This is a genomic window from Methanosarcina baltica, from assembly GCF_055394095.1.
Map to the genome: position 1 here is coordinate 461,370 of NZ_AP042463.1, position 57,671 is coordinate 519,040.

Annotated in this window: 39 protein-coding genes and 2 tRNA genes (1 of these 41 only partly in view); 20 read left to right on the forward strand and 21 right to left on the reverse strand. The window is 46.4% G+C overall.

The features are described 5' to 3' along the window. Window positions 1–57: 57 nt before the first annotated feature. The gene (locus ACZ5QV_RS02125; protein ID WP_464601017.1) at window positions 58–957 is read right to left on the reverse strand and encodes a molybdopterin synthase; all 900 of its coding nucleotides are present in this window, start codon (window positions 955–957) and stop codon (window positions 58–60) included. Between the two features lie 211 nt (window positions 958–1,168). On the opposite strand from ACZ5QV_RS02125, the gene radC reads away from it, so the two are divergent. Further along, window positions 1,169–1,876: a RadC family protein gene (radC, locus tag ACZ5QV_RS02130; RefSeq protein ID WP_464601018.1), complete on the forward strand. Its 708-nt coding sequence runs from the start codon at window positions 1,169–1,171 to the stop codon at window positions 1,874–1,876. A gap of 419 nt (window positions 1,877–2,295) precedes the next feature. Beyond that, window positions 2,296–3,222, forward strand: a complete 927-nt coding sequence (gene mmp11, locus ACZ5QV_RS02135) for a methanogenesis marker protein 11 (RefSeq protein WP_464602004.1) — start codon at window positions 2,296–2,298, stop codon at window positions 3,220–3,222. Between the two features lie 113 nt (window positions 3,223–3,335). On the opposite strand, the gene ACZ5QV_RS02140 is transcribed toward mmp11, so the two are convergent. Next, entirely contained in the window at window positions 3,336–3,467 is a 132-nt protein-coding gene (locus tag ACZ5QV_RS02140) for a hypothetical protein (protein ID WP_464601019.1), read from the reverse strand. A gap of 336 nt (window positions 3,468–3,803) precedes the next feature. On the opposite strand from ACZ5QV_RS02140, the gene ACZ5QV_RS02145 reads away from it, so the two are divergent. Continuing rightward, window positions 3,804–5,507 (forward strand): thiamine pyrophosphate-dependent enzyme, encoded by a 1,704-nt coding sequence (locus tag ACZ5QV_RS02145; protein ID WP_464601020.1) that lies wholly within the window; start codon window positions 3,804–3,806, stop codon window positions 5,505–5,507. 649 nt (window positions 5,508–6,156) lie between these two features. Then, window positions 6,157–8,496 (forward strand): DUF3160 domain-containing protein, encoded by a 2,340-nt coding sequence (locus ACZ5QV_RS02150; RefSeq protein WP_464601021.1) that lies wholly within the window; start codon window positions 6,157–6,159, stop codon window positions 8,494–8,496. 150 nt (window positions 8,497–8,646) lie between these two features. On the opposite strand, the gene ACZ5QV_RS02155 is transcribed toward ACZ5QV_RS02150, so the two are convergent. Both ACZ5QV_RS02155 and ACZ5QV_RS02160 read right to left on the reverse strand, forming a co-directional pair. Continuing rightward, window positions 8,647–8,772 (reverse strand): hypothetical protein, encoded by a 126-nt coding sequence (locus ACZ5QV_RS02155; RefSeq protein WP_464601022.1) that lies wholly within the window; start codon window positions 8,770–8,772, stop codon window positions 8,647–8,649. 148 nt (window positions 8,773–8,920) lie between these two features. Further along, window positions 8,921–9,046: a hypothetical protein gene (locus tag ACZ5QV_RS02160; protein WP_464601023.1), complete on the reverse strand. Its 126-nt coding sequence runs from the start codon at window positions 9,044–9,046 to the stop codon at window positions 8,921–8,923. A 762-nt stretch (window positions 9,047–9,808) separates the two neighbouring features. On the opposite strand from ACZ5QV_RS02160, the gene ACZ5QV_RS02165 reads away from it, so the two are divergent. Both ACZ5QV_RS02165 and gltA read left to right on the forward strand, forming a co-directional pair. Next, the gene (locus ACZ5QV_RS02165; RefSeq protein ID WP_464601024.1) at window positions 9,809–10,654 is read left to right on the forward strand and encodes a sulfide/dihydroorotate dehydrogenase-like FAD/NAD-binding protein; all 846 of its coding nucleotides are present in this window, start codon (window positions 9,809–9,811) and stop codon (window positions 10,652–10,654) included. Between the two features lie 14 nt (window positions 10,655–10,668). Continuing rightward, a complete protein-coding gene (gene gltA / locus ACZ5QV_RS02170; RefSeq protein ID WP_464601025.1) occupies window positions 10,669–12,102 on the forward strand; it encodes an NADPH-dependent glutamate synthase in 1,434 nt (477 codons plus the stop codon). A 795-nt stretch (window positions 12,103–12,897) separates the two neighbouring features. On the opposite strand, the gene ACZ5QV_RS02175 is transcribed toward gltA, so the two are convergent. Together ACZ5QV_RS02175 and ACZ5QV_RS02180 are read right to left on the reverse strand one after the other, a co-directional pair. Next, window positions 12,898–12,969: transfer RNA gene (locus tag ACZ5QV_RS02175), tRNA-Arg, on the reverse strand. 190 nt (window positions 12,970–13,159) lie between these two features. Next, window positions 13,160–13,702, reverse strand: coding sequence for a nitroreductase family protein (locus ACZ5QV_RS02180; protein ID WP_464601026.1), 543 nt, complete (start codon window positions 13,700–13,702; stop codon window positions 13,160–13,162). Window positions 13,703–13,957: 255 nt separating this feature from the next. Between ACZ5QV_RS02180 and ACZ5QV_RS02185 the strand changes: the two genes are divergently transcribed. Beyond that, window positions 13,958–15,520 carry a PKD domain-containing protein gene (locus tag ACZ5QV_RS02185; RefSeq protein ID WP_464601027.1) on the forward strand — a complete coding sequence of 521 codons (1,563 nt, stop codon included), beginning with the start codon at window positions 13,958–13,960 and terminating at the stop codon, window positions 15,518–15,520. A 154-nt stretch (window positions 15,521–15,674) separates the two neighbouring features. Here ACZ5QV_RS02185 and ilvC read toward each other — a convergent pair whose 3' ends face one another. The 5 genes from ilvC to ACZ5QV_RS02210 form a co-directional block, all read right to left on the reverse strand. Then, window positions 15,675–16,682: a ketol-acid reductoisomerase gene (ilvC, locus tag ACZ5QV_RS02190; RefSeq protein ID WP_464601028.1), complete on the reverse strand. Its 1,008-nt coding sequence runs from the start codon at window positions 16,680–16,682 to the stop codon at window positions 15,675–15,677. A 274-nt stretch (window positions 16,683–16,956) separates the two neighbouring features. Then, the gene (ilvN, locus tag ACZ5QV_RS02195) at window positions 16,957–17,442 is read right to left on the reverse strand and encodes an acetolactate synthase small subunit (RefSeq protein ID WP_464601029.1); all 486 of its coding nucleotides are present in this window, start codon (window positions 17,440–17,442) and stop codon (window positions 16,957–16,959) included. Beyond that, window positions 17,443–19,134 (reverse strand): acetolactate synthase large subunit, encoded by a 1,692-nt coding sequence (locus ACZ5QV_RS02200; protein WP_464601030.1) that lies wholly within the window; start codon window positions 19,132–19,134, stop codon window positions 17,443–17,445. A gap of 521 nt (window positions 19,135–19,655) precedes the next feature. Further along, window positions 19,656–21,146 (reverse strand): (R)-citramalate synthase, encoded by a 1,491-nt coding sequence (locus ACZ5QV_RS02205; RefSeq protein ID WP_464602005.1) that lies wholly within the window; start codon window positions 21,144–21,146, stop codon window positions 19,656–19,658. A gap of 302 nt (window positions 21,147–21,448) precedes the next feature. Further along, window positions 21,449–22,255 (reverse strand): HD domain-containing protein, encoded by an 807-nt coding sequence (locus tag ACZ5QV_RS02210; protein WP_464601031.1) that lies wholly within the window; start codon window positions 22,253–22,255, stop codon window positions 21,449–21,451. Between the two features lie 594 nt (window positions 22,256–22,849). Between ACZ5QV_RS02210 and ACZ5QV_RS02215 the strand changes: the two genes are divergently transcribed. After that, on the forward strand, window positions 22,850–25,945 hold the full coding sequence (locus ACZ5QV_RS02215; RefSeq protein WP_464601032.1) for a tetratricopeptide repeat protein: 3,096 nt from the start codon (window positions 22,850–22,852) through the stop codon (window positions 25,943–25,945). A 375-nt stretch (window positions 25,946–26,320) separates the two neighbouring features. Here ACZ5QV_RS02215 and ACZ5QV_RS02220 read toward each other — a convergent pair whose 3' ends face one another. After that, window positions 26,321–26,500: a hypothetical protein gene (locus ACZ5QV_RS02220; protein WP_464601033.1), complete on the reverse strand. Its 180-nt coding sequence runs from the start codon at window positions 26,498–26,500 to the stop codon at window positions 26,321–26,323. Window positions 26,501–26,752: 252 nt separating this feature from the next. Here ACZ5QV_RS02220 and thiI point away from each other — a divergent pair, with 252 nt between their 5' ends. Next, window positions 26,753–28,015, forward strand: coding sequence for a tRNA uracil 4-sulfurtransferase ThiI (gene thiI, locus ACZ5QV_RS02225; protein ID WP_464601034.1), 1,263 nt, complete (start codon window positions 26,753–26,755; stop codon window positions 28,013–28,015). Window positions 28,016–29,015: 1,000 nt separating this feature from the next. Here the strand turns inward: thiI and ACZ5QV_RS02230 are convergent. Both ACZ5QV_RS02230 and ACZ5QV_RS02235 read right to left on the reverse strand, forming a co-directional pair. Then, a complete protein-coding gene (locus ACZ5QV_RS02230) occupies window positions 29,016–29,558 on the reverse strand; it encodes a pyruvoyl-dependent arginine decarboxylase (RefSeq protein WP_464601035.1) in 543 nt (180 codons plus the stop codon). Window positions 29,559–30,020: 462 nt separating this feature from the next. Further along, complete coding sequence (locus ACZ5QV_RS02235; RefSeq protein ID WP_464601036.1) at window positions 30,021–32,072, reverse strand: hydantoinase/oxoprolinase N-terminal domain-containing protein; 2,052 nt, start codon at window positions 32,070–32,072, stop codon at window positions 30,021–30,023. A 552-nt stretch (window positions 32,073–32,624) separates the two neighbouring features. Between ACZ5QV_RS02235 and ACZ5QV_RS02240 the strand changes: the two genes are divergently transcribed. Together ACZ5QV_RS02240 and ACZ5QV_RS02245 are read left to right on the forward strand one after the other, a co-directional pair. Beyond that, window positions 32,625–32,698, forward strand: a tRNA-Val gene (locus ACZ5QV_RS02240). 197 nt (window positions 32,699–32,895) lie between these two features. Beyond that, the gene (locus ACZ5QV_RS02245) at window positions 32,896–34,560 is read left to right on the forward strand and encodes an IS1634 family transposase (RefSeq protein ID WP_464599431.1); all 1,665 of its coding nucleotides are present in this window, start codon (window positions 32,896–32,898) and stop codon (window positions 34,558–34,560) included. Between the two features lie 276 nt (window positions 34,561–34,836). Here the strand turns inward: ACZ5QV_RS02245 and ACZ5QV_RS02250 are convergent, their stop codons facing one another. The 6 genes from ACZ5QV_RS02250 to ACZ5QV_RS02275 form a co-directional block, all read right to left on the reverse strand. Continuing rightward, on the reverse strand, window positions 34,837–35,520 hold the full coding sequence (locus ACZ5QV_RS02250) for a hypothetical protein (protein WP_464601037.1): 684 nt from the start codon (window positions 35,518–35,520) through the stop codon (window positions 34,837–34,839). A 74-nt stretch (window positions 35,521–35,594) separates the two neighbouring features. Next, window positions 35,595–37,481: a cohesin domain-containing protein gene (locus ACZ5QV_RS02255; protein WP_464601038.1), complete on the reverse strand. Its 1,887-nt coding sequence runs from the start codon at window positions 37,479–37,481 to the stop codon at window positions 35,595–35,597. 84 nt (window positions 37,482–37,565) lie between these two features. Continuing rightward, window positions 37,566–41,822, reverse strand: a complete 4,257-nt coding sequence (locus ACZ5QV_RS02260) for a dockerin type I domain-containing protein (protein WP_464601039.1) — start codon at window positions 41,820–41,822, stop codon at window positions 37,566–37,568. A 1,276-nt stretch (window positions 41,823–43,098) separates the two neighbouring features. After that, on the reverse strand, window positions 43,099–43,791 hold the full coding sequence (locus ACZ5QV_RS02265; protein WP_464601040.1) for a hypothetical protein: 693 nt from the start codon (window positions 43,789–43,791) through the stop codon (window positions 43,099–43,101). A 98-nt stretch (window positions 43,792–43,889) separates the two neighbouring features. Beyond that, window positions 43,890–45,554 (reverse strand): hypothetical protein, encoded by a 1,665-nt coding sequence (locus tag ACZ5QV_RS02270; protein WP_464601041.1) that lies wholly within the window; start codon window positions 45,552–45,554, stop codon window positions 43,890–43,892. Between the two features lie 58 nt (window positions 45,555–45,612). Continuing rightward, window positions 45,613–48,066: a hypothetical protein gene (locus ACZ5QV_RS02275; RefSeq protein WP_464601042.1), complete on the reverse strand. Its 2,454-nt coding sequence runs from the start codon at window positions 48,064–48,066 to the stop codon at window positions 45,613–45,615. 926 nt (window positions 48,067–48,992) lie between these two features. Between ACZ5QV_RS02275 and ACZ5QV_RS02280 the strand changes: the two genes are divergently transcribed. The 8 genes from ACZ5QV_RS02280 to ACZ5QV_RS02315 all read left to right on the forward strand — a co-directional run bounded on the left by ACZ5QV_RS02280 (window position 48,993) and on the right by ACZ5QV_RS02315 (window position 56,348). Next, window positions 48,993–49,220, forward strand: a complete 228-nt coding sequence (locus ACZ5QV_RS02280; protein ID WP_464602006.1) for a winged helix-turn-helix domain-containing protein — start codon at window positions 48,993–48,995, stop codon at window positions 49,218–49,220. 466 nt (window positions 49,221–49,686) lie between these two features. Next, window positions 49,687–51,975, forward strand: coding sequence for a CDC48 family AAA ATPase (locus ACZ5QV_RS02285; RefSeq protein ID WP_464601043.1), 2,289 nt, complete (start codon window positions 49,687–49,689; stop codon window positions 51,973–51,975). Continuing rightward, complete coding sequence (locus tag ACZ5QV_RS02290) at window positions 51,968–52,177, forward strand: hypothetical protein (RefSeq protein ID WP_464601044.1); 210 nt, start codon at window positions 51,968–51,970, stop codon at window positions 52,175–52,177. The genes ACZ5QV_RS02285 and ACZ5QV_RS02290 overlap by 8 nt, the downstream gene beginning before the upstream one ends. A 79-nt stretch (window positions 52,178–52,256) precedes the next feature. Next, window positions 52,257–52,841 carry a CBS domain-containing protein gene (locus ACZ5QV_RS02295; RefSeq protein ID WP_464601045.1) on the forward strand — a complete coding sequence of 195 codons (585 nt, stop codon included), beginning with the start codon at window positions 52,257–52,259 and terminating at the stop codon, window positions 52,839–52,841. 151 nt (window positions 52,842–52,992) lie between these two features. Beyond that, window positions 52,993–54,144 carry a pyridoxal-phosphate-dependent aminotransferase family protein gene (locus ACZ5QV_RS02300; protein ID WP_464601046.1) on the forward strand — a complete coding sequence of 384 codons (1,152 nt, stop codon included), beginning with the start codon at window positions 52,993–52,995 and terminating at the stop codon, window positions 54,142–54,144. A 105-nt stretch (window positions 54,145–54,249) separates the two neighbouring features. Then, window positions 54,250–54,714, forward strand: a complete 465-nt coding sequence (ribC, locus tag ACZ5QV_RS02305; RefSeq protein ID WP_464601047.1) for a riboflavin synthase — start codon at window positions 54,250–54,252, stop codon at window positions 54,712–54,714. A gap of 31 nt (window positions 54,715–54,745) precedes the next feature. After that, a complete protein-coding gene (ribH, locus tag ACZ5QV_RS02310; protein ID WP_464601048.1) occupies window positions 54,746–55,150 on the forward strand; it encodes a 6,7-dimethyl-8-ribityllumazine synthase in 405 nt (134 codons plus the stop codon). A gap of 55 nt (window positions 55,151–55,205) precedes the next feature. Beyond that, window positions 55,206–56,348: a pyridoxal phosphate-dependent aminotransferase gene (locus ACZ5QV_RS02315; RefSeq protein ID WP_464601049.1), complete on the forward strand. Its 1,143-nt coding sequence runs from the start codon at window positions 55,206–55,208 to the stop codon at window positions 56,346–56,348. A gap of 197 nt (window positions 56,349–56,545) precedes the next feature. Here ACZ5QV_RS02315 and ACZ5QV_RS02320 read toward each other — a convergent pair whose 3' ends face one another. Then, window positions 56,546–56,965, reverse strand: a complete 420-nt coding sequence (locus ACZ5QV_RS02320; protein WP_464601050.1) for an FAD synthase family protein — start codon at window positions 56,963–56,965, stop codon at window positions 56,546–56,548. Window positions 56,966–57,316: 351 nt separating this feature from the next. Here ACZ5QV_RS02320 and ACZ5QV_RS02325 point away from each other — a divergent pair, with 351 nt between their 5' ends. Further along, window positions 57,317–57,671 carry the 5' portion of an L-aspartate semialdehyde sulfurtransferase gene (locus tag ACZ5QV_RS02325; RefSeq protein ID WP_464601051.1) on the forward strand. It continues 1,148 nt past the right edge of the window, so only the first 355 of its 1,503 coding nucleotides appear in the window; the start codon lies at window positions 57,317–57,319; the stop codon falls past the right edge of the window.

The window sequence follows — 57,671 nt, forward strand, 5'->3', positions numbered from 1 at the left end:
GACCTGAAATGAATTATCTAAGAACATTAAATGCCGGTTTCCGGTTTTACTGCACCCTTAATCTTTATTACCCATTTCTTCGGCCTTTTTCAAAGCCTCGGCCTTTTCCTTTTCGGCCCTTTCCGTGTCGTGGACCCAGAAGTCTCCTTCGAGTGTGAACTCTTTTTTCCAGATCGGGGCCTCTTCCTTGATCAGGTCGATTGCGTCGCTTAAGGCCGGGAAGAGTTCTGTCCTGTGGGCGGCTGCGATCACGATATAAACAATGTCCTCGCCGGGGTCGATCCGGCCCACTTTGTGGTGGAGCAGAACTTCTAGGATGCCTTCCCTTTGCTTGAGGTCGTGCTGGATTTTTGCCAGGGCTTTTGAGGCTGCGGGTTCGTATTTTTCGAAGTCAAGGTAGGTGGTTTTTGTGTCGGCCGTGAGTTCCCGGACTATCCCTGTGAACGTCCCGATGGCTCCTGCTTCCCGGATTTTCGGGTTGGCCCTGATCCTTTTTATAAGGGTGTCAAGGGTGAAGCGATCCGGCTGAGCGAGGATTAGCTGGATTAAGGAATAGTCGGCATCTTCCTTGAGGTCGGGTTTTTCGGGGAGGCGCATGAGGATGTTTTTAACGTCTTCCTGGTCGCCCAGGTCTCCGAGGACGATTTTCGGGAGGGAACTGTCCTTAAAGCCTTCAACTACCGCAAAATCGAGGCCTGCATCACAGAGAGCGTCGAGGGCCTTTTCGAGGTCCGGTTTTGGGGAGATGGTCACAAGTTCCGTGTCTGTTAGCCCCACAACCATATCCGCCCCGGCGTCGAAGTGCTTGCCGGTGTCCGAGGTCTCGGGGTCGAACCTGGGTTCCCGGATGTGCTTCACCGTGCCGACCGAACCGAACTCCGAAAGTTTCCGGACCAGGCTGTTTACAAGGGTGGTCTTTCCTGATTTCTTATAGCCTACTACGGATATTACCTTCATTAAGCGGGCTGTATGGTTTTTAATATATAATAAAGGGGCGTTTGGGGGAGGGGGCGTTTGGAGGAGTTGAGGAATTGAAGATTTCAGGGTTTGAGAAGTTGCGTTTCAGAGCTCTTTATTCCCTGCCATATCTCCTTTATTCCAGGAAGAATTCATCAATTTTTATATAATGTAGAATAGTTTATAATGTTTTATGTTATAATGAATTATTATGGGAGCTCAAATTAGTACGGGGGTACTGAAAATCAGAATTTGCGACCTTCCCGCAGAAGAAAGGCCCAGGGAGAGGCTTTTGAAACACGGGACGGAATCACTTTCGAATATCGAACTGCTGGGGATAATCCTCAGGACAGGGTCAAGGGAGGAAAACGTGATATCCCTCTGCGGACGGATCTTTTCGGAGTACAGCATAAAACAGCTCAGCCTTGCAAATGTCACAAGACTGATGGAAATCCACGGCATAGGAAAAGCCAAGGCCTCCCAAATTGCAGCGGTCTTTGAGCTTGCAAGGAGGCTTGAGACTTATGTAGAAGAGCCCAAGCGGAAGGTGAGGTCTCCGAAGGACGTTTACGCCCTGATGTATCCGAAAATGCGGGAGCAGAAAAAGGAAAAGTTCGTAACACTTTACCTGGATACGAAAAACCAGATTTTGAAGGAGGAAGTCGTATCCGTGGGCAGTCTCAACGCAAGCATCGTCCACCCGAGAGAGGTCTTTAAATCCGCGTTGATGGAGTCTTCAGCATCCGTTATCATGATCCACAACCACCCATCGGGGGACCCCAGCCCTAGCAGGGAAGACATCCTTGTCACCGAAAAACTTGTTGAGGGGGGAAAACTGCTCGGGATTGACGTGCTTGACCATATTATCATAGGGGAAGGCAGGTATGTCAGTCTGAAGGACGAAGGATTTGTCAAGTGAAGAGTTAACGGATTTTGGAGGGTCCCCTTCCTCTCCATACACCTCCAAAAAAAAGGTATTTTTGAAAAAGGTATTTTTGAATAAAGGTTCCCGAAACTGCCGAATGATTCGAAAAACGGTGGGAACAAAATCTCCTTCTGCATCGGAAGAATTATGGTTCATTATTGCGACTCTATTTTTATTCGAGGTTTCCAAAGGCCGGATAAGGCCCTCTATCCCGCTTTACTCTTTTCAAAACTTACCACATTTCCGATACCTATATATATTTATAAGGAATGGGATTTTCAGAAAATTCAGGATTTTTTTTCTTCTGGCCAATTATCGTTTACAACAATCACCATTTACAGGAATATTTGCATTAATAGGAGGTTTTCGGCATTACAAAACACATAGACGCCTGTGCGCTGGATAACAGGCAGATCAGAGAAATTACTCTTGACGATCCATATACAGTACCTTACAGGGGCATATACGTGGTCTGTGATGCGAACAATGAGTACGCGGAACTCATCGAGCATTCCAACTGTTACAGCGGGGCCTGCTGGTCGCTCTACCACTACGCCAAAGCCCCCCTGGTCCTTGGGGCCCGTCCCACCGGAAACCTGATCCGCTACCTTTTAAAAACCGGGACCTCTAACCTTGAACTGAAATCATCCGTTGCCGCCGCCGGGATCGAATCCGTGGTTGTTAACGGAAACGAAGTTTCGATAACCTATGCGGGCCTCGGGGGAGGAGGAGTTGGAGCCACCCGCTGCAGGGCTTTTGCCGACGGGGTTTTACACTATAAAATATCCGAGTCCGGAGGGGAACGCTGCGCGAAAGGAACGATCGTGGTTCCCCGCAGAGACCGGGTGCTCATAGGCATAGACGATACAGACTCCAAGGAAATCGGAGCCACCTGGACCCTCACCCACAACATAGCAAGCGAACTCGACTGCGAGGACTGCATTTACCTCTCCCAATCCCTTGTCCAGCTCTTCCCGGTCCCCGAAAAGACCCAGAACTGCATGTCCACCGTGCTCGAATTCGGCTGCGTGAGTGAAGAGGCAAAGGCGGAACTTGTCGAAGCCATCAAAAGAGCTCTCCTGAAATACAGCGCCTCCAGCGAAACCGGAATGGTGGTCCTCACTGATTTTTACGCTAAAGGCCTGCGCGAGTACAGCAACGCCTGCCGGAATGAAAGGCTCACGAAAGAATACGCCCTTGAGTGCGCAAAAGAAAACGGCGTTGAAGTCGTGCTCGACGGCAAAGGCGTAATCGGGGCCCTTGGAGCTCTTTCCTGGTTCGGGAAGCCAGACGAGTCCGTCATCGGGGGCACCCGGCTTGAGGTAGAGGATTCCGATTAATACCGGAAAATTAGGTTAGGAATGGTTGAAATATAACTCCAGATTTTATTTCAGGAACTACTCTATACACATACAGGTTGTGTTTTGTTGGTAGAGACGTTTGGTGTGTGCACTCAAACCACGGAACACACGGAAGACACGGAAAAAGACGGCAGGAAGATGACAAGTACGGTTGCTCTGGCGTTTTTTTGTCCGCTTGAGCTCGCAAAACGAGCGAAACGGACCTCGTGCTGTTGCGATTTCATCGCAACTCCCAGGAAATCTTCGATTTCCTGTGATCCCGAAGCGAAACTCGGGTAGCGAAACTCGGAGAAGACGCCAATTACGGTTGTACGGGCATTTTTTCGTCATCTTTCAAGAATTCAGGAGTGTTTTTGAATCCGATTATATAAAGATCCAACTTACTCACCGGCCGAAGGCCGGTTTCCGTGTCCTTCCGTGTGTTCCGTGGTTAAGAAATGGTAAGCAAAAATACTTGATATTATATTTGACTCATTCCTTAACTGAAGAATACTTACTAAAAAACAAAAATTTATAATTATATTTTTAAAAATTTCAGAGGGTGGTCAATAATGGGGAAGATGGATAAAAATCATCAGGAATGTACAGGCCTTGAAGCGCTTTTCCTGTCAGCTCTTGACAGTGGTGTGGAACTTGTAATAGGGGTTCCTGGCTACCCCATTACCACCCTCATGGAACGTTTTTTGTCGGAGGCCTCAGAAGAGAATGGGGATACAGCAGGGGGTAGTAATGATGGCTCAGGGACCTCTGTAGCCTCCGTAACCTCCAAATCCTCCGAATCCTCCTCTTCCGGATATGAGGCAAAGTGGCTTACGAATGAAAAAGTGGCCCTTGAAATGGCCCTCGGGGCCTCTTCCGCAGGCCGACGGGCCCTGGTGCTTGTAAAGCATGTGGGCATGAACCTCCTATCCGACCCCCTGATCACCTCGGTTACGCATACGATAGGAGCCGGGCTTGTAATCATTGCGGGAGACGACCCCGGGGTCAAAGGTTCCCAGAATGAACAGGACTCCCGCTGGTACGGGAAACTTGCGGAAGTTGCGGTCTTTGACCCGCAGGACCCGGATACCGCTTACAGGGCAGTCCGGCGGGCCTACACTCTTTCCGAAGAAACAAAGGTCCCGGTTATTCTCAGAATCACCGCCAGCCTTGAGAATAGTCAGGGGAAAATAGACCGGCTTCCCCTCTCCGAAAAGCCTTATCCTGAATTCGACCGCTCTATCTGGGCCCTCAGGATGCGGGAAAAACACCAGCATTTCCATGAAAAGGTCTATCCCCTCCTTGAAGAGGAAGCCGAAAACACAGGCCTGAACGTTCTGAAACCCGGCAGGCCCGTCGCAGCGAAAATCAAGGGGATAGGGACCGGAATAATCTCTTCGGGTTTTGCCTCAGCTCTCGTAAAAGAGGTGCTCAAAAAGCACCCTGAGGTCTCTCACCTTTCCCTCTCCCTGGTAAATCCCCTTCCCTTCCGAAAAATCAGGACATTTTTAGAAAAGCATGCAATTGTGCTTGTAGCAGAAGAGTCCGAGCCCTTTATCGAGGAACAAATCTGCATTACCGGAAAAATACGCGGGAAAAAAACAGGCCACCTGCCTTACGGCCAGCTCCTTTCCGAAGACCTTGAATTTGCACTCGAAAACATCCGGAAAGCCTGTATCGAAAAACCTCTGGAAACCACCGGGACCAAAGAGGAGGAGACCAGGAAAAAGAAGGGCGAAACCCGAAAAAAGAGCAGGGCCTCTATCTGCGAGGACTGCATCTTCATTCCCCTCTACCACCTCCTGCGGGGCCTGGACGTCCGGGTTGCCGGAGACATGGGCTGCTCGGTCCGGAGTGCCCCCGAACCCCTTGCGGCCGTGGACGTGAGTTTTGCCCTTGGCTCCGCAATTTCAGTTGCCTGCGGGTTTGAGAAAAAGGGAATTGCCGTTATAGGGGACTTCGCGCTGGCTCACTCCGGAATCCTGGGCCTTATGAGCGCCGTACACACCGGGGCCAACGTGCTCGTGCTCGTGCTCGATAACCGGGTGGCGGCAATGACCGGAGGACAGGACGTTCCGGACCTGCAGCCTGTGGTTGAGGTTCTTGTCCCGGATACCCGAATTTTTAAACTGGAGGAGGATTTGGGGGAGAAAAAAAATGAAGAAAATGAAGAAAAAAAAGATAAAAGTTCAGGCTCCGGACTATTGGGCCTGATCGAGGATAAACTCCGCCAGAAGGGTGTTTCCGTGATATTTATACGGGGCAAATGTTCCAGACATTTTTAATTTTTTATACCGGGCTTTTTTTAAGTTTCAGGCATATTAAATGCTTTTTTTTGGTTAAAAATACTTTTGAATCCTTAAGTTTCTATTTTAGACCTTATTTACTCTTTTTTATAACTTCGAACCATTTTGAAGTTAAAAAATATAAATCCATAGTGGAAGATACTATAAACCAGAGTTATAGCCAGAAGAGCAAAAGTAATTTAAATTGGTACAGGAAATATACACATCTAAAGAATTTAAGACAAAACACGAAGAAACCGGAGGGAGTTGGGTTAATAGAAAAATCCGGATTATACTTGTAACCACGGTTATCGCTTTATGTTTTGGCACAATTCTTAATTTCCCAAAGGACCCGCTGATCTGGGGAACAGCTGGGGTCACGTTTTTATTTGGCGCCTTGCTTTTCGGGATTGACCCCCTGAGTCCGGCCGAGTGATCTGCGCCGGAGCTTCATTATTCCTGATTCAGCTACCCTGGTCCACTGAATCGACGAATTTCAAAAAGCCCTAAAAACGGAGGAAATATTTGAAAAATCACTCATCAGTATTCGGGTTTCCGACCTCAGTTTTAACCCGGAAAATAAGCTGCTGAGAAATGAGTGGGGTAAATTTCTATGAAATGCAGAAACAGGACATTTCTAATCTGCTTAATGTTTTTGGTATCGATTTTTGCGGCAGGCTGTGCGGACAGAGACACGGTTCCTGAGGAAGGCGTGGAGGAAGAGCCGGAGGAGGGAACTGCCGTCGAAGCCGGAGTTCCCCCCTATGAGCTCCCCCTGAAAACTTCCGATATCGCCAACTACGAAGCCTTTTCAGAAAAGATAAAGCTGGAAGATGAGGGAGCGGGAACCCCCTCTCCCTCCCGGCCCCTTGAGAAACTGGAGGAAAACGGCTTTGTGGTCCTGGAAAACCCCTATTCCCGGCAGGAAGAAGACATAACTTCCATGTACGGCCGCCTCAAACAAGAGGACGTCCCGATTTTCATTACCACGGACTCTCTCCTGCACCTTTACCATATACAGTTCGACGAGACCCTGCGGCAGGTCGAGGAGAGGGAGTTTTACGATGCTATTTGGGAAGTGGACCTGGCCCTGCTGGAAACCTCGGTTGAAGAGTACGAGAACTCGTCCGGGGAAGTAAAGGAGGCCGCAAGGAGAAACGCTGCTTACTTTGCCGTGGCTCTGAGCCTGCTTCAGCCTCAGCCCGAACAGGTCCGGGAGTCTGATGAGCCCTTCTCTCCGACTTTTGATGAGACCCTTTTTCCAGCCGGAGCCGGGGAAAAGTACAGTTTCGAAATCCCTGCTTTTGTGAAAGAAGAAGTCGAGGCCGAACTTACCCTTATCGAGGCCCATTCCGGCTTTGCCGTGTCCCCGCTTTTCAAATACATGGAAGACTACTCCCAGTACCTGCCACGGGGTCACTATACCCGTTCCGAGCTGCTAAAAAATTATTTCAGGGCTTTCATGTGGCACGGCCGGATGAGTATGCTCCTGAAAGGAGACCTTATTGAATCGGAGCTTCCGGAAGAGGACGCCAGAATCCAGACCATGCAGGCCAGCCTGATTGCGGCCCGGCTGAAAGCTGAGGGGCTGAAAACTGAAGATAAGGATGAGAAGGGGGAGGAGACGGTCGGGGCGGAACTTCTTGATAAATGGGACCGGATCTACACGGTAACGGCTTTCTATGTGGGCTTTTCCGACGATCTCGGCCCCTATGAATACATGGAAGCTATGGATTCGGTCTTCGGTCCCGAATTCCGGCCGGAGGCACTGGACGAGGAAAGTGTGGGTGAACTTAAAGCGAAACTCGCTGAGTACGAGGGTCCAAAAATTTACGGCGGGACCGGGGCCTGCGTCCTTACCCCGCCTTTTTCCCCAGAACAGGCCGATGAGTGCCTGGAGGATACAAAGGGCTTCCGTTTCATGGGGCAGCGTTTTATCCCTGATTCCTACATGTTTTCAAACCTCGTTGGGGCCTATACGGGAGAATATACAGGAGAATATACAGGAGAATATACGGGAGAAACGGGGCAAGGAGAGCCGGAGCCTTTCACCTATGTTATATCCGGAGCCGGAAGGCCCATCAGGGGCTTTCCGCGGGGGCTTGATGTGATGGCCCTCCTCGGGTCTGACCGGGCCGTTTACTGGCTTGACGAGCTGGACGACTCAAGCTACGAAAACTACAGCGGACAGTACGGGAAGCTCAATGCCGAGTTTGCGGAATTCGATGAAGAAGCCTGGAAAAAGAACCTCTACTGGAACTGGCTTTATTCCTTGCAGCCCCTTCTCGAAAGCTATGGGGAAGGCTACCCGACCTTCATGCAGACCGGGGCCTGGCAGGACAAAGAACTGACAACTTCCCTGGCCTCCTGGACCGAACTCAGGCACGACACCATCCTCTACGCCAAACAGAGCTATACCATGATGGAGACTTCCATGCCCATGCCCGAGGAAGAAAACGTTGTCGGCTATGTGGAACCAGTCCCCGAGTTTTACTCAAGACTGCTGGACCTGACCCGGACGACAAAACGGGGCCTTGAGGAAAGGGATGTGCTGGACCCGGTCTCGAAGGCCAGGCTTGCAAATCTTGAACGTATCCTTGAAAAGCTTGTGGTAATTTCGGAGAAGGAGCTTGAAAACGAGGAGCTGACAGAAGAGGACTACACTTTTATAAGGGACTTCGGGGAGCAGCTTGAAGGCGTGATCGAGGAGGTTGACGATAAATCAAAGAAGACCACGATAGTAGCCGACGTTCACACCGAGGGCAATACCGGCACTGTCCTTGAAGAAGGAGTCGGCTACGTGGATATGCTCGTTGTAGCCTACAGGGTCCCGGACGGCCGCATCCTTCTGGGAGCCGGGCCTGTCTTCAGTTACTACGAGTTCAAACAGCCCATGGCCGAAAGGCTGACCGACGAAAAATGGAGAGAAATGCTAGAGGAAAACCCGCCTGAAAGGCCCGGGTGGGCTTCCTCTTACATTTCCGAATAATAATTTTTAACTCAACTGGTCAGAAACAGGAGCCATTAACGACCGCCGTAGATGAACGACCTTTTCTTGATACACCTGACACACTTTAGAAAAAAACGTTTCTGACTTTTTATTAAAAATTTAAAAAAATAAAATACATTTAGGCCCTGTTTACCTGCAGGTATCGAGCAGAGACCTTTTCTTACCCACTCTCTCATCATGAGGATGTATGGATTCTACAGTGCCAACATCTTCTTTCTTTTCTTCTTTTTTCCCCTCTTTCTTCTCTTCTACCATAATGAATTACCTCCCGACAAAAAGACTTTTAAATAATATTAAGACCAAACGCACTTCGTTCAAACTGTTGCACTCAAAGCATTGTCCTGCCATCAAAATAATTTTAAACAGATGATTCTTCCACAATTCTCCCCAGTTTCTGAAAAGATTACTCCGTCTTGTCGCAACTTAGAAGATGTTTCTTTTTCCCAACACGAGAGTCTTCAAAGTGTATAGGATCGACTTTGGCAACTTCGGGCTCTTCTTTCTCTTCCTGCTTCTTTTCTTCCGCCATTCAACTAACCCCCTATTATAGATCAATCCGGGAAATTATTCCCTATTTTATAATATACAAGGGATTTATTTAATTATTTTGTAACAAATGTAAAAAAAGATTATTATCCGGGGGCTGGTTTTCCGAAATCGGGTATTTCCGGGAAGTTAGGTTGAAAGAAATGCTTCAAAAAGAAATGCTTCAGATATGACTGCCCCACATCCAAAATAATTAAAAATTATTTGGGAGAATATATAAACCATCAGTCGTTATATTGTTGCCTCTGGCGGGAAAAACCACATGACCTGAGGGTTTGCCCGCAGATTTATATAGAAATATTTCATCTGATGCATGTCTAAATTCTATTCGATGCTCGTAAAAGATAATACTCATTAAGTTATTTTATAAAAGATGCTTTTATTCAGGAAAATGTCAATGACCCCCCATTAAAACGGGAAGCTTGCTTCGACAAGCCCTGATTGACCAGCCTGAGTCTTAACTGATTGCGTTGGAGATGTTATGATACATTTGGACGTTTCCTCAGTCCAATTCCCTATCTTGTAGCATTAAAAGTCCTGAGAACCAGGGCCCGGTGTGCTACACATGAAAAGCATATCCAACATCGGCAAGGGGAAATAGTTTCAAATATTACGTTACCTGCTACGGGAACTTGTTTCAAAAGCAGAGTGGAAAAATCCAAACGTGGAACGGAATGCTTGAAAGTTGACAGCACTCCGCTCACGACTAAAGTCGCAGGCATCCTGCCTGAGGAATCGTGATTCGATGTCATATAAAATACTAGAAAAAGAAGAAATCTCCCCATCGGTGCACAGGATGAATATCGATGCACCTGACGTGGCAAAGGCCGCAAAAGCCGGCCAGTTCATAATCCTGAGGATTGACGAAAAGGGAGAAAGGATACCTCTTACAATTGCGGATTTTGACCCGGAAACCGGAACAGTCACCGTAATATTCCAGGAAATGGGAAAGACCACAAAGCAACTTGCAACCCTCGGAGCAGGCGACGCCCTTGAGGACTTCGTAGGTCCCCTCGGGACTCCGGCCGATGTCCGGAAACTCGGAACGGTTATCCTTGTCGGAGGAGGCGTAGGAGTTGCCCCAATTTATCCCCAGGCTAAAGCCTATACGGAAGCCGGCAACAAGGTCATCTCCATCATCGGGGCCCGGAACGAGGAGCTGCTCATCCTTGAGAAGGAAATGGCTGAGGCAAGTTCCGAACTCCACATCGCAACCGATGACGGTTCAAAGGGTCACCACGGTTTCGTAACCGACATAATGAAAAACATTCTGGACAGCGACGAAAAGGTTGCCCGTGTCGTAATTGTTGGCCCCCCAATCATGATGAAGGTCGGGGCAGGAGTTGCGGCTCCCTATGACGTGGAAATCCTGGTCAGTCTGAACTCCATAATGGTGGACGGGACCGGTATGTGCGGCGGCTGCCGGGTTACGGTCGGCGGGGAAACAAAGTTTGCCTGCGTGGACGGGCCCGAGTTTGACGCCCGCAAGGTTGACTTCATTCAACTCATGAACCGGCTTTCCATGTACCGGGGAGAAGAAGCGGAAGCTAAGGAAAAATACGAGCACAAATGCAGGTGCGGTCTGAACTGATAGGAGGAAAAAAGATGACTGAAAAAAGTAAAAGCAAAACCAGGACCCCTATGTCAGAACAGCCTGCCGGGGAAAGAGCCAGAAACTTTGACGAGGTAGCCCTTGGCTACTCAAAGGAAGAAGCCCTTGCCGAAGCTTCCCGCTGCCTTAACTGTAAGGAGCCAAAGTGTGTGGAAGGCTGTCCTGTAAACGTGGACATCCCCGGTTTTATCAAACTTATCTGTGAGGAAAACTTTGAAGGGGCAATTGAAAAGATCAAGGCCACAAACGCCCTCCCCGCAATCTGCGGCCGGGTCTGCCCTCAGGAATCCCAGTGCGAGGCCCTCTGTGTGCTTGGCAAGAAAGGCGAACCCGTGGCAATTGGGCGGCTTGAGCGTTTCTGTGCCGATTGCGAGCGCGAAACGGGTGTGAGCACTCCGGAAGTTTCGGCCCCTTCCCCGTCCGCAACTGCAACTGCAACCGCAGTCACAGCTTCAACCGACAGGAAGGTTGCAATAGTGGGCTCGGGCCCCGCAGGCCTGACCGCTGCAGCCGACCTTGCGAGACTGGGCTACAAAGTGACCATCTTCGAGTCCCTGCATAAGGCCGGAGGAGTTTTAAGTTACGGTATCCCCGAGTTCAGGCTCCCCAAAGCCATCGTGCAGGAGGAAGTTGAATACATCAAAAGCCTCGGAGTTGAGTTCAAACCCAACTACGTTATAGGCCGGATAAAGACCCTCGACGCCCTTGCCGAGGAGTTTGACGCCGTCTTCCTCGGAACAGGCGCAGGCCTTCCGCGTTTCATGGGAATCGAGGGAGAAAACCTCAATGGAGTCTACTCTGCAAACGAGTTCCTGACCCGCGTGAACCTCATGAAGGCCTACGACCCCGAATACGACACCATGGTCAGAATTGGAAAGAAGGTCGTGGTTGTGGGCGGAGGAAACGTTGCAATGGACTCAGCCCGCTCGGCGCTCCGCCTTGGGGCCGAAGAGGTAAACGTCGTCTACCGCCGGGGGGAAGAGGAAATGCCCGCCCGCAGGGAAGAAGTCGAACACGCCAAAGAGGAAGGCATAGTCTTCCGTTTCCTTTCAAACCCCACCAGGGTCCTGGGCGACGATAAGTTCAATGTCGCCGGCATCGAGTGCATAAAAATGGAACTTAGCGAGCCCGATGAGTCCGGCAGGAGAAGCCCGGTCTCAATCGATGGTTCCGAGTTTACTTTTGAAGCCGATGTCGTGATAATCGCCATAGGAACCTCTCCGAACCCCATCATCTTCAAAGGCTCCGAAGGCCTTGAACAGAGCAGAAGGGGCACGGTCGTTGCCGAAGACGAAAACGGTGCAACCTCAAAACCCGGAGTCTTTGCAGGCGGCGACGTGGTCACAGGGGCCGCAACCGTTATCAGTGCCATGGGAGCCGGCAAGAAAGCTGCTAAGGCCATTGACGAATATTTGAAGAATAATTAAAAAGATGTCTGGAAATCCGAGATGAGGGAGTGATTTTTACTCCTTTATTTCTTCTCTTTTTTGTCCGAGGCAGGAAATTCCTTAAAACCGGCGGTACTGTCGGAAAAAAGCTGGTTCTTTGATACGGCGCCGGATTTTTGAAAACAGACTCGAACTTAATCGAATGTGACTTTTTTGAATCGATTTTAGATTCCGGCGTTTTCAACGGCCGACGCAGGAGGCCGGCCGGTTCAAAATGAAAATGAAGACAGAATCCAGTCTAAAAAACGCAGGTCTGAAAGAACAAAACGCACCACTACACTGCCCCTTTCGATCTTTCCCCACTCAATTCAAAAAACCAGTATGTGATATTGAATTCAAATTTTTTTCATTTCTGTCATGAAAAGCCCGGCCTGATGGCCGGTGAGTACGCCGGAATCTTAGGAAATCGATTTCAAAACCCAGCCTTGCATTCTCAAGGACCAACGTATCAGGCCACTGGTTTCATAACATTCTCAAGAAATATTTTAAAGCCGCAAAAATAATAAAAATCACAACGATAACCCAGACCAGGGGCACTATAAGCCTTAGCACAAAATACAGAACCACAGCCAGTAGAATTACCTTCAGGAAGGAAATTCTTCCTCCCGACAGGCTCTGCAAAAACGGCTGCCGGGCTCCAGCTGAATAACTTCCAAAACTTTGAGACCGGTTTCTTCCTCTTCCTCTGCCCATAAAAACCACAAAAAAGAATAAAATTTCAAAACGTAAATTAAATGCCAGGGCCTGAAAAACGCTGACACTTTTTTATAATAACAGGCCCGCTGGGAATCGAACCCAGGTTCGAAGCTCCGGAGGCTTCAGTGATATCCACTACACCACGGGCCTTCCTTGAGACAGAAGGCATAAGTATTTCCGGACTGGTTGGCTGTTAATAGTGCGAAGTAGCTTATAAACTTAATCCTTCAATAAGGGCCTGTTCCGGCCTTTTTGGTCCAACTGCAAAAAATGTTTTGAGCAGGCAAAAAGAAAATTTAGAGGAAGTTAAGCCTGAGCTTGTCAGGCCGCAGGAATTGCTTTACGCATCCCAGATTTTTCCGTACTTTTCCTCAAACACAAGTTCCTTCAGCTCTTTTCTCGGAGATGTCCTCTCCTTTGGGACCGGCTCTCCTATAGCAAGTATGGCCATCAGCTCAAAGCTTGCCGGACATTCGAGGATTGAGTTCACTTTTTCGGCCTGCTTCAGGATCTCCCCGAGCCAGACAGCTCCAAGGCCCAGCTCACAGCAGGCAAGCAGCATATTCTGGATTGAGGCCCCGACTGCCTGGACGTCTTTTGTATAGGAATAGGAATGTTCCGTGTCCAGGTAAACTGCTATGAGGAGAGGAGCTTCTGCAACCACTTTTGTGTAATGGGTACATTCTGAAATTTTCAGAATGGTTTCAGCTTCCCGGACCACGATAAAACGCCAAGGCTGGTTGTTCAGGCCTGAGGGAGCCCAGCGGCCGGCTTCGAGGATGATTTCTATTTTTTCCCTGCTTACCGGGGTTTTCGTGAATTCCCGGACGCTCCTTCTTGACAGTATTGCATCGATTACTTTGTTGTTATTTTTGTCCTGCAATATCTCACCTTCAGTTTAAAACTTAATTTCAGGTCTGCTCTAATATGTTTTTTCCTATTTTACCTATAAACTGCACTTCTAAAAACTGCTAGATTTGAAACATCCCACTGATTATTTTTAAACACACCTTAAAAAAAGTTTATATATATCTATTACAAAATGCACACTCCTATATTAATTTTTTAAATAGGTAATGTCGATTTTATATAATACTGAATTGGATAATTGGTTAATTTATTTAGAGAGTGTGGTTTTATGAAAAGATATTCAAACTTAAATTTTTTTGCTCTAACTCTTGTACTTTTGGTTGCACTTGCAGCACCTGTAGCTGGAGCCAGTGATGAAAATGTATTGGCCACTTCCGAAGAATGCCATGCTAATGACCATTCTAGGCATCTGAATCAGATCAGGGCACCTTCGGCTGGAAATGCTTTGTTTTCAGAAAATAAAGAATTAGTTTCAGAAAGCAAAGAATTGTTTTCAGAAAATAAGGAATTAGTTTCAGGAACTGAAGAAGTAACAAGTGAAGAGATAACAATAACACCGGTCTGCACGGAATTTGAAGATCAGGATTGGGCCTGGATATCCGGGGACAAAATTGTCTGGCAGGATAACCGCTCAGGAAACCAGGATATCTACATGTACGACCTGTCTACCGAGACAGAATCAGTAATTAGCAATAGCGATTATGATGAGTGCGAACCCTCTATCTCCGGCAACAAAATTGTCTGGACAAAATACAGTGAAGACAGAAATGATGGGTATTTGTACGGGGATATCTACATGTACGATCTTGAATCCGGACTCAAAAAAGCTATCTGCACAGCTCCTTATGGACAATGTGATCCTTCGATTTCCGGGGACAGAATTGTCTGGACTGATTATCGAAATGGAAACGCAGATATCTACATGCATGATCTCAAAACCGGGATAGAAACAGCAATTTGCACTGCTTCTGGTGATCAGGGCGGACAGGTAATTTCCGATAGCAAAATTGTCTGGGAAGATTGCAGAAATGGAGACGACTGTACGGACATCTACATGTATAATATAGAAACCGGGGTTGATACCGCGATCTGTACAGCTTCGGATGACCAGCAATGGCCTTCAATCTCCGGCGACAAAATTGTATGGGAAGATTACAGGAACGGGGACAACTATGCTGACATCTACATGTATGATCTTAAAACAGGGAAAGAAACCACAATTTGTACAGATGCTAGTAGCCAGTGGTGGCCTTCGATTTCCGGCGACAGAATCGTCTGGGAGGACTGGAGACATGGAGACGGGGACATCTACATGTATGACCTCTCAACTGGAACTGAAACCGCAATTTGCCTTTATGAATATGAACAGGCAAGACCCATAATTTCCGGCAACCGGATTGTCTGGGTAGACTGGACTTACGAAGACGGGGACATCTACATGTGTGAACTCCCGGATTCGAGTCCTGTAGCCAACTTCTCTGCATCCCCTACCTCAGGCACTGCTCCGTTAACCGTGTCTTTTACTGATTTATCAAGCGGGGCCACTTCCTGGAAATGGGACTTTGATGGGGACGGTGTGTATGATTCAACTGAACAGAACCCGACCTATATATACACAGAATCTGGAACCTACACGGTTACCCTGACCGTGAGCGATGGAAGCTGCACTGATATGGCTGAGAAATGCATTACTATTTCGAGTCAATCCATGACCTGGCTGCCCTGGAGCCATCCTGACTCGGACGGGGGCCGCACGGTCACGACAAAGGAACTTCAGGAAGTAATCTCCTGCTGGCTAAACGGGCTGGAAGCTCCTGAGTATCAATTTTGAGTTCTGAGGAAAGACTCGGGAAATGAAAAGAAAAAAGTAGTATCAAAAATGAGAGTACAATCCGGAAAAAATCTCCGGATTATCTCTTCTATTCTTTTTTACCAGAATTTTAATTTTAAATTATTTAATTTTAAATTCCTTTTTACCGGGAATTTCAGTCGTCGTCGATTTTCTTGTTGAGCCAGGGGATGTTTGCCCTGATCTGCTTGCCGACAATCTCGAGCTGGTGTTCCTTTTCCTGACGTTCCATGGCTTTGAGCACGGGGTGGTTGGTCATGCCTTCGAGGATGAACTCCTTGGCAAATTCCCCATTCTGGATCCTGTCGAGGGCCATGTACATGGCTTCGCGGGACTCGTCGTTGATGATCTGCGGGCCCACGGTCATGCCGCCGTATTCTGCGGTGTTGGAGACGGAATGCCACATTCTCTCAAGGCCACCTTCGTAGATCAGATCTACGATGAGCTTGACCTCGTGGCAGGTCTCAAAATAAGCCATCTCGGGCTGGTAGCCGGCTTCCACAAGGACTTCGAAAGCGTTCTTGATAAGGGAGGAAATTCCTCCGCAGAGGTCCACCTGTTCTCCGAAGAGGTCGGTCTCGGTTTCTTCCTTGAAGCTGGTCTCATAAACGCCTGCTCTGGTTGCTCCGATTCCCTTGGCGTAGGCAAGAGCGATGTCCCTGGCGTTTTCTGTAGCGTCCTGGTAGACGGCAATCAGGCCGGGAACTCCGATGCCTTCGGTGTAGGTCCTGCGCACGATGTGGCCCGGGCCCTTGGGGGCTACCATGAAGACGTCAACGTCTTTTGGAGGCACAATCTGGTTGTAGTGAATGTTGAACCCGTGAGCGAAAGCAATCGCATTTCCGGCTTCGAGCCCGGGCTCAATTTCGGAGTAGTAGACGGCTGCCTGCGTCTCGTCAGGCAGGAGGATCATGATAACGTCTGCGGCTTTTGCGGCTTCGGTGACAGTCATGACTTTCAGGCCTTCGGCTTCGGCCTTTGCGCGGCTGGAACTGTTTTCCCTGAGCCCGACTATCACATTGAGACCTGACTCGTGCAAGTTCAAAGCGTGGGCGTGGCCCTGGCTTCCGTAGCCCATCACTGCGATGGTCTTGTCCTTGATCGCATCAAAGGTGGTTTCATCATCATAAATTATTGTTGCCATTGCTTTATTCTCCTTGTAAATTTCTAAATTATAAGTTGAGATAATAAGTTAAGATAATAAATTAAGATAATAAATCCAGATTATAAGTCATTAATTAATTAATTACCGTGAAGTATCTTTGATTTATGAAAAATGTTCTGCTTTTTTAAGATGTTTCTCAGGGATTTTTCGGCCTATTTTACATATACAGGGGAACAGACCGGGTACCCCTGGCAAAGTCCCGACCTGTAAAAAATAATTGATCAGCGCCCCCCTTTTACCCACCCTCTTATATTTAAACTTTTTTCGGGCCTCTGGAAAGGGCTATCTTTCCGGTCCTGACCAGTTCCTTGATTCCGAACTGGCGGAGGAGTTTTTCCATAGCCTGAATCTTTGCCTCGTCCCCTGTGACCTCCACGGTCATTGATTTCTGGGCAACATCCACTATCCTGGCCCTGAAGATGTTCGTGATCTGGAGGATCTCGGCCCTCGAGTTCACATCGGCTGCGACCTTGATAAGGGCAAGTTCCCGCTCAACGGCGTCATCGCTTTCGAGATCCGAGACCTTGATGACGTCGATAAGCTTATTAAGCTGCTTTGTGACCTGTTCGAGCACGTTGTCGTCCCCGTGGACCACAATGGTCATCCTGGAGATGCTCGGATCTTCGGTCACGCCCACGGCCAGGCTGTCGATGTTGTATCCACGCCTGGAAAAGAGGCTTGCTACCCTTGAGAGGACCCCTGCCCTGTTTTCAACCAGCACCGCAAGTGTGTGTTTCATTTAATCGTCCTCCAGGTCAAGGATTTCATTGATAGCAGCTCCTGCCGGAACCATCGGGGAAACATTTGCCTCGGCCTCGACTATCACATCAATCACGGTAGGCCTGCCCGATTTGATAGCTTCCTCGATTGCCGGTCTGACTTCGGAAGGCCTTTCAACCCTGAGCCCGAGAGCCCCGTAAGCTTCGGCAAGTTTCACGAAGTCAACACTTCCTGCGATATCGGTACAGGAGTAGCGGCGGTCATAGAAGAGTTCCTGCCACTGCCGGACCATACCCAGATAGCCGTTGTTCATGATCACGGCAATGACCGGGATGTCGTTCTGAACCGCGGTTGCAAGTTCCTGAGAGTTCATCTGGAAAGAACCGTCCCCTGAGATATCGATAACCACTTTATCGGGCCGTCCGACCTTGGCTCCGATGGCTGCCGGATAGCCGTAGCCCATGGTCCCGAGTCCACCTGACGTGAGGAAGGTGCGGGGTTCACTGTACTTGAAAAACTGCGCGGCCCACATCTGGTGCTGCCCGACTTCCGTAACAATGATTGCATCCTTGCAGGCCGCCGAGATCTCTTCCACGACAAACTGAGGCTGTATAACCTTCGAGTCCTTCCGGTAAGTAAGCGGGTATTCCTTTTTCCACTCACTTACCTTTGCGATCCAGGCCTTGCTCCTGCAGCACTTCACATGTTTGATCAGGGACCTGAGGATTTCTTTTGCGTCGCCTACAATCGGGATGTGCACGGGCACGTTCTTAGAAATCTCTGCGGGGTCGATGTCAATGTGGATAACCCGCGCGTTCGGGGCAAAAGATTCCAGTTTCCCTGTAACCCTGTCATCGAACCTGGCTCCAACCGCGATTATCAGGTCGGACTCCTGGACTGAGTAGTTTGCGTATTTGCTCCCGTGCATACCCAGCATCCCGAGGTTCAGGAAATGTTCTGTCGGGATTGCACCGATACCCATAAGGGTTGTTGTAACGGGGGCCATTATGGCCTCGGCAAGCTGCACGAGTTCGGCGCTCGCGTTGGAACTGATTACCCCACCTCCGGCGTAGATGATCGGTTTGGTGGAATTTGCAATTTCCTCGGCAGCTCTTTTGATCTGCTGGGGGTTTCCTTTGAAGGTTGGTTTGTATCCCCGGAGTTCTACTTTATCAGGGTAGTAGAATTCAATTTCGGAGTTCTGGACGTCTTTTGGAAGGTCTACTAATACCGGGCCGGGCCTTCCGGTGGATGCGATGTGGAAGGCTTCTTTCATAATCCTGGGTAATTCGTTTGCATCCTGCACAAGATAGTTGTGCTTGGTAATTGGCTGGGTAATCCCAGTAATGTTGGCTTCCTGGAAGGCATCGTTCCCGATAAGGAACTGCGGGACCTGGCCGGTTAAGGCTACCATGGGTACGGAGTCCATGTATGCGGTAGCAATGCCTGTTACCAGGTTGGTAGCGCCTGGGCCTGAAGTGGAAATGCATACCCCGGTTTTGCCCGTCACGCGGGCGTATCCGTCCGCAGCATGAGCTGCTGCCTGTTCATGGCGTACAAGTATATGGTGCAGGTCTGAATCATAGAGTTCATTGTAGAAGGGTATTACCTGCCCTCCCGGATATCCGAAAAGGGTATCTGCTCCCTCTTCTTCCAGGCACTTTATCAGAGCCCTGGCACCGTTGACTTTTTCATTTGACCCGGTTGTCATTTTAAATCTCCTTCTTGTCTTTAGAAGTCCTTCTGTCTCTAAAATTACCTTTTGTTTTTTGCAGTTTCTCTTTTTTCGGTCCCGCTCCCTGTAGCGGGTCCTGCCGTTTTGTCCAAAAAGTACAGAGGACTTCTAAGTGTCATGCTTTTAATATACTCTATTGTCAATTATTCTTCTTTTTCGACACAGTTCATAATGAACCAGTTCATCATGAATTTTGTCAATACGTAATAATCAATCATGTATGATTAATCATCATATATATGGATGAGGGTCTTTCCGGAAAAACAGAGAATTAACCCTGTAACTCAGGCCCGAAATCCCGACGATATGGAAAAAAGAGGGGAGAAGAGGTTACCTCTCCCGTAACTTCCCGGAACGAAGCTATTCCCTCCATCTTCCGCATCCGGCCACTCTCAGCAGGCTCTTCCTCCAAAACCCGGAGCCATCAGGCGAAGGTTTTAGGGAAGAGGAATTGACCCTGAATCCGGTCTGGTCCGCAGAGCTCCGGTTTTTCAGTATCAATCCTCTCGGACCAGCCGGTTCATCCCGTTCATCAGGGCTTCTACGGAAGCTGTGATGATGTCCGTCCTGGCCCCACTGGAGGTGATCGTCTTGCCGTTTTTGGAGAGCTTCATCCTTACTTCCACAAGGGCGTCAGTCCCCCCGGTGATGGCATCGACGTGGAACTCTTCAAGGATGATATCCTCCGCACAGGAACGGGCGGCCCGCCGGATGGCGTTGATTACGGCGTCTACTGGCCCGTTTCCTATCCCAGCCTGTACGATTTCCTTATCTTTTACTCTGAGTTTTACGGATGCTGTAGGAGTCACCCGGTTTCCGGATACTATGGTGAACTCTTCCAGCTTCACAATAGGCTCGGTGTAGATATCGAGCACGTTTTCCGCAATGGTCTGCAGGTCAGCGTCGCTTACGAACTTCCCCTGGTCACCCATCTGTTTGACCCGTGTGAAGATTTCCTCGGCCTGGGCCTCACTGGCTTTAAGCTCCAGTTCGTCCAGGGCCAGGGTAATTGAGCTCCTGCCCGCGTGTTTTCCAAGGACGATCTGCCTGTGTCTCCCGATCTGCTCGGGGCTCATGGGCTCGTAGGTGGCCTTGTCGGCAAGGAGGCCGTGGACATGGATGCCAGCCTCGTGAGTGAAGGCGTTGCCTCCCACAAGGGCCTTGTTAGGGGCTACGGAAACCCCGGTAAGGCGGCTTACCAGCCTGGAAATCCGGTAGATCTGCTCGTGCTTGATCCCGGTGTCATATTTATAGAGCCATTCAAGGCCCATGACCACTTCTTCCAGAGCGGTGTTTCCGGAGCGTTCCCCTAAACCGTTAATCGTCACATGGGCCTGTTTTGCCCCGGCTGCAAGAGCGGCTACGGTGTTTGCCGTCGCAAATCCAAAGTCGTTGTGACAGTGGATGCTTATCGGGGCTTTCAGAGAAGTTGATAATTCCCTGAAAATCTCTGTGGTCTTTTCAGGCACAAGGAGTCCTACCGTATCACAGTAACATAAACGGTCGGCTCCTGCTTCGATTCCGTCGGCGTACAGGGCCTTTAAAAATTCGAGGTCTGCCCTGGAGGAATCTTCCCCGCTAAGTTCCACGATTAAACCGTGGTCCTTTGCATACTCCGTGACGTCAGCCGCGATTTTTCGCACTTCGTCCCGGTCTTTATTGAGCTTGGTCCTGATGTGCAGGTCCGAGACCGGGGCTACCAGGTGGATGGAATCCACGTCGCATTCCAAAGCATGGTCCACGTCGGCCTTTACAATCCTGCAATAACTGCAGATTTCGGCGGAAAGCCCGTCGTTTGCAACGGCTTTGATGGACTCCCGTTCACCCTTGGAAGTGATTGCGGAGCCTGCTTCGATTACGGAAACCCCCAGTTCATCCAGGGCTCGGGCAATCAAGAGTTTCTTTTCTCTTGTAAGAGCCACGCCCGGGGTTTGTTCACCATCTCTTAAAGTCGTGTCCAGAAAGCGGATATTTTCGAATAATACTATCCCTCAGTTGTGTTTTGTATTAATGATAAAAATATTATAAGAATACAGCAGAATACCTCTGAGTTTTTAGCTTAGAGGTAGTTGACGTATAATATATGCAATGACATCCACATTTTGTGGACCCTATATAATTATACACATTGAATATATTATTTATTCCCTCTGGAACCCCTTCCCCTGCAACAGGCAGGAGGCTCCATTGATCTGACGCTGTGGCATTGACCCTATTGCCAGGCCCTCTAGAGGCATTAAGAACTGTTTTTAAATAAGTATACTCTAGTATTTCAAGTTTCCAGTTGACATTAGGACCGGGATTCGCTTCTGCTCTTTTTTTGTGCACTCAGGTAGGCTTCCAAATGTGCCCTGACCCTGCACACTCCCTCCGTATTTGGGAGAGTTGCATAAATTTTTTCGAGGTAGCCCTGCCTCTCGAACTGAACAAAGGTTTCCGGGAAATTCAGGTCAAAGACCCAGCTCAGGCGCAGGAGGTTTACGTCGTTTCTGTTCGTTACGTCACTTATTTTTGCCATTCTGTTGTTCAGGATGTCCCTGATTATGGTCTCCGAACATGCCGGGTTGTCGGGCAGGTAGAGTTCGAGAGCCGGGTTAGGGGAATTTTCGGGGGCTTCATAGTGTTCGGTTATGAGTTTCAGTATGTCAAGTTTATCGGCGTCCCGTATCAATTTTGAGTAAAAGATAACGTCTTCAGTTTCTTCTTCAGCGGGGACTTGCATACGGTTATGGTATTCAACGGCTTTGTAGATTATGTGCTGCTCCTTTTCGGGCAGGTGGGAGATTATGCCGGATTCTTTCAGGACCCTGATCCCGAGGACGGCATGGTCTTCAGAATCGGAGTCTTTGAATGTCTTATACTTTGAAAACTGCTCGAAACGGCCCAGGTCATGAAAAAGGGCGATTACTTCGGCAAGGCAGCATTCCTTTTCTCCCAGGTTTTCGGACCTGGCAAGCAGGCGAATGTTTTCACATACCGTCTTCGTATGGTTGGCCTTAAGCCTGATATTTTTCTGAATAAGGGGGTCCGGGGAAAAAAATCGAGCTACGTATTCCCTGAACCAGTCACTAAAATAATGAAAGTCTTTTTTGTCCATGGTCTCGCGGTATAGGATATCTTCTGATATATTTTAGTCTATCTTTGCCGGAAAGCCCCTTTCAGGACAAGAGTCCTAATCGTATAACTTTAATATAACAACCTTTAAATATAATTATAAGATTATAACTCCAAAAAAGATTTCGGCACATAGTAAGAGAAATACAAAATGTCGCTAAATAATACAAACAAATTAAAATCAGTTAATTATATTCAGGTATAAGAAATTCAGAAGGGATGTTTAACTCATATTTTTTACACATTATTTGAAGAAAACTTAATTTACTTTCACTGTTTAAATTGATTACTTAAATATTCATTAACATTCTAAATTTGATGTACAATGTCGATAGAATATTATGGATTGATGTACTATTATGTAATTGACAGTTTTTGTTAAAAGAGGGTATCTATGGTTAGGGAGACTTCTGGCCAAAATTCAATAAAAAAGGGGTATTTCATGGCGTCGGGAAAATCATTTATCAGTGTTTTCACATTCTGGTCAATTGCCTGTTTATGTATTATATCGGCTGGGGGGATACTGCATCCCGCCCTTGGTTTTGATGGAGAAAATATTTCATCTCAAAATTATTCAATGGAAGAGCCGCAGAATGAATCCAATGTTACGGCGAATGAATCCAATGTTGCGGCTTTTGAGCCGGAATCTACTGATGCCGGGACTCTAAGTAATAAAGGTCAGAGTTTATATCTGCTAGGAAACTATACGGAAGCGCTTGTCTGCTACAAAAAAGCGCTCAAACTGGACTCGAATTCTACTGCCGCCTGGTACGGGAAAGCCTGTACTCTTGAGGCCCTCGGGATGTACGAGCCTGCGGTTGAGGCCTTCGATAAAGCCTTTGAGACTTCTCCGAATTACTCTTCGGCCTTTTTCAAAAGAGGACTCGAAGCTTATAACCATGAAAGCTATTCCGATGCAATAGAGAATTTCGAAAAAGTGTTTGCTCTTGAAGCTTATCGGACAAAGATCTCTTACAGGAAAGGGGAAGTCCTTACAGAGCTTGGCCTGCACCAGCCAGCCAGGATGGCCTTTGATGAAGCCCTGAAATATTCTTCGGCCTGCGCTGAGTCCCTGTATATGAAGGGACTGGCTTTTGAAGGGCTTGAGCAGTATGAAAACGCCATAAAATGTTATAACAGTTCCCTCAATATCACCCCCGATAACGCCACTTACTGTTATCAGAAAGGACAGAGTTACGATTCTCTCGGAAATAACGCGACTGCTCTGGAATATTATGATAAGGCCATATCCTTTGCTCCTGCTTATGCCGACGCCTGGTTCAGCAAAGGGCTTGTCCTCGACCGGCTTGGAAGCTATGAGGACGCAAGAAAATGTTATGACAATGTCCTTCTTTCCAATCCCGAAAACCTTGAAGCTCTCCAGAAAAAAGGGGACGATCTCGAGCAGCTCGCCAGATACTCCGAAGCAATCCAATGCTACGATGAAATCCTTAAGTACGACCCCGGAAACTCCGAAGCCTGGTACAGCAAGGGTTCTTCCCTGAAAAAACTGGGACAAACTGAGGCTGCAATCGAATGTTTTTCCAGAGCCCTGGACCCTGACGCCAATCTAGAAACCGAAACCCCTGGCGATGATGTGCTTTTTGAAAAGCTCCTTGCCAGAGATGCTGCGGTAGTGTGCTACCCGGAACCTGCTACTATTTCTACCGAGGTAGGGAAAATCTGGTATGAAAAAGCCCTGGCGTTTGATGAACTCGGCAATTACGAAAACGCGATAGATTGCTATAACCAGGTTCTTGAGGAAGATTCAAAGCACGCTGTGATCTGGTACCGGAAAGCCCTGGACTTCGACCGGCTGGAAAAGTCTACTGAGGCTGCAGAAAGTTACGGAAAAGCCCTGAAACTTGATTCTGAATCCCCCCAAGTCTGGTATAAGAAAGGGGCCGCTTTTACGAAGCTCGGAGAATATAAGGATGCCGTGAAATGCTTTAATGAGGCCCTTGAGCAGGACGAAAACTATACCCTTGCCTGGTACAGTAAGGCTTCGGCCCTTGATAGACTTGAAAAATATGAAGACTCCGTTGAGTGCTACAGCCAGGTCCTTGCTTTTGAACCGGGCAGCGCGGGAATCTGGTATAAAAAAGGACTTGCTCTGGACCGGCTTGGGAGTTACTCCGAAGCTGTCGAATGTTACAGGCAGTCCCTTCAGATTAACCCGACTTATGCCCCGGCCCGTTTCAAATTGAATGAGGACCTGAAACTGCTGGAAAACACCGCGACTACTCCTGAAACCTCAAGCCTGAATGAAGCGGGCATTAATCCCGATGTTATTAAAATCCTGCAGGAGAAAGGCTTTGTTTTCTACCTGCTCGGATATAATGGCCTAGAGGAAAGTGAGACTCCCCAGACTTTTGACCTCGGAAGCCTTGAGAGTTTCGACCCCGATTTTACTTACGAACGGGTCTGGTATGAAAAAGCTTCAGTTTCAGGCAAACTTGGAATGAATGATGAAGCCCTTCGCTCTTATGAGAATGTTCTCATGCTTAATCCCGCCAATACCGCGGCCTGGTTTGAAAAAGGCTCAATTCTGGAGTTGTTCGGGAGCTACGATGAGGCTTTCAAATCATATGAAAAAGCTGCGACCCTTAACCCGAACTCCGCAGCAGCCTGGCAGAGTATGGCCTCCAATGTCGGAAGACTCGGACGCTATGAGGAAGCTATAGGGTACTACGACAGGGTACTCGAACTTGAGCCCGGTAATATAGTGGCTCTCTCGGAAAAAGCCTCAGCTTTTGTAAATCTCGGGAATCATTCCGGAGCCATTGGCTGCTATGATAAACTCCTTGCCCTTGAACCCGGAAACGCGAGGGTGTGGACTCAGAAGGCTGTAGCTCTCGGGAACCTTGGAAGATACTCAGAGGCATTGGAAAGCTATGATAAGGTCCTTGAACTCGAACCCTCAAACATTGAAGCCCTTTCCGATAAAGGCAGGACACTCGAGCAGCTCGGACAAAAGGAAGCCGCCATTGCAACTTACGACAGGATCCTTGCGCTCGAACCTCTCGACTCCTCGGTCCTTTTCAGGAAAGGGGAAGCTCTTGAACACCTCGGACGTTATGATGAAGCGATTGCCTGCTATGACCGGATCCTCGAACTTGAGCCTGCAAATGTTAAGGCTTATAATATCAAGGGCTTTGACCTCTACATACAGGGCAACTATCTCGATGCCATAAACAGCTACGATAACGCTCTGAAATATGACCCGAACAACGCGGTTGCCTGGTACCTCGAAGGGGCTGCCTATTACAAGGTCAGCAGCACTAATGCTGCTCTGACATGTTACGACAAGGTCCTTCAACTCAGGCCTGACTGTATAACGGCCTGGTATAACAGGGGCTACATACTTAACGTAAAAGGAGAAACTGATGAGGCCATTTCTTGCTATGACAAAGCGCTTGCAATTGACCCGAATTCGGCCTCCGCACTCTACAACAAACGCTTTGCCCTCTACACCATTCGCAGTTATGAAGCCGCCTCGCAGTGCAAGGAAAAACTGGACGTTCTTGACCCGGGCTTTATAGAGGCCCTTCAGGACCGCGGCACAAAGTTCTTCCTGCCTGATAGCTACAGTGAAACGCTGGCTTACACGCTTCCGAACAGGTGGCATAATGAACCGGAAACAATTGTATCAGTAACGGAAAAGGATAGCTGATAAGAAAAAATGTGGTATGCGGGATCTGGGTTTCCGCATTCATCCCACATTATTTTTAATTATAAATATATAATTACAGTTTTCATTTTTGGAACTTTTATAGAAAAAAAATTATAAAAATTGGCTACCCCTCTCTGCCATTTTCGGCAAAGCTGGAACTGTCAAGCAAGAGTTTCTCCTGCTGCCTGAGATAAAAAAGATGTAATAAAAAAAGGGGTTGTCTGAATGTTTCCCAGAAACTTTCGTTTCTTTGTTGGCTTCCGACATCCTCCCTAACCAGTTTTCAATTTACTGGCATTGGTGCGAATGTTGGCCAGAAACACTTTCTGTTTCCCTGTTTGTTTCCGAAACCCGTTGCCATGCTCTATCTGGAGTTCAGACTTCGAGGTCTGCTCCGAGAATTCTTGTCTCTATAGACCTTTTATCCATGCTAGGCTTCCTTATAAGGGTCCCAAGCAGGATTATCCAGCCCACAGGGAACAAAACGAGTAACAGGCTATATGCTGTTAGGACTGTTACTATCGATTTCCCTGCAAGTGCTTTCAAAGTATCCATTTTATACTCCATCCCTGGTGTAGTTGTGATAATTCTTGCTTGCGTTGCTTCGATAGTGGGTACTGTACCTAGTTTTACCCAATGTCTATGCGATTGTGCGTAATGCACAATACCATACATTACTATGTATTTAATATATTAAATAGGTTTTCAAAAAGGATATATATATTTATATATATTAAGCGTTATAATTTATAGAGGGGACCTCCCCATCCCTAAATATTTATTCCCTTGCTGAAAGCTTTAAACCCGATGCCAGCAATACCGTTATCCATGGTCAGCAATGAGAGTGATGTTTCTGAGGTTTCAAGTGAGGGAAAGGCCCCTTCGGTTCCGAAGGAAGCTTCTGTTTACACAATTCTTGTCCGCTATGGAGAACTGGCACTTAAAAGTACAGGAGTTCGGAACTGGTATGAAAAAATTCTCGTGCAAAACATAGCGGCAATGCTTGATTTAAGGAAAATCGCTTATTCCGGAATTCGGCGGGAATGGGGCCGCATCTTTATTGAGGAGGCCGGAGAACATGCAGCAAAGGCGGCAGCAGACGTTTTTGGAGTGGTTTCAACGTCTTTTTCACTGGAAACCCCCCCTGATCTCGAAAGTGCTGCCGCCTTATGCGCAAAACTTGCCCCTTCTATGATAAAGGACGGGGAGTCTTTTGCTATTCGGGCCAGAAGGAGTGGAAACCACTCTTTTACTTCGGCCGAGCTCGGGAGAACATGTGGGGACGCAGTCTGGCATGCCCTTGAGGAGCAGGGAAAAAGCCCTTCCGTTGACCTCACAAGCCCCGACCGGGAGATTTTTGTCGAGATGCGGCAGAATAAAGCCTATGTTTACACCGGGACGGTTCCTGGGGTTGGAGGGCTCCCCCTGGGGACGCAGGGCTCCATGGTGGTCCTCATGTCCGGAGGAATCGACTCCCCGGTTGCGGCCTGGCTCATAATGAAGCGCGGGGTCAGGATCATACCCATCTACTGCAATACATGCCCTTATGCAGAGGACGCGGCCCGGGAAAGGGCCTTTGACTGTATAAGACAGCTCCAGGCCTGGGCCCCCGGGTACCAGTTAACCACCTACGAAATCTCACACGGCCCGAGTCTCAAAGCCTTCATTGAGACCTGTGCCCGGAAAAATACCTGTCTGCTCTGCAAACGCATGATGTACAGGGAAGCTTTTGAAATCATGAATAAAGAAAAGGCAAGCGGGATTGTTACCGGCTCGTCTCTCGGGCAGGTAGCCTCCCAGACCGCGGCAAATATGTATGCTGAGATCTACCAGCTTGCAATTCCAATCTACCATCCTTTGATAGCCTTCGATAAGAGTGAAATCGTGGATCTTGCCCGCAGGATAGGCACGTTTGATATCTCAATCAGGCCTGCAGGAACCTGCACAGCAGTCCCTGAACGCCCTGAGGTAAAGGCAGAGTATGACCTCATTGTGGAAGAAGAAAAGAAGCTGGACATCCAGGGAATGGTCCGGGATGCAGTTGCCGGAATAAAGATCCATAAGCTCTGATCAGCTTATTTTTAAGGCAGTGGTCATCTTCCACTGCCTTCACCTGACAACTCAGGTTTTTGAGGAACGAGGGACCTGTTGCAAAGGTTTCAATCCTGGTGCACTACAATCCTGATGCACCAGGTCATAAACTTCTTCAGGCGAATAAAGTAACACGGTTTGTCATATATAAGCACATATATAATTAAATTTGATTGAAATCCTTTATATAATATTTATAACCTGTGTATTAATCGGGCGTTGCTCATTATAGCTCATCAACCGACCTCCAGTTCAATCCACAAGTTCAATCCACAACAATCCACAACAATCCACAACATCAGCTTTATTGATAAGTCAACGCCCACTTTTTTCTTTTAGAAGGATTGTTACCTTTTAGCAGGTCGGTAATTTTCAACTATATAAGCTGGAGTCCCCTTCCTCGATGTTTCTAATCGAAGATTAGAAACTCCTGTTAAACCTGCGGTTTAACACGACAGCCGGAGGCTGGCAGGTGGGGGTAGTTGACCTATCTCCTTGAAAACCACACCCAAATTAAAAAAATATAAAAAATTATTTATTGTCTTAAACACATTTTTTATTTATGACGGCTCTCTCTCTTCGTCCTGACTTAAAAAGTTCCAAACTCCAGGTTATATTCCTGTTTTTTACATTCAGCAGCTTTATTATTATGACCTTTGGTTCTCTCTACATTGAAATGTACCCAGGAAATCCCGGAATGGGAGAATTCTTTATTGGTGCGTCAGGGCCTGTTTTCTGGACCTGCTGCGGTGCCTGGATTATTTATAACCTTGTTTATATTTTTGAAAATAGAAGATAATGATTTTGAGAAACTCTGTATAAGAACAAGGGGAAGACTTCTTCCTCGATATTTGCGTAAAAGAAGATGGATCCCCTCCCAACTGCAAAGAGTTGAAAAGAAAAACATGCATTCCGCAGACAGGTCTTTTTTTGCGGCATGCATGAATTTATTTAAAAGTCTATTTATTATAAAAATTTATTAAATTATGAAAACCATCGCGGCAAGCACTGTGGTCCATTTGCCGTTCTTGTCTCCATTTGCGGTCTGACAGGCGTTGAAAGTGTCAAAAATGTGTCCGCTTGTTTTGTAGACCTGTTCCCTTTCGTGCCAGGCCAATTCTGCGTTAAACTCTATTCCGAGGGTGGTTGCAAGCATGGTCGCTGCCAGGTCTTCCGCATATTCCCCTGCGGTTTCTTCGTCTTCCCCGTAGGAGTGGTGTTCCGAAATATAGCCGTAATTATTTTCATTGACCGGGACGGCGGTGCCTATCGCCGAAGTGACCAGGCGCTGCGGCTCGTTGGTATCGTTTCTGGCCAGCACGCAGTGCACAATGGCCCCGGGTTTCAGTTCTGGTAATCCCTCTTCCCTGGGTACGATTTTACAGTTGGGAGGCAAAATACTGGAGACACAAACAAGGTTGTATTTTTCAATGCCTGCGGCCCGAAGGGCAAGTTCAAAGGACGCTAGTTTGTCCTTATGGACCCCAGTGCCCCTGGTTAAAAATGCTTTTCTAGGGATCATGTTCTTTCCTTTACATTAATTTGATACTGTATTATATATCCGAAAATATCAATTGATTTTAATAATTTAAGACTGTATTATATATATCCGAAAACAGGTACTTCTACTTTTTCTCCTCCCCTTTCCAATCAGGACTGGGACAGTAATGGTTCCTGGACCTCATTCCTACCGGCGCAAGAAGAGATGCCTGACTGGTAATTATTCTGGTCCATGCGACAAAGCCTGTGTCCTGCGAGTAGTTGAAGAGCACTCTGTCCATTTCGAAACAGCTTCCTGTTAATTAATGTTTGAGTATTTTATCTTTTTGCTTTCAAAGCCTTTTTTTTATTTTTGGAAGGCATGTGGGAGGAAAAAGGAAGTCACAGCTCTTTAAATATACAATCGAATGCATACAAATAGTATGAGGAACAGGAATGAAAAAGAAGCCAGTAAAAAGAGGAAGGAAATAAGAGGCAGTAACCTTCACTCTTTATTTTCAGTCGGTATTTCCCCGGCATGTATGGATTCTTCAAGGAAAGCGGACTCATTTTCCACTCTTCCCTTTTCTCCTTCCGCCAGAGCTTCTTCTCCTATTGCTTCTTCGTAGACGTCGGATTTCGAGACCCCTTCGAAGATCAGGGTGGTCTCGATCGGGAGCCCACCTTCATGAGCCCTGATTTCTTTCTTCTGGAAATTGATTGAGACCTGGGCTTCGGAAAGCCCTGACTCGGCCATGTAGTCCAGGACCATTTTCCTGCCGAACTCCTCGGCGTACTTAACAGCCTCCGACATGGAGAGGAAAGTCCTCCTCCCTATAGGAGTATAGACCACCACAGCCTTTGTCCGGAGGTTGTACTTGGACTCGCTGTAAACACTCCTTATGCTGATCTCAACCCGCTTGATACCTTTTCCTACAAGAGCCCCGACAGCGTTTCCGACATCAGAGTACTCGGGAAGCAGGATTTCGGCATCTATTAGGACTTTCAGTTCTTCCAGATAAGCCCGCACCGGCCCCCCGAGGAGCACCACGGGCACATCGACCTTGAAGCGGGAGAAGAAATTGCCTTCAAGTACCTTTTCGATTTCTTTTTTGTCCACCCCTTCCATCAGGAAGGCGATGAGGTCTCTGGCCATGTTCTTTGCAAAGAGCCGCTTTACATTTGTGCAGAACTCGTACTTGTCCATCCCAACGTAGTTGGCAAGAAGCATCGCCCCAATGACCGAGGCTTCGGCGTCCCATTCCGTGTACTCCCCGAGCACATGCAAAGCATCTGTCGGCGTAAAGCCTATTGCCTGGACCAGGCGCTTCTGTATCAGAGAATCCATGACCCTTCTGGAAGGGATGATATTCCTGTCCCAGTAGACCTCATTTAAGGAAAGGGGCTCGTCTCCCAGGAGGTCAAAGAGTTCCTTTTCCTCAGTGGTCAGCTCAATTGCTTCCTGCTTCGTCCTGACAAAAAACTTTGTTGCCTGGATGTGCTCATTGAGCTTGAGCCTGTCAGGGACCCAGCGTTTACTGAGGCTTTTCATGAAAGAGGGATAAAGGACAGCCGCCCGGCAGAGGGGCACAACCCTGCGGGGCCCGATACTGGTCCTGCTGCCCTGGACCCAGATATGGCTGTCCCCGCCCATGGCCGAGGTCTCCATCCGAAGAGCCTTGACCTTGGTCTGCCAGCCCCCGACAACGGCCCCGGTCTCGCTCAGGTAGGGAAGCCCTTTATAAATAAGGGAGACGTCTGTGCTTGTCCCCCCGACGTCGATTGCCGCGCAGGTCTCTTTTCCGGAAAGGTAGGAGGCTCCGAGCAGACTTGCGGCAGGCCCTGAGAAGACGGATTCGATTGGTTTTTTCATGGCTTCTTCAAGGCTTACCACCGAGCCGTCACAACGGAGCATGGCAACTCTGGAATCGATGTCTCTCCTTTTGATTTCGGATACGACCGTGTGCAGGAAGCGTTCGGTAATTGGGAGGAGCTGGGCGTTTAAGTAGGCGGTAACCCCTCTCTCGTAAGCCCCGAGGGCCCGGGCGAGTTCGTTCCCGCAGACCACGGGCAGCCCCGTGAGCTCCCGGATAAGTTCCTTTACCCGGAGTTCGTGCTCCGGGTTCCGGACACTGAAATAGGAAGAGACCGCAAAAGCCGATACTTTGTCTTTTAAGCCGAGCACGAATTCCCTGACCGTGTCAAGATCAAGGGGCGCTACTTCGTTTCCGTAGGAGTCGTGCCCACCGCTCACCATTGTGTAGTACCTGATCGGGCAGTCCTTCGGGATTTCATAGTCCCCTACAAAGACCAGGCCCACGGGAAAGCCTGTCTTTTCAAGGATCGTGTTGGTGGCAAGGGTCGTTGAGACCGAAACAAGCTCAACCTGCTTTAGTTTTTCTTTATCCAGCCCGTCCATCGAGTTTGCTATTCCTTCCAGCAGGTCCGGATAGGTGGTAAGGGCCTTGTTTGATTCTTCGATTCTTCCGTTGGAATTCCTGATTAAAACGGCGTCGGTGTAGGTCCCACCCGCATCGATGCCCAAACTATATTCCATTTTTTATACACTCCTGATTCCTGTAGCCCCCTTGCTACAGTTTTTTACAGTTTTTTGAGGATACCTTTTCCATGAAGCCCTGCTACCGGGAGTATTATGCAGGATTTCAAATACATTTTTCAGGAAAAAATTTGGTTTTGGGAATCGCTCAGGGGAATAATTATTTTTATAGAATTCATTATATGTAAGTACCTACCTATAACTTTTCTTCCCCACCTAAAACCTTCGCCTGAACAGCATCTCCAAAAACTCCAGTTTCATGGCAAAAAAGGATTTTGAGAACTTCAAATCAAAAAAAGAGAGAGAGAGATGTATATTACCAGGAGTAATGTTTGTATTAATGTTGCGACTATTTGTATTACTGCCAGAAATTGTCGTAGAGGAAACTGCCAAAATATCTTCGTTTGGTTGAAACCCTCAACTTTAAAATATAATTAAGTTAATTGGAGGCCGCAAGCAGCCCACCGATCAAAATGTATATATACGACTAATGATATTTTGAAATTGCATGATACATGAGATATTTTAAAAAATGTATATAATCAGCAAAATGGGCTCGTGGTCTAGTCGGTCATGACATCGCCTTTACACGGCGGGGGTCCTGAGTTCGAATCTCAGCGGGCCCATCAATATTTTAATGGATTTCAAACTCAGCTTTCAAAGAAGAGCTATTTTTGCCTTGATTTGCCACAAAAATCAGTGGCAAGGAAGATCCGTTAAAAAAAATATTTGTAAGGCCTAAGTTCTAAATTACATTTAAAAAGCCTATTGTATCTGTTTTTTGAAGAAATATCTTTATATACGTAGAACCTAAATTTATATCATGGTTTTTTTAAAACAGAAAATAATCAACGGTAAAAAATACTGGTATATTATTAAAACTGGCAGAATTGATGGAAAAGTGAAAACTATATTTCAGATATATTTAGGCAATGCCGAAAAAATATTTGAAATGAAAAAACAGAGTGAATCATTGCCCTACATGAAACTGAAATCTTTTGAGTACGGCAAACTTGCCGCACTTCTTCATGTGAATGAAGAGCTTGGATTCGTTGACATAGTGAACAAGCACACTATGAAAAAATCAATCGATGGTTTAAGTGTCGGAGAGTATCTTTTACTTGATATAGTGGGGAAATCTCATGGAGTTTTAAGTGAAAACGGTATTGGGGAATGGTTCAAAAAATCGGCCTTATCTTTTAAGTGGAAATTCCCTCATAAATTAAATTGTCAGAATTTTTTGAATCATATGAATTACATTGATTCCGACACAATGAAAAATATTGAAGACGATTTGTGCCGAGTTCTCATCGAAAAAGGACTAACCCCTTCAGTACTGTTTGTGGATGAATCAAACTGGTTCACTTATGCTACCAATTATGATGAAAAAAGTGAATTGCTTCATAAAGGGTATAACAAAAAGCATCGTAAAGACAAAAATCAGGTATCTGTAGCGCTGGCTGCTAATGATTACAACTTACCTTTTATTCACGAGACATATCCAGGAAATGTGCATGATTCAGAGGAATTTTCAGGTCTGGTTGACAAAATAGTAAACCGTCTAACCGAATTGAATATTTGTTCGGAAGACCTTGTTCTTGTTTTTGATAAGGGAAACAATTCAAAGGACAACATTGAAAAAGCAACTTCAAAGATGAATTTTGTAGGGGCTGTAAAAGCAAATCAGGCAGATGATCTTCTTGAAGTGCCATTATCTAAATATCAATTTTTATATGAAAGCTCAGAAGGCCACAAAATTTATGGCTATCGGACAAAGCATCAGTTTTACGGGACAGAATTTACAACAGTAATTACTTTCAATGAAGGAACTCACAAACTTCAAAAAAGAACTTGTGAGTCAAATATGTCAAAAATAACTGAGAATCTGGAAGACCTACAGAGGAGACTGGAAAGCAACAGAGGAAAAGCAAGAAACAGGAGCAGTGTAGAAAAAGAGGTTGCAGACATTATTATCAAAAAATACAGAAGTATGGTGAAATATGAAATTACTGATGCTCCTGAAGGTAAGAAAAAACCTCAGTTAAAGTTCTGGATTGACGAAGAGAATAAAAATAAGCGCGAAAATTCATTAGGAAAAAATATACTATTTACAGATAAGCACCGTTGGCACACTAAAAAAATTGTGCAAACATACAACAATAAAGGCGCTATAGAGGATGATTTTAAGCTATTGAATGATCACCTGCTTGTCCCTGTGGGACCGGTGTACCACCACAAAGATGAAAATATCAAAGTTCACGTATTTCTGTCTATAATTGGCTTACTTTTCTACAGATATTTAGCCTGGGAGACAAAGAGATATGGTCTTTCTATGAGAAGACTAATTGAAAATTTGTCCGAAATTAGGCTGGCAGTTATCCAGGATAAAGAATCAAATAAGTGTAATATTATTCTGGAAGAGATGAGTACAAAGCAAGCATCATTATTTTCTTTCTTGAACTTGGGTAATTACCTGCCACCCCAATAAAAACGTCATCAGTAGGATTATTCATTCCTTAGGCCCACACAAACAAAGCCGCTTGATAACGGAAAAACATGCATCTTTGAAAGTAAAGTCAAAGGGTATTTAAACTGTTTTAAAAAAAGAGAGGTTTATTTTTGAAGGGGTTTCCTCAACAGTGGCAACACCAGAAATAACAGGGTAAAAGCCCGGAGGATCTATTTTAAAAGAAAGGGAGAGATCTCCCCAAGCTCATTTTCTATTTACCCCTTCTTTCATATCCTAATAGTTCATTTGACCCTGTTAACTATTCTTTGATCTGGATGCCAATATAATACCAGAAACCAAAAGCAGTCCAACAACACCTGGGATGATCAAACCCTTATTTGAGGATTCTTCGGATTCAGGAATTGGTTCCGCATAAGCACCGGAGGAACTGTCAGTTTCTTCATTACCAAGGCTTTTGAAGTCAATATTACCGACACCATCCATATCATTTATTTTTTCACCACTGCTCCCGGTCTCTGCTTCGGTCTCATCGGGCAAGAAGAAACCCCCACCTCCCCCACTGGAAACTCTGGCCTTAGCGTTATTCTCAGATATCTCTGCATCAATTATCAGAGTAAGGAATCCATCGGAGTCTGTCTTATTTGTATCAATCGGATCCATTATTAATTTATTGCCATTCAAATAAAAGTTTAGCTTACTGTAATCATCAGTTGCACAGTCAATAGAAAGTTTGTTTCCAAAATCATCCCCGAATTTACCTTCAACCTTGACAACTGTGGAACTTAGTACTTCATCGTTAAGTTTTACGTCAATCGAGGTCCCAGGCAGAGCTTCTTTCCCGTTTACGGAGATATCCCCCGAAATGAGAAGGGGAAACTCTGGTGGTGTTTGCCCTGCAGCGGTGACAGTCCCCAATGTTGCAAATAAAATCACAAATATTTGAAATAGTATTAAGAATCTAATATGATTCTTTTTCATAAAACCCCCCCAATATCAAAAAAATATCAAGATGAGTTATTATAACTCACCTTACTATGATTTTCTCATTTTACTCAGGAAGCTGGCGGTGCGTATACGCCGGTCTCATTCATGTACAGCCAGTATCCTTCGTATGGACTCATTTTAAAGATATCAGTTCCTATGTGTTTAAAGATATCAGTTCCTATGTGTTTCTCGGATATTGTTCCTGTTTTTTTGTTATATCCGCACTGAGTGTAGTTCATTTCAACCGGATCCCAGGGACCCATTATGTACAGATACTTGGAGTCGATACGTTCCAGGACCAGTTCTGCATACAGGGAATCTGTCGAGTCAGAGTGCCCTATGGCGTTCCAGCCTGCGTACAGATTGAGTGTTGCCGGACTGGACGGCAGTTTCTTATCAAGCTTTTCAGCCGAGATTAAACAATCTTCAGTGGCATGGATCCAATAGCCTTTCAGTGGCACCCACGTCAGGACCATCGAGTTCTCCCACGTATGTTTTAATGCGTCATAACCCATAACACAGTCAGCTGGCAAATCCCCGATAATGCTAGCGAAGCTGGGGTCTGCCAGTTCGTATGGAACAGAAACGAAGTTCCAGCCCGCAGACAGTAAGAGACCATCGGGTTTTTCGGTACAACTGAAGTAACCGTTCTGCCAGGTAGCATCCAATTCATTGCTCTGGTCGTCCACTATCTTCGATTGAGCCGGAACGAAGTCAAGGTTTGTAGAGCATGCACTGTCGGAAACGCATTCCATGGTGAATGTTGCAATAACGTATTCACCGCTCATTTCTGCCGGCGCCCCGAATCCAATCCTTACTCTACCGTCTTCAGGTTCGCTCCATGCATTAAGAGATGAGAAAATTGCCGTGTTCACAGTCAAATCTTTAAGATTGGCACAGGCCGGATCGTAAGTGAATTCGATCTGGCCCCCCTGGAAATCACAGGCATTTACCTTTATATTCACCTGTGCTTCCTGTCCGCAGGTTATACTGCTTGATGCCGGATCCATATAGACTTTGGCCGTATTTTCTGAATCCTGGTCATCGGCAATGAAGGCAAATGTCCCACCCGTCCATTCCACTGAAAAAGCATTGCTCTGGTCGTCCACTATCTTCGATTGAGCCGGAACGAAGTCAAGGTTTGTAGAGCATGCACTGTCGGAAACGCATTCCATGGTGAATGTTGCAATAACGTATTCCCCGCTCATTTCTGCCGGTGCCCCGAATCCAATCCTTACTCTACCGTCTTCAGGTTCGCTCCATGCATTAAGAGATGAGAAAACTGCAGTGTTCACAGTCAAATCTTTAAGATTGACGCAGGCCGGATCGTAAGTGAATTCGATCTGACCCCCCTGGAAATCACAGGCATTTACCTTTATATTCACCTGTGCTTCCTGTCCGCAAGTTATACTACTTGATGCCGGATCCATATAGACTTTGGCCGTATTTTCTGAATCCTGGTCATCGGCAATGAAGGCAAATGTCCCACCCGTCCATTCCACTGAAAAGGCATTGCTCTGGTCGTCCACTATCTTCGATTGAGCCGGAACGAAGTCAAGGTTTGTAGAGCATGCACTGTCGGAAACGCATTCCATGGTGAATGTTGCAATAACGTATTCCCCGCTCATTTCTGCCGGCGCCCCGAATCCAATCCTTACTCTACCGTCTTCAGGTTCGCTCCATGCATTAAGAGATGAGAAAACTGCAGTGTTCACAGTCAAATCTTTAAGATTGACGCAGGCCGGATCGTAAGTGAATTCGATCTGGCCCCCCTGGAAATCACAGGCATTTACCTTTATATTCACCTGTGCTTCCTGTCCGCAAGTTATACTACTTGATGCCGGATCCATATAGACTTCTGCTGCAGATGCCGCTGTTATAGAGATCATGAGCAGTGCCATTGAAATCAGCACCAGGTGAGGCAATCGTTTTCTTAATTTCAATAATTCATTCATTGTTTCACCCTGTTTCTCTGAAATTTATATGATGAGGGGCCTGTAAGCCTCTCATCATTTCTCGATTCAACAACTACATCCATTTCAGTCGCAGATGAGCGGATACTGGGTTTCACCATAGAGCCAGTAGTTCATGATCCTCATGGCATCGCCCATGTCTACCGTACCGTCATCGTTCACATCTCCGTCAGCAAGAAGTGGATACTGAGTCTCACCATAGAGCCAGTAGTTCATGATCCTCACGGCATCTCCCATGTCTACCGTACCGTCATCGTTCACATCTCCGCAAACGTCTCCTTCATTCGGTGATGCCCCCACTACACCGTTCACATAAAGATCGTCGGTGATGCCCGGGTCATGCCAGAACTTGACACGTTCTCCCTGCCAGGCATCGATCGGGCCGGTAGGATCTCCGTCCCAGATGTGGATGCAGGACTCAGGAGCAAACCATGACAGAGTCATCAGGTAAAGTTCTCCCTTGGGCACCACGAACTCAGTGTACTGGTCCGGATATGTGTAGAACCATTCAAGCAGCCAGCGTTCGGTTTCCTCGTTGTCTTCGAGTGTCTCGTTATAGATCTCCTTGAGTTCCCCGAAGTACCTCTCTTCTACTGACTCTTCCACATATGTGATTTCCAGTGGTGGTCTGCACATATTAGGTCCTATCTTGTCCTGCCAATTCTCAGGTATTGTCTGAGTATTCTGCACGTCCACGAGGATCTCATGGTTCATGCAGAAAGGCGGCATTTCAGGCAGGATTTCTCCTTCGTCCCACACTTCAAGATGTTTACCGTAGAGTTTAATAGGGGTCTTTGGCAGTTTTTGCCTGAACGTGATGTACTTGAAGCAGTCTTCTTTTGTCTTTATGGCCACTACGTTGTAGAACACCTCGTCCACGATGAAGGCTTTCTGGTTCCAGGCCGGGTTCACGCCGATGTTTGCCCCAACTTGCCCGAACATCCTTCCTACCCTGATAGTAGCACTTTCATCGGAGAGAGCCACCAGTTCTACGAAGAATGGTCCCTGCGGGGTATTACCACTGTTCTGGACACCTCTGGAAAAGAATTCTCTGTTGTTCAGTGGAATAACCACTGTTTTCGTGCATGCCGGGATACCTCCCTCATTGTCGTAAACGTCGAATGTTGCGCTGGGGTTCTGGCCAAGGTTATTGACTTCTTTCAGAGTCACTTTGTTGTCGAAGAACTGAAGCTGCTCATCGACATTCAGAGCTTTATTCTCAAGCACGAATACAATGCTCTCGTCAGCGCTAACTTCGATTTCGTCAGTGTCCATGGACGATTTAATTCCGTCTCCATCGATGTCGAAACCGAGAGTAGCTTCACTTTCAACTGTGACAGTATCCTTGGATCCATCAGCGTCTGCGTCGAAACTGTTGAGACCTCTGTACGAAACAGCGTCATCGTGGGCCATGGGTATGAATATCCTGCTGCCTGCGCTCACCATTATTGGCTGGGTGTCGCTGTCCGTCATCATGTAGGTAAATTCCTGATTAACAGCAGGTCCGTAAATATCCGCATCCCTTTCGCCGTCAACTTCAGGGTTGTTGTATTCAATGATTCTGTAGCCCAACGAGATCCAATCGTGGAGTTCATCTTCATCATTGACATCCACTATAACGGTATCCGGACCGATAACATCCATATCTGTCTTTTCAAGGACGACGTTCCATATTCCGTCCTCGGTATAATCCTTGAACCATTCCTTCTCGTACCACATCCTCTTGAATACTTTTTCCTTTGGAGTCTGGATTGTTGGTCCACCGCCACAAGGATAGAGGAGGAGTTCGTCCCAGCCCTGGTTGTGGTCCATAATAGCCGGGTTGAAGGTCATGAAATCCTTTCTTGGGGCCTGTTCAGCCTGTGGATAGAAGGGAGCTTCAGGATCCGTATATGGCGGATTTTCCGGTTTGAAACCCGGGTTGGCAGGATCGTCCATTGTCTGGTTTCCAGGTCCTTCACCGTAAGTTCCGTAAATCCTTATGGATGACGTATCGTCCAGTTCATTGACATACAAACCGGTGGAGTCTACTCCATCGTACCAGAACTTTACGCGTTCTTCCTGCCAGGCATCGATCGGACCTGTTGAGTCCCCATCCCAAATGTGAATGCAAGATTCGGGTGCAACCCAGGAAAGGGTTACCAGGTAAAGTTGCCCTTCAGGCAGCACGAATTCCGTGTACTGGTCTGGATAAGTATAGAACCATTCGAGTATCCAGCGTTCAGATTCTTCCTCTACATCTTCTCTGATCTGGTCGAAGATGGCTTCAAGACTTGCTGCGTCGGGTGCGGAATAGTACTCTCCTCCGGTAGCTGTGGCCATATCAATCAGGTTGCTTTCTGCCCCACTGCCAGAAGCTATTGTAAGACCTATCGAGTAAATTCTGTAACCTTTTGCTGCGGCTTCAGCTGCGGGACCTCCTGCTCCGGCAAAAGTATAGCTACCACTACCATCGGTCAGGAAGATAATGACCTTTGCCGAGTCTGCTTTGTTGCTAGCATCCAGCACATCAATGCATCCCTGTAACCCCAAATTCAGATTTGTAGAGAAACCAGAATTTCCTACATTGACCACCTGTGTCTTGGCCAGGGTAAAGTTATCGGTCAATGCCTGGGTGAAATCAATAGTGCCATCCCAGCTTACCACACCTACTTCGTCCTTGGAAGAATCCAGCATATCTATGGTATCCGTTGATGCCTGCAGACGAAGATTCGAAGGATCGGTACTAACCATGCTTCCCGAGCTATCCAGCCCAAAGACCAGGCTAATTGGAATATCTATACTTGTCTCAGATTCGTCGTAAATCTCCTTGAGTTCTCCGAAGTACCTCTCCTCTACTGACTCTTCCACATATTTGATTTCAAGAGGTGGTCTGCACACTTTCGGTCCGATCTTGTCCTGCCAGCTCTGAGGTATTGTCTGGGTATTCTGCACGTCCAAAAGAACCTCATGGTCCATGCAGAAAGGCGGCATTTCAGGCAGGATTTCTCCTTCATTCCACACCTTAAGATGCTTACCGTAGAGTTTAATCGGGGTCTTTGGCAATTTCTGCCTGAACGTGATGTACTTGAAGCAGTCTTCTTTTGCCTTTATGGCCACTACGTTGTAGAACACCTCATCCACGATGAAGGCTTTCTGGTTCCAGGCCGGATTCACGCCGATGTTTGCTCCTACTTCACCAAACATCCTTCCTACCCTGACCGTGGCACTTCCATCGGAGAGAGCCACCAGTTCTATGAAGAATGGTCCCTGTGGGTTATTACCGCTGTTCTGGACACCCCTGGAGAAGAATTCCCTTCCACCCAGTGGAATAACCACTGTTTCCGTGCATGCCGGGACACCTCCCTCATTGTCGTAAACGTTGAATGTTGCACTTGGGTTCGGGCCAAGGTTATTGACTCCTTCCATAGTCACTTTGTTGTCGAAGAACTGAAGCTGCTCACCGAGATTCAGAGCTTTATTCTCAAGCACGAACACAATGCTCTCGTCAGCACTAACTTCGATTCCGTCATTGTCCATGGATGATTCAATTCCATTTCCATCTATGTCGAAACCGAGAGTAGCTTCACTTTCAACTGTGACAGTATCCTTGGATCCATCAGCGTCTGCGTCGAAACTGTTGAGACCTCTGTACGAAACAGCGTCATCGTGGGCCATGGGTATGAATATCCTGCTGCCTGCGCTCACCATTATTGGCTGGGTGTCGCTGTCCGTCATCATGTAGGTAAATTCCTGATTGACCGCGGGTCCGTAAATATCCGCATCCCTTTCGCCGTCAACTTCAGGGTTGTTGTATTCAATGATTCTGTAGCCCAGCGAGACCCAGGAGTGGAGTTCTTCTTCATCATTGACATCCACTATAACGGTATCCGGACCGATAAAAGTCGTATCTGTCTTTTCAAGGACAACATTCCATATTCCGTCCTCGGTATAATCCTTGAACCATTCCTTCTCGTACCACATCCTCTTGAATACTTTTTCCTTTGGAGTCTGGATTGTTGGTCCACCTCCACAGGGGTAGAAGAGAAGTTCGTCCCAGCCCTGGTTATGATCCATGATAGCCGGGTTGAAGGTCACGAAGTCCTTTCTAGGGGCCTGTTCAGCCTGTGGATAGAAAGGAGCTTCAGGATCTGTATATGGAGGATTTTCCGGTTTGAAACCCGGGTTGGCAGGATCATCCATTATCTGGTTTCCGGGTCCTTCACCATAAGTTCCATAGATCCTTAGTGTACAATTAGATTCCTCACTGCAGCCAACATCGCTGGATGCAGCTATTCCTATAAGAGACAGGCATAAAATAGCCACAATGAGTAGCGTATTCATTCCCCTTCGCATTTCTGTATCACCCTCAATTTGACACATAAGTAAAGCTTATGTCAATGAAACAGTCCCGTGAGGAATCATTATTTTTTCAGAAGAAGCTTCAGAAATTATAGCTAATCTCGGCATAATGCACCTATTTTATTTCCTGTACTGGAAATCCTAAACATGCCGGCACAGGTAACCTATAATTTCATTTTAAAATTTATACAACAATGTTCAAACCCTATTAAGACATCAGACAAATTAAGATGCCTTTCCGAATTTTCGGAAGTTTGACTCTCATTAGATTTCATTTTGCATTGTTGCAGTGCTTGAAGCCCCTAACTCCCAAAATAATCCCCCTGGCAACTGACAATAATTAGATAAAATGGAAAGAATATATATCATTAAGAAAGTTTTATAAGAATATTAAATATATATACAAATGAAAATATAAAGCTTTGAAAAAAATACCCTATTTTTATAAAAAATTGGAGGACATCATTTTCTATTTTAGAAATATGTAATAATAAAAGTATAGGCAACCATAACTGATAGTGAAACATATTTTAAAACACAAAGATAAATAAATTATTTATATTCAAATTATCAATGAATCATTTTAAAGAGCAAGGAAATACCACATGTAATTTGTGAAATATATATATTTGTGCAGATAATAAAGGATGGGAAGTAAAAAAGAACTATTATTAGAGAGTTTATTGTTTTTTAGAGATCAGGATCTATTATTAAAATGGTCATCGGTCGTCCAGTGTTAGATGACTGATGTTTTGAAACACTAAATGTTAGAAGGTCATGCAGTTCCAAGTAACACCAACCTTCACAAGCTTCATTTGGACAAGCAACATCAGTAAACTTTGATTATGGACCTCATTTTCCCCTTATATAACGAGACAGTATCATTAATATAAATATCAATTGAATACAAATTGCTCACCACCGTTTTTATCATTAATTTATCTATTGTGGTGTTTCCTTTTCCCATTCATAAACATATTATTTCAATATAATTAAAATATTGTTGTTTTGTACGATGAGAGGGGATAATCTGAAAACCAGAAAATAATAAAAAGTCTCCCCATTAATCCCATAAGATGCAAGGCTACAAAAAAGCGATTTAGCCCCTGTTTGAGGCAACAAAACTGTTTTAACATCTAAGGATGAAAACTCTTTTTCGCTTGAGTTGATGAGGAAAATCTTAGTTTCGTTTTTGAAAGAGATAGGGAGGATGCTCTCAAATGTATTACAATTTTTTTTGGTTATGCTCCTGCCTGTCTCATTCTTTCTGGTTCTTCTTAGACTTATACACCAAAATTCCAGCGACAAGTAACAGCCCTATGCCACATACAGCTATCAGCATAGTGTTAAAGCCTTCTTCAACAGGAATTGATTTTCCTTGGACGCTGGAGGTGGCGGGCCCTTCAATTACAGGGGGTGCTTCAGCACCTATGTCACTTATGGTAGTTTCTTCCTGATTGATGTTTCCGTTTTTGGGTTTTTCAGTTGCTTCTTCGAAAATACCGCCCATACCTCCGGAAACTTTGGGTTTTTCGTTTTCCTTGGATACTTCAGCTTTAATTTCCAGAGTCAGAAATCCGTCTTCAAGTTTATTGGAATCAATAAAGGGATTCACTTTTACTTTTACACCATTTATGTAAAAATCGACATTACTATAATCTTCCAGTTCAGAGGAAATTGGAAGTTTGTTGCCGAAACCGTCTCCGTACACTCCTTCAGTCGTCACTACAGTGGAACCTACATCTACCCCGTTGACTTTAACGGAAATCAAAGTCCCTACAGGTGCTTTTTCCCCATTTACATACAATTCCCCATCAACATTAATGGGAAACTTCGGTAGCGCCCCCTGAGAATCATCGGCTGCAGCAGGGACCATTACTGCCATGAATAATAACATCAAGGTCTGAATTATTATTGTAAACTTGATCAATAATTTTTTGCTTTTTATCATCAGGTCACCATCCATAAAAAATGTATATGATGAGTTCTGGGAACTCACCACATTCCTTAATTATTCATTTCATTTGTCTCCTTTACCGGGAACCGATTTCATGCAAGTGTGCAGCCTTCATCTGTCACATACATCCAGTACCCTTTGTATGGATATACGGGGAAGAGATCCACAGTCATAAGAGTATCAGTTTTCATGTCTCCGTTGTTGTATCCATAGTACTGGTATTTCCAGCCTCCATCATCATATACCCACGGACCCACAACCTTTGAGTAGCAATCAACGTTTATAAAGGCCCAGTTTGCATATTGAGTGCTTGCTTCAGGAGAACCGACAGCATTCCAGCCCGGATACAACTTGAGTGCCGGGAGAACGTTATTTGTCTGCTTCCTGACGAGTTTTTCTGCAGGGATACAGCAGTCTTCCCCGGCATAAATCCAGTACCCTTTCAACGGTTCCCATGTAAGGTCCATTGAGTGCACCCATTTATAACAAATTGCAGATGCGTCATAGTACTGGACACACGTAACAGCAGGTAATTCTGCGAGAATATCTGCAAAGCGCGGGTTCTCCAGTGTATATGGGATGGATACAAAGTTCCAGCCAGCTTTGAGACAGAGATCTTCATCCGGAATGATCACGATCACATCTGCTACAATGACCTCGGTGTCCCCACCTACAGTTACCGGGGTCTCACCTCTGCAATTGAGAACACCGGCAAAACAGTAAGTGTCTGGAGTGTCTGATGCAGTTACATTGTAGCTGAAACTTGTTCCTGAGAGGTAGAATGTAACAGTATTGTTTGAAACATCCTCCTTTACTGGAAGAGAAAGCCCGGTGGCATTCACATAGCTGAAACCTGCAGGCAGTGTTTCTACAACCTGTCCCAGGATACCATAATCACTTGCTGTTATGGTGACCATAAACTCCTCACCTGGTGCTAATGTCCCTGCGGGAAGAGTCCTGGAAGCGGAAGCACATTCAGGGTCTCCACCATTTTCACCAGCAACTGTTACCTCGGTGTCCCCACCTACAGTTACCGGGGTCTCACCTCTGCAATTGAGAGCACCGGCAAAACAGTAAGTATCTGGAGTGTCTGATGCTGTTACATTGTAGCTGAAACTTGTCTCTCCGAAGAGGTAGAATGTAACAGTATTGCCCGAGACATCGGCTGGAAGAGAAAGCCCGGAGGCTCTCATATAGCTGAAACCTGCGGGCAGTGTTTCCACAACCTGTCCCAGGGAACCATAATCACTTGCTGTTATGATGACCGTAAACTCCTCGCCTGGTGCTAGTGGCCAAGCGGTTGGAAGAGTCCTGGAAGCGGAAGCACATTCAGGGTCTCCACCATTTTCACCAGCAACTGTAACCTCTGTGGCCCCACCTATGATTATCGCAGCCTGATCTTTACGATTGAGGTCTCCAGTGAAGCAATAAGTGTCTGCAATGTTTGATGCTTTCACATTATAGCTGAAACTTTGATCTGTTAAGTAGAATGTAACAGTATTGCCTGAAACATCTACTGGAAGAGAAAGCCCGGTGCTACTCACATAGCTGAAACCTGCGGGCAGTGTTTCCACAACCTGTCCCAAGGTACCATAATTACTCGCTGTTATGGTAACTGTGAATTCCTCACCTGGTGCTAATGTCCCTGCGGGAAGAGTCCTGGTAGCTGATACGTCAGTAGCTGATACTGGCAACGCCATAACTGTGACAGTAATGAGTACCAGGAATGTTAATAAAATTTTTTTGCTTATTGTCATATTGAGTTCACCCCCAAATAAACAAAGTAGAGGAAGTGAGTTACTTCCTCAACTCAATTTAACTGAAGTATTTTCCTAGTACATTCAGTATCTGGTCATCAGTCATTCCACTGCCAAGAGCGAAATAGTCTCCAAGTGCAGCCAGTACTTCAGCGTCGTTGATTTCACCATCTTTCGGGTTGTCGTACTGTTCCCAGAACTCCGGTTCATCATCGTCGCCGTTGTCACCGTTTGGTATTTCCTCCGGCGGGATGTAAAGCCTGAAGTCACCGATGGTGACAGCCCCTATAAGTCCTGGAACTGGAGTATCTGTATCGTCATATATATCCTGGAAAGCCTGTTTCAGGTAGAGTTTGTCCACACATGTCCAGTCATCAGAGCAGTCGGTATCGATGTAACCGATAAGATCACCGATTATAGTTCCTTCTGCTATCGGAGTCAATACTCTGCCTTCAATCAGATCCAGATTTCCTGCCCTGACGGTGGTGTATGCATCATAACCTGCCGTAGAAGTGAGTCTCACATCAAAGAGAGAAACCTGTCCGAGACCGGTAGTGGAACTAATATCTATGTAGAGTGGATCCCCAAGTTCATAGATAGCATCTCCATCAATATCGAAGTACGCTATTTCATAGCCCAGCCCAGCATCAGAGAAGCCTACGGTGAGTGGGATTAACGGCTTGTTCAGGTCAAGGTCGTTAGCCACCTTGGTGTTTGCCGGATACTTGCAGTCTGGATCATCCAATGCCACATTGTGCCACGGAGTAAGCCTGACATCACCAGCTTCTACAAAGTTGTTCCCATCGTCAACATCTATGTACAGGGTATCCCTATCATCGAAAACCCCGTCACCATCATAATCGTAGAATTTCAGGTCTGCAAAGTCTACACTATTGTTCTTCAACAGGTAGACTGCATCAATATCGCACTGCTCCACCTTTGTTCCACAGGAAGGCCAGAACTCATTTGCGATGGCTTCAGGTGGGATGTAAAGTCTGAAATCGCCAATTGTCACAATTCTCTCGCTTACCCATGCAACACCCGTATCAATCGGCTGCTCAAGATAAAGCTTGTCAGAGCAGGTCCAGGTACCACTGCAATCATCGTCGATATACCCAATCAACTCTGCAGGAGTAAGCGCGCCACCCACAGGGAGGAAAGGCCAGGCATCGTGAAGGTCAAGATCTCCAGGCTGTACCGTAGTATACGCAGCATAGCCATAATCCTCTCTTGGTGTTAACCTGATATCATAGATAGATACTATCCAGTTCTGATCCATATCCACATATAGATAATCTGCAGCATCATAGTTGGCGTTAGCAACCACATCGTTTGTTTCAAAGTACTTGATCAGACATTCCTGGCCGGGATCCAAAAGTGGAAGGCCCTGATCCAGATCGTTGATAACTTTGGTGTTTGGTGCGTATTTGTAGTCGTCATCTCCCACAGGCACATTGTGATGGGCTGTAATCCTGACATCACCATTATCAACCCTATCATTAACTTCAGGAATGTCGACCATATCAACATAAGCGGAATCAATGTCGTCGAATACACCGTTTCCGTTAAAATCGTAATACATTATTCTAGCGCCACGTCCGTTAACAAAAGGCACACTCAGAGTATAGACAGCATCGATATCTCCCTCTTCAACCTTTGTTCCACAGGAAGGCCATGATTCACTTATAATGGCTTCAGGTGGGATGTAGATCCTCAGATCTCCAATGGTTGCGAAGAAGTTAGCATTCGGGTCAGCGTCTATAACATTCGAAGCGGTTTTTGACTGCTGCAGATAGAGTTTATCCGGGCAAGTCCAGGTGCCGCTGCAGTCGTCATCAATGTAACCAAGAAGGTCTGCAAAGGTTCCCTGTTCATCAATCCCGACCAGTGGCATCAAAGTGAGTGTTTCGCCTTTATCGGCGTCATAAGTTCCCACTGTCGTGTATGCGTCGTATCCCCAACCGTTGACAGTAAGGCGAATGTCATGTACTTCTACAAAGGAATCTGAAGCACCTGTGCTGTCTACATCCACATATACAGGGTCTTCAATGTCATAACCATCGCTTTCAAGATCAATGAAATAAAGTACCTTCTGACTCATAGGACCCACAAGAGGAAGCCCCTGGTCATCGTCATTTGCAACCTTGGTGTTTGCAGGATACTTAAACTGCGAGTCATCGGCTGGAACATTATGCCAGGGCGTGATCCTCACGTCAATGTTCGGGTCGATTACACCGTCACCGTCCATATCAATGTATCCGGAGTCGTAATCATCAAAAGTCCCTACATTGCCACCTGCGATGTTATAATCGAAGAAAGCAAATTGTGGACCTGCGCCGGGGAAAGCAGATGACAGCGCATATACTGCATCAACGTCCCCCTCATTCACTTTTGTCCCACATGACTCCCAGCAGGAATTTGCTGCAGCTATTCCTGTAAAGCATAAAATAGCTGCAATCAAAAATACAGTTATTTTCCTTCGCATTTCTGTATCACCCTCAATTTGAAACATAAGTAAAGCTTATGTCAATGAAACAGTCCCGTGAGGAATCATTATTTTTTCAGAAGAAGCTTCAGAAATTATAGCTAATCTCGGCATAATGCACCTATTTTATTTCCTGTACTGGAAATTCTAAACATACCGGCACAGGCACCTATAATTTCATTTTAAAATTTATGCAACAATGTTCAAACCCTGTTAAGACATCAGACAAATTAAGATGCCTTTCCGGATTTCCGAAAGTTTGATTTTCATTAGATTTCATTTTACATTGTTGCAGTGCTTGAAGCCCCTAACTCCCTAAATAATTCCCCTAGCAACTGACAATATTTAGATAAAATGCAGATAATATATACCATTAAGAAAGTTAGATAAGAACTATACATATATATACAAATGAAAATATAATTATTTGAAAAAAATACCGTATTTTTATTAAAAATTAAATGGATTCTGTATATATTTTAAAAATATGTCATTATAAAAAGGCAAGAAACAATAACGTGTAATGAAACGTATTTTAAAAAACAAACATAAATAAATTATTTATATTCAAATTATCAATGAGTCATTTCAAAGTGCCAAGAATATCACAGGGTATTCTCAAGATTGATATATTTGTGCGGATAATAAATAATAGGAAGTAACAAGGAACTATTAGTATAGAGTTTATTGTTTTTTAGAGATCAGGTTCCTGTCATTAGAATAAAAAGACCGAAAACCCCACATAAATAAATATTAACGGTGAGATTCGATATATTTCCCACATTATAAACTGGCTATTTAATATCATACTGATATCATTATATAACAAGTCAAACGATAAAGAGTTAGAATCTTAGTTACATACAAAGAGATACATTTAAAGAAATACACTAATTATTTGCAATACCGGGGATTTTGCAAACATAATTTTTGATGTCGATGGGGGTATTAACATAAGAAGACGGAGTCGGACTGATATTGCAGTTGATATACTGAGAGTGGCTACTAACGGAGCGAAAAAAACACATATAGTATACGAAGTAAACCTGAATTTTAACATCGCTCAGAAGTATCTGGAAATGTTGAAGGAAAAAGAACTCATCAAACATGAAAACGGGCTTTTTATCACAACCGAAAAAGGAAAAGACTTTCAGGAAAAGGCAAAAGAGATCAAATTGTAAACAAACCTTACCCTACCTTTTTTTCTTAGCCTTTAGAGAAAACGAACCACGAGTCCTTAGTTAAAAGGTGGATGACCTCCATCTTTTTGCAAATATCCTTTCCTTTTTTTAGTGGGGTCCTGAACATGATTCCTGCAGATTTTCCCCCTTATTTCCTGCTGAAAACCTTCTGCGGATATTTATCAAAAAAGAAGCAGGAGGTGTCGTAATAATATTTCTGAATAATTATACTCTTCTGTATATATAACGTCGATTCAAAAACATACTATTATGGCTCTTCAAGCTCTTTTTTTAAACTGCCCGTTTAAAAAATCACAGGAAGTATCGTACACAAACAGGACGGTGCGCTACAAGGCCCATAACCTTGCATACTTTGCAAAGCTGCTCAAAGAAAACCCGATTCCAACCAACCTCAGACAGCTTGAAAAAACTTAAAACCATTCAAAATTAAACCGGGGGATAATGTTTGACCAATGGGGAAGAAATAACAATCAAACTCAAGGTTGCGGAAGCGGACCAGAGAGATGTCGGCAAAGGAATCGTCAGGATAGACGAAGCCTTCAGGGAAAAACTGGGTTTAAATCCCTTTGATGTGGTGGAAATCAAAGGGAACAAAACAACCTCAGCCCTCATAGGGCGCTCATACCCGAGTGATGCTGGGCTTGACATCATCCGCATGGACGGGCTTATCCGCTCGAATGCAAAAACCAGCATAGGGGAATTCGTAGAAATCCGAAAAGCCAGATGGAAGGAAGCAAAGCACGTAACTCTTGCCCCTGTTACCCGGGGGATGAAAATATACGCTCCCAGTGAGACCCTCAAAGCCGTATTCATGAACCGCACGGTCTCTAAAGGAGACTTCATATCCACCACAAGCGTCCGGAAATCCAGCGAAACTTTCGGAAAAGGGCTCATGTTCGAAGACTTTTTCCAGGACTTTTTCGGTCCCTCATTTGGCCCCTCCTTCGGGCTGGGGGAAGTAAAGATGCAGGTCGTCTCGACCTCCCCCACAGGGATCATAAAGATCACAGATATGACCGAACTCGAACTCCTCCCCGAAGCCGTGGAAATCCCTTCGGAACAGAACATTCCGACTGTTATGTACGAAGACCTCGGCGGAATAAGGGAAGCCATCTCAAAGGTCAGGGAAATGATCGAATTACCCCTGAAACACCCCGAACTCTTTGACCGGCTTGGAATCGACGCCCCCAAAGGGGTGCTGCTCCACGGCCCCCCCGGGACCGGGAAGACAATGCTTGCAAAAGCCGTTGCAAACGAGTCCGACGCCTACTTCATCTCCATCAACGGGCCTGAGATCATGTCCAAGTACTACGGAGAATCCGAAAAGCGGATCCGGGAAATCTTCGACGAAGCCGAAAAAAACGCCCCTGCAATAATCTTCCTGGACGAAATCGATTCCATCGCCCCGAAAAGGGCCGAGGTCACGGGAGAAGTCGAGCGGAGGGTAGTTGCCCAGCTCCTCTCCCTCATGGACGGCCTGAAGGAGAGAAAAAATGTGATTGTAATAGGAGCCACAAACCGTCCCGAGGCCCTGGACATGGCCCTCAGGAGACCCGGCCGTTTCGACCGGGAAATCGAACTCAGGGTCCCGGACACCGAAGGCAGACTCGAAATATTTCAGATTCATACCAGGGGTATGCCTCTGGCAGGAGACGTAAACCCCAAAGGTCTTGCCCAGATAACCTACGGCTTCGTGGGTGCGGACATCGCCGCCCTCTGCAGGGAAGCCGCCATGAGTGCCCTTCGGGGAATTTTACCCAGGATCAACCTCAAAGAAAAGGAAATTCCCAGAGAAATCCTGAATTCCCTCCAGGTAACCAGACAGGACTTTGAAAACGCCATGAAAGACGTCCAGCCCTCCGCGATCCGGGAGATTATGATAGAAATCCCTGACGTAAGCTGGAATGATGTAGGGGGCCTTGAAGAGGTAAAACGCCTCCTCAAGGAAGCCGTGGAATGGCCCCTCAAACACCCCGAATCCTATCGAAACATCGGGGTTGAAGCCCCAAAAGGCGTGCTCCTCTACGGCCCTCCGGGCACGGGAAAAACCCTGATTGCAAAAGCCATAGCCCACGAATCCGATGCCAACTTCATCACAGCCAAAGGCAGCGACCTTCTCTCCAAGTGGTATGGAGAATCCGAAAAGCGCATCGCTGAAGTCTTTATGAGAGCCCGACAGGTGGCCCCATCCATCGTCTTCCTGGATGAACTCGACGCCCTTGCGCCCATCCGGGGAATCTCCGCAGGCGAACCCCAGGTCACAGCCAGGATCCTGAATCAGCTCCTCTCCGAGATGGACGGGCTTGAGGAACTGCAAAGTGTTGTTGTGCTCGGAGCCACAAACCGCCCGGATATTATTGACCCGGCCCTCATCCGCCCCGGCCGCTTTGACGAGCTCATCCTCGTCCCGATCCCGGACAAAGCCGCAAGAAAAGAGATCATCAAGGTCCATACAAAGAAAATGGCCCTTGCAGAAGATGTGAACCCTGAGGAACTTGTAAACCTCACCGACCGGTATACGGGAGCTGATATCTCTGCGATCTGTAAAAAAGCCGGAAGATATGCCCTCAGGGAAGATATTAACGCAAAGGAAGTCAGACAGGAGCACTTCCTCAAAGCAATCCAGGAAACCGGCCCTTCAGTTACCCCGGACACTATGAAATACTACGAAGCAGTCAAAGGAGAACTGAGGACAAAGAAATCCAAAGAAATCGAAAGCCCGTCTTATGCGTGAACTACCCCCTACCATTTTCGGCAAAGCCGGAACTTCTAAGAAGGGAACCCCTTCTGCTGTTGGATATAAAAACGGTTTTATTCCTGTTTTTAAAAACATAAAAGGTATTATTTCAGCATTTAGAATATTAAAAGCACATATTGCCAATATTTTCAAAAATAAAGCTTTAAAACAGGTTATTTTTCAAAAGGAGCGAGTATAAACAAAAGCCTGGCAAAATAAACCCTGCAAATAATGTTAACCAACTACATTAAATACGATAATTACTATCGGTAATATGTATGCAGCTTCCAACACCTGAAAATCTTAAAAAAAGGAGAAATGGGCTGAAGCTCACCCAGAGTGACCTGGCAAAAAGAGCAGGCGTAAGCCAGCCTCTAATAGCCCGCATCGAATCCGGAGACGTCGACCCCAGGCATTCCACTGTCAGGAAAATCCTTGACGCATTTGAAGAAGTCGAAAAAGAGCAGCAGACTATCATAAGGGACCTGATGCAATCCCATGTAATTCATATTTCTCCGGATAATTCAGTGGAAGATGTTGTAAATCTCATGCACGAACACGGTTATTCCCAGATCCCTGTCATTGATCACGGAATTCCTGTCGGAAGCGTCTCAGAAGACCTTATATTAAAACTAATGGCCGAAACAAAGAAAAGATCCGTCTCCCACATGAAGGTCCAGGAAATAATGGGAGATGCCTTCCCAACCGTGTCCCCATCCATTTCAATCTCGGTGGTCTCCCATATACTGGAGGCAAATACTGCCGTACTGGTTGTAGAGCTTGGGAAAGTAGTAGGTGTGGTTACAAAACACGACGTGATGACACTTCTACAAAAAAAGCCAGAAAAACCCTCAAAAGCTTAAGACCGGATCTCAGGATAATCAGATATCAGAATAATCAGAAGACATTCAGACCACATGATTATAATACTAGAATTCGAATTAGAACAGCACTAATTTAGAAAAAAATATAGACTAAATATTAAGCTTACAAAAAATATGGAGCATAAAAAATATGTATCTGGAAGATACCCTGCTCATGATGCCAGGACCCGTACCCGTTGCCCCCAGGGTCCTGAGAGCCATGTCGAAACCAATGATCAACCACCGCAGCACGGAGTTTGCTGCAATTTATGACGACTGCCGGGAAGTCCTGGCAGACGTATTCCAGACAAAAAACGACATCTGCATAATCAGCGGCTCAGGCACTGCAGGCATGGAAGCTGCCGTCGGGTCTGTGGTCGGAAGTGAAGACAGGGTTGTTTCAATCGAAAATGGGAAATTCGGGGAACGTTTCAAAGACCTCGCAGGCCTGTACGGACAGGTGGACCCTCTTGAAATCGAATGGGGCAAGTTCGTTGACCTGGAAAAGCTTGAGGAAAAGCTTGAAGCAGGTGCAAAAGCCGTAACCCTTGTCCACAATGAAACCTCCGCAGGTATCATGAACCCTGCCCCTGAAATAGGAAAACTTGCGAAAAAGTACGATGCCCTCTTTATCATGGACGGGGTCACCTCTCTCGGAGGAGATGAGGTTAAGGTGGACGAATGGGGGGTCGATATTGCGATTGTTGGCTCCCAGAAGTGCCTTGCAGCACCCCCGGGGCTCGCAATGGTCTCAATAAGCGAAAAGGCCATAAAGGCAATGGAAGATGTGAAAAAAAGGCCTTATTACATGGACCTTAAGGCCTATAAAAAAAGTGGGGACAAAGCCAGAACCGAAACTCCCTACACCCCTGCAATCCCGCTCTTCTACGCCCTTCAGGAGTCCCTGCACATCGTAAAGGAAGAGGGTATGGAAGCCCGGATCAGAAGGCACAGGACGCTTTCCGAAGCCGTACGGGCATCCATGGCCGAAATGAACATCGAGATGTTCCCGCAGCTTAACGAGTACAGCCAGTACTCAAGCACCGTCTCCGCAATGAAGGCCCCCGAAGGCCTTGACGGCGAAGAAATCAAAACGGAAATGAAAAAGCGCGGTATCATCATTGCCGGCGGCCAGGCCCACCTGAAAGGTAAAATCTTCAGGATAGGCAGTATGGGCAACGCCACTGCAAGAGACATCCTCTCAACCCTCCAGACCCTGGAACTCGTGCTCCATGAAAAAGGATTACTCGAAAACTTCGGGGCAGGAGTAGAAGCTGCTGCAAAAGTGACAGACAGGCTCTAAAAATCAAAAGATAAAAAGATATAAAGAAAGAGGTGAACCTTAGCCATAAGGTTCACATCTAAACCCCCAACACCCTCAAAACCGAAAACCCTTACAGGGATAAATATGCCAACTATTGGAATCGCAGACACAACCTTCTCCCGCTATGATATGGGACGTGCAGCAATTGAAGAGCTTCAGAAAAACGTAACTGTAAAAATAAAAAGGGTAACCGTACCCGGGATCAAAGACCTGCCCGTTGCGGCCAAGAAACTCATTGAGGAAGAAGGCTGCGACATAGTAATGGCACTCGGTATGCCCGGGGGAAAAGATAAAGATAAAGTTTGCGCCCACGAAGCGTCCCAGGGCCTTATCCTGGCTCAGCTTATGACCAACACACATATTATAGAGGTCTTTGTCCATGAAGATGAGGGAAAGGACGAAAAAGAACTGGCCTTCCTTATGGACAGACGAACGCGGGAACATGCCCAAAACGTAATCAAACTCCTCTTCAAACCTGAAAAACTATCCAGGGAAGCAGGGACCGGCCAGAGGCAGGGCTTTGAGGACGCAGGGCCATTAAGGACTTAAAAATATAGAAAAAACAAGGACTGAAGAGACCATGACAATCAGCCTAGGATTTGTGGTAGCTGAATTTAACAGGGATCTGACCTATCAGATGGAACTGCTTGGAAGAGAACACGCCGAATTTCTGGGGGCAAATGTAAAGGAAACAATCCTCGTCCCCGGAGTCTTTGAAATGCCCCTTGCAATAAAGAAACTCTGCGAAAGGGACGATATCGATGCCGTGGTAACCATAGGCAGCGTGATCGAAGGGGAAACAAAGCACGATGAAGTGGTCATACAACAAGCAGCCCGGAAGATCATGGATCTTTCCCTCGAATATAACAAACCCGTGGCTCTCGGGATACCCGGTCCCGGTATGACGCGGATGGAAGCCCTCAAGCGTGTGGACTATGCGAAAAGAGCTGTGGAAGCCGCAGTAAAGATGGTGCAACGGCTCTAAGGAACCGTAAAGCCCAAAAAATACTGGCAAATGGATAAAACAAGGATAATCCCCTATGACATCCACAAGGCTTAAGCGTGTAGAAGAATCCGCAACAATCCGGATTTCCAACATCGCAAACAATATGATAAAAGAGGGAACTGACGTTATTAACTTCAGCCTTGGAGAACCGGATTTTGACACCCCGAAGAACATCTGTGATGCTGCGACAAAAGCTATGTACGAGGGTCAAACCCACTACTCTCCTTCCGCAGGCATCCCGGAACTCAGGGCAGCCATTGCCGAAAAACTGAGGACGGAAAATAAACTGGACGTCAGGGAGACAGAGGTACTGGTCACTCCGGGAGCAAAGCAGGCAATCTTTGAGATCATGATGGGCGTGTTAAACGATGGGGACCAGGCAATCCTCTTTGACCCGGCCTGGGTAACCTATGACGCCTGCATCCGCTTCGCGGGAGCGGAGCCGGTCTGGGCCCCGACAAACCCTGAAAAAGGTTTTATTCCGGAAACCTTTTCCGAATACATCACAGACAAAACAAAGCTTATTGTCATAAACACTCCGGGAAACCCCACAGGTGGAGTTTTGAGCAAAAAGGCTCTGAAGTGTATTGCCGACCTTGCAATTGACCACGACCTGCTTGTAATCTCCGATGAGATTTATGAAAAAATCATCTATGACAAAGAGCACATAAGCCTGGGCAGTCTTGAAGGCATGCAGGACCGGACAATCACCGTAAACGGTTTTTCCAAGGCCTATGCCATGACCGGCTGGAGACTCGGCTACCTGACAGCCCCTCCGGAAATCTTCAAGCTCCTTTTAAAGATCCAGTCCCACTCGGTAAGCAGTGCCACCACCTTTGTCCAGTACGGTGGACTTGAAGCCCTGACCGGTCCCCAGGATAAAGTAAAAGCAATGGTGGAACGTTTCAAGATGAGACGTGATATCCTTATTGACGGTCTGGATAATATAGGGATCAAATGCAAGAGACCCGACGGTGCCTTCTACGCCTTCGCCGATGTAAGCGAATACGGCACAGGCTCCAAAGTTGCTGAAATGCTCCTCAGAGAAGCCCACGTAGCTGTAACCCCGGGCATTGCCTTCGGGCCATCTGGCAAGAACTTCATAAGAATATCCTACGCTACATCCGTAGACAGGATTAACGAAGCCCTCGTAAGGATGGAAAACGTATTCAAATAATCAAAAACAATTTTATAAGTACAGCAGAAAACCCATTAAATCTTTAGATTTAGCGGGTAGTTCACGGAACTGTCCCGAAGCAAAGGGGCAGACCTCCACATCCAGCCGAGGGAGTAGCCCCCAAAATCATCCAGTAAAAAGCTCTTTTGCGGGTATGGGGCAAATGTATGGGGCAAAAAAAGGTAAAGGAAAAAAGTTTACCCGTCTCGTTTAAGGACTTCTTTTATAATCGCTCCGCTACTGCAAAGAGGGCATTCTTTCGAGAGAGGTATCCGGACAACCTTTGAAGGGAGCCCGCGTTTTTTCAGTTCGCTTTCCAGTTTTTCGATCTCGAAGTACTGGTCATAGCCAAGAGCGATGATATCCGGCCTGATTTCTATTAAAGGCTCGAAAATGTCGTTTTCACTTCCCAGGAGGGCAAAATTCACCACTCTGAGGGCACTTACCATCTCAAGCCGCTGTTCTTCGGGTACAATGGGTTTTGGCTTGTGGGTTATATTTGAATCCCGGGCAACGATAACATAGAGTTCATCTCCAAGGGACCGGGCCCTGTCCAGGAAATAGACGTGCCCCGGATGCAGGAGGTCAAAGGTTCCGGTCGCAAGTATACGTGTCAAAAAAAATCACCTTTTTTAAATGGATCGGTAAAGACCTTTAAGCATAAGAAACTTACTGAATAACAGGAACCTTGAGTGAACTACCCCACGCTAAAGAAGCTGTCCGACAATTCAATTTCAGGCAAAAACAGGTAAAAAATAAGGCATATAAAGCCTTTAAATCGAAAAAGAAGGAATTTTAATATTACTGATAGTAATTGTCGGATAGCCTGTAAAGCCCTGGGGCTTTCTGCTGCGTCCCTGTAACAAAAAAATTCAGGATTGTAACGTGGCTTTAGATTACCATAAGTAATATATATTACGGACAATTATTACAAAACAGGAAAAAAATATATAAAAGAGGAAACCTGCATGGTTGAAAAATCGGTTCAAGAGATTAATAAAAAAATAGAAGACGGGAGCGTCAACGTCGTCACAGCCGAGGAAATGGTCGGAATTGTGGAAGAACTTGGCGCAAAGGGAGCTGCCAGGGAAGTTGATGTTGTTACCACAGGCACTTTCGGTGCCATGTGCTCTTCAGGGCTCATGTTTAACCTCGGCCACTCCGAACCCCCCATTAAAATCCAGAAGGTCTGGCTCAATGACGTGGAAGCTTACAGCGGGCTTGCGGCCGTGGACGCCTACCTCGGAGCCGCTCAAATCTCGGAAACCAGAGGAATAGAGTACGGAGGAGCCCACGTAATAGAAGATCTGATCCGCGGAAAGG

What these genes read in the sequence shown, in the direction of transcription:
- ACZ5QV_RS02125 (WP_464601017.1), bottom strand. Translation starts at nt 957, where the DNA reads ATGAAGGTAATATCCGTAGTAGGCTATAAGAAATCAGGAAAGACCACC.
- radC (WP_464601018.1), top strand. Translation starts at nt 1,169, where the DNA reads ATGGGAGCTCAAATTAGTACGGGGGTACTGAAAATCAGAATTTGCGAC.
- ACZ5QV_RS02140 (WP_464601019.1), bottom strand. Translation starts at nt 3,467, where the DNA reads ATGAAATCGCAACAGCACGAGGTCCGTTTCGCTCGTTTTGCGAGCTCA.
- ACZ5QV_RS02145 (WP_464601020.1), top strand. Translation starts at nt 3,804, where the DNA reads ATGGATAAAAATCATCAGGAATGTACAGGCCTTGAAGCGCTTTTCCTG.
- ACZ5QV_RS02150 (WP_464601021.1), top strand. Translation starts at nt 6,157, where the DNA reads ATGTTTTTGGTATCGATTTTTGCGGCAGGCTGTGCGGACAGAGACACG.
- ACZ5QV_RS02155 (WP_464601022.1), bottom strand. Translation starts at nt 8,772, where the DNA reads ATGGTAGAAGAGAAGAAAGAGGGGAAAAAAGAAGAAAAGAAAGAAGAT.
- ACZ5QV_RS02160 (WP_464601023.1), bottom strand. Translation starts at nt 9,046, where the DNA reads ATGGCGGAAGAAAAGAAGCAGGAAGAGAAAGAAGAGCCCGAAGTTGCC.
- ACZ5QV_RS02165 (WP_464601024.1), top strand. Translation starts at nt 9,809, where the DNA reads ATGTCATATAAAATACTAGAAAAAGAAGAAATCTCCCCATCGGTGCAC.
- gltA (WP_464601025.1), top strand. Translation starts at nt 10,669, where the DNA reads ATGACTGAAAAAAGTAAAAGCAAAACCAGGACCCCTATGTCAGAACAG.
- ACZ5QV_RS02185 (WP_464601027.1), top strand. Translation starts at nt 13,958, where the DNA reads ATGAAAAGATATTCAAACTTAAATTTTTTTGCTCTAACTCTTGTACTT.
- ilvC (WP_464601028.1), bottom strand. Translation starts at nt 16,682, where the DNA reads ATGGCAACAATAATTTATGATGATGAAACCACCTTTGATGCGATCAAG.
- ilvN (WP_464601029.1), bottom strand. Translation starts at nt 17,442, where the DNA reads ATGAAACACACACTTGCGGTGCTGGTTGAAAACAGGGCAGGGGTCCTC.
- ACZ5QV_RS02200 (WP_464601030.1), bottom strand. Translation starts at nt 19,134, where the DNA reads ATGACAACCGGGTCAAATGAAAAAGTCAACGGTGCCAGGGCTCTGATA.
- ACZ5QV_RS02210 (WP_464601031.1), bottom strand. Translation starts at nt 22,255, where the DNA reads ATGGACAAAAAAGACTTTCATTATTTTAGTGACTGGTTCAGGGAATAC.
- ACZ5QV_RS02215 (WP_464601032.1), top strand. Translation starts at nt 22,850, where the DNA reads ATGGAAGAGCCGCAGAATGAATCCAATGTTACGGCGAATGAATCCAAT.
- ACZ5QV_RS02220 (WP_464601033.1), bottom strand. Translation starts at nt 26,500, where the DNA reads ATGGATACTTTGAAAGCACTTGCAGGGAAATCGATAGTAACAGTCCTA.
- thiI (WP_464601034.1), top strand. Translation starts at nt 26,753, where the DNA reads ATGCCAGCAATACCGTTATCCATGGTCAGCAATGAGAGTGATGTTTCT.
- ACZ5QV_RS02230 (WP_464601035.1), bottom strand. Translation starts at nt 29,558, where the DNA reads ATGATCCCTAGAAAAGCATTTTTAACCAGGGGCACTGGGGTCCATAAG.
- ACZ5QV_RS02235 (WP_464601036.1), bottom strand. Translation starts at nt 32,072, where the DNA reads ATGGAATATAGTTTGGGCATCGATGCGGGTGGGACCTACACCGACGCC.
- ACZ5QV_RS02245 (WP_464599431.1), top strand. Translation starts at nt 32,896, where the DNA reads ATGGTTTTTTTAAAACAGAAAATAATCAACGGTAAAAAATACTGGTAT.
- ACZ5QV_RS02250 (WP_464601037.1), bottom strand. Translation starts at nt 35,520, where the DNA reads ATGAAAAAGAATCATATTAGATTCTTAATACTATTTCAAATATTTGTG.
- ACZ5QV_RS02255 (WP_464601038.1), bottom strand. Translation starts at nt 37,481, where the DNA reads ATGAATGAATTATTGAAATTAAGAAAACGATTGCCTCACCTGGTGCTG.
- ACZ5QV_RS02260 (WP_464601039.1), bottom strand. Translation starts at nt 41,822, where the DNA reads ATGAATACGCTACTCATTGTGGCTATTTTATGCCTGTCTCTTATAGGA.
- ACZ5QV_RS02265 (WP_464601040.1), bottom strand. Translation starts at nt 43,791, where the DNA reads ATGATAAAAAGCAAAAAATTATTGATCAAGTTTACAATAATAATTCAG.
- ACZ5QV_RS02270 (WP_464601041.1), bottom strand. Translation starts at nt 45,554, where the DNA reads ATGACAATAAGCAAAAAAATTTTATTAACATTCCTGGTACTCATTACT.
- ACZ5QV_RS02275 (WP_464601042.1), bottom strand. Translation starts at nt 48,066, where the DNA reads ATGTTTCAAATTGAGGGTGATACAGAAATGCGAAGGAAAATAACTGTA.
- ACZ5QV_RS02290 (WP_464601044.1), top strand. Translation starts at nt 51,968, where the DNA reads ATGCGTGAACTACCCCCTACCATTTTCGGCAAAGCCGGAACTTCTAAG.
- ACZ5QV_RS02295 (WP_464601045.1), top strand. Translation starts at nt 52,257, where the DNA reads ATGCAGCTTCCAACACCTGAAAATCTTAAAAAAAGGAGAAATGGGCTG.
- ACZ5QV_RS02300 (WP_464601046.1), top strand. Translation starts at nt 52,993, where the DNA reads ATGTATCTGGAAGATACCCTGCTCATGATGCCAGGACCCGTACCCGTT.
- ribC (WP_464601047.1), top strand. Translation starts at nt 54,250, where the DNA reads ATGCCAACTATTGGAATCGCAGACACAACCTTCTCCCGCTATGATATG.
- ribH (WP_464601048.1), top strand. Translation starts at nt 54,746, where the DNA reads ATGACAATCAGCCTAGGATTTGTGGTAGCTGAATTTAACAGGGATCTG.
- ACZ5QV_RS02315 (WP_464601049.1), top strand. Translation starts at nt 55,206, where the DNA reads ATGACATCCACAAGGCTTAAGCGTGTAGAAGAATCCGCAACAATCCGG.